Source organism: Limosilactobacillus caecicola, assembly GCF_943192935.1.
GTDB classification, from domain to species: Bacteria; Bacillota; Bacilli; order Lactobacillales; family Lactobacillaceae; genus Limosilactobacillus; species Limosilactobacillus caecicola.
Map to the genome: position 1 here is coordinate 1 of NZ_CALPCI010000007.1, position 54,759 is coordinate 54,759.

The following is a 54,759-nucleotide window of genomic DNA, read 5'->3' on the forward strand; positions in this document are numbered from 1 at the left end:
GTAGCGAAGTCTGGTTAAACGCGACGGTCTGTAAAACCGTTCCTTCGGGTTCGGCGGTTCGAATCCACCCTCCTCCACTTTTATAGGGATATAGTTAAACGGTATAACTACGGTCTCCAAAACCGTCGTTGTGGGTTCGATTCCTACTATCCCTGCTAAACTGAATATTTTGGCGGTATTGGTGAAGCTTGGTTAACACATCGGTTTGTGGGTCCGACACGCGTGGGTTCGAATCCCACATACCGCCCTTCTGGTTAGACGGTGCCCAGTCGCAGCGTCTAATTGTTTGAATCAAATTCAAACACTATTTGGTGGTATAGCCAAGTGGTAAGGCAGAGGTCTGCAAAACCTTTATCATCGGTTCAAATCCGATTACCACCTTTTAGTTAAGATTTATGCCTCTGTGGCGGAATTGGCAGACGCGCTGGACTCAAAATCCAGTTCCCGTTGAGGGAGTGTGGGTTCGACCCCCACCGGAGGCATTTTAGGAAAACACTTATTCTTAACTATGACTCTCCTATCCTTGTGATAGGGGAGTTTTTGTTATAATTAACTGAAACTTATTGCGAGCTCGAACAGATTTCGGGTCTAAAAAGGGAGTACCTGCCGATGGTACTCCCTTTATTGAAGATAGTTTAATTAAAATCATATAGGCGGTTTGACATTTTGTCGGAACGACCAACAATGCCGTGACCATCACGAACCGTAATTGTTAGTCCTTGATTAGCTTCATCGGCAGTGATTTTCTTTTGTTCCAATAAGACCTGGTTGGCACAATTTTCAGCGGAGTTTAAAGTATCGCGCTTGGCATTGTCTTGCAGGTCGTCGAAATTGTTATTAACATTGATGGTTAACTTTTTTCCACCGGTATATTTGATGCTAGTAACGTAAGTTGCCCATTGGTAAGCAAGGTTAGCAGTACCATTGGTTGTCTTTTGACGGTTTTTATCGATTTTACCCGCAGCCCAGTTTTGACAATCAGTTAAGCTCTTGCTGATTTTTTTATTAATGGTGGAGTTGGAAACTGCTGCGTGGACCACCAGCGGGGCTGGTGAATAAGTGCTAATCGCCGTTCCGCCACCAACTAATCCCAAGAGGGCAACAACGGCAAATTTTTGGATTTTCATATTCAAAACTCCTCTATATAATGTCATTACTCTACATATTATACGCTTATTAGGACCTCTTGTTGAGAAGAAAATGGGTGGCAAATATTCAACTTAAATGCATATATACTATTATTCACCGAATATATCCCTAATTTACGAATTTTTTTACATTTAGGGTTGCATCATGTGCATAATTCATGTATTATACTGGTTGTATTCAAATGATATGCAATTATTATTCATGTGATTTAATGACGGGAGGATCAATTATGAAGTTTAAATTAGGAAAAAAGCTTCTCGCTGTCGGGGCGGTTGCTCTGATGGTAGCGGGCGGCTTAGCAGGATGCGGCACGAAGCAAAACACCGCCTACAATAAGATTAAGAGCAGTAAGACTTTAACGCTGGGGACCTCAGCAGACTTTGCACCATTTGAATTTCCAATCGTTAAAAATGGTAAAAAGACTTACAACGGTTTTGATATCATGGTTGCTAATCAAATTGCTAAGGACATGGGTGTGAAGCTCAAGGTTCAAAACATGCAGTTCTCATCTTTAATTGGTGAATTGCAAAATAACAAGGTCCAAATGGTCATGGCTGGGATGACGGCCACCAAGCAACGGCGGAAGGCGGTCGACTTTTCCAAGCCTTACTACACCGAATCTGAATCTTTGTTAGTTAAGAAGAGTGATGCTAATAAGTACACGACCAAGGCTAGCACGAAGGGTGCATCCTTTGGTGCTCAACAAGGGTCGATTCAAGAAAATGTTGCTAAACAGCAAACTAAGGCGAACATTGTTACAGAAGGATTAGTCACTAGTTTAACGACCGAATTAAAAGGTGGTAAGTTAAACGGGGTTGTTCTGGCCACCAAGGTCGCTGAAGAATACGTTAAGAAGTACCCGAACGAATACGCAATTGCTTCATTGAAGTTGCCTGTTCCAAAGTCTGAACGGGAAATTTGTATCGCACTGCCAAAGAACGAACCAAAGTTGAAGAAGAAGGTTAACCAAGAAATTACCAAGCTGCAAAAGAACGGTCAATTGGATAAAATGTTCCAAAAGGCTCAACAATTGCAAGAACAAACAAGCAACTAATTGCAACTAAAAAGAGAGTAAAGGGTGATGTAATAATGATGGAATTTGATTTTCTCGGTAAGTATTGGCCAATGTTCCTCCAGGGGTCGGAACTGACGTTAGTGATTTCGATTATCGGGGTCATCATTGGCTTCTTAATTGGGCTGTTATTGGTCCTCATGCGGATGTCAAAATTAAAGGTCCTCAACTGGATTGCAACGATCTACGTTTCGATTGTGCGGGGAACCCCGTCCATGATCCAAGTTTTGCTGGTTTACTACATTTTGTCTAAGACGCTCCCCATTCCAGATGTGCAAGTGTTAGGATCTGGGCTTGACCGGATCATTCCTGGGGCATTGGCACTAGGATTAAACTCCGGGGCGTACACTTCTGAAATTTTCCGGTCCGGGATTATTTCCATCCCTGCCGGACAGACGGAAGCCGGATTGTCCTTGGGGATGAGTCGTCGGGACACCTTATTTGAAATTGTGCTTCCCCAAGCGTTACGGAACACCTTACCTGCAATGGGGAACGAATTCATTACTTTAATTAAGGAATCATCAGTCTTGTTCTATATTGGGGTTCAAGAAGTGACTGCCGAAGCCCTTGGGGTTGGTGGAACACTTTACAACTTCATTCCACCGCTGATTGTGGCCGCAGTCATCTACTTCGTGATCACGCAAGCATTGGCCTTGTTGCTCAATTGGTTAGAAAAGCGGATGAGCAAAAAATACGTTGTCAGCAACTAACTAGGGACATCATCCTTTATCAAAAAGCGCGCTATCGTAATGGTAACGCGCTTTTAGCTTATTTAATGATATTTTTAATATGACAAAACGATCATATATAATCAAGTTTTTGAAAATCATTTTAAATATATCGAACGATTAACAAATTACTACGTTGAGTTGTTTTTCGGTGACCTTATGAATTCCTTGAACGGGTTTGAATGGTGTCGAGGCGGGGAACCAAAAAGTGATAGCACGTGATTATGGAAGCTTTTTATTTGTTTGATTGGTTCATTTCACTGATTTCACCCCTACATATTGTGGTAAGAATGTCAATCATTTCTAGATATTGTGTTAAAACTTTTTTCCACTATGATAGAAAGTGTTAACAAAAAGGGGACTGAATCATGAAAATTGAAACTACAACCAACGAACAACTAACTAAATTACAAGATCTCGAAGTCGTGAAGCGGGGTGGAACGGTAACCCCGTTTTATTCGTACAAGCTTGACCTGATTATGAAGAACCTGCATGCCGATTGGGCAACGCAAGCACAGGTCTATACTCAGTTGGTCAACCTTTTCAAAGACAAAAAACGGGTGACAACCATTGAAATTGCTCAAGCGGTGGTTGATGGCTTCCGGGCTGCTGGCCATAATGAATTTGCGATGGCCTTCATTAATTACCGGAAACAAGACGACAAAGCGTTTGCTGAAGCAACAAACCCCATGCACAAACTCAACCAATTGGCTGACCGTAACTCGCGGGTGGTACACGAAAATGCGAATAAGGACTCTAAGGTATTTAATACCCAACGGGATTTAGAAGCCGGCATGGTCAGCCGGGCGCTCGGCCTCCGCATGCTGCCGCAAATCGTTGCGAAAGCCCATTTACGTGGGGACATTCACTGGCATGATTTAGATTACTCACCAGTGACTCCCGAAACTAACTGTTGTTTGATTGATTTTGACGAAATGTTCAAGAATGGTTTTAAGATCGGGAATGCGTGGGTTTCTTCGCCCCGGTCAATTCAAACTGCCACGGCGCAAATGTCCCAAATCATTGCTAACGTGGCTTCCTTGCAATATGGTGGTTGTTCTGCCAACCGGATTGACCAATTACTGGAACCATACGCCAAGATTAATTACGAAAAGCACCTGAAGGATGCCGAAGAATGGGTTGCCGAAGGCCAACGGGAAGCTTACGCCAAAACGAAGACCAAGAAGGACATTTATGATGCAATGCAGGCGCTCGAATACGAAATCAACACCTTGTATTCATCTCAAGGGCAAACCCCATTTACCACCATTAATTTTGGGTTAGGGACTTCTTGGATCGCCCGTGAAATTCAAAAGGCCATTTTACAAATTCGGATTAAGGGGCTCGGTAAAGAACACCGGACGGCCATTTTTCCAAAGTTAATCTTTACTTTGAAACGCGGGTTGAATTTAAACCCTGGTGATCCAAACTATGATATTAAGCAATTGGCGCTTGAATGTTCGACCAAGCGGATGTACCCAGACTTATTGATGTACGACAAGATCAAGGAAATTACCGGATCGTTTAAGACCCCAATGGGTTGTCGTTCTTTCTTACAAGGCTGGAAGGATCCTGAAACTGGTAAAGAAGTCAATTCAGGGCGGATGAACCTGGGTGTCGTGACCGTTAACTTGCCACGAATTGCTCTAGAAGCACATGGTAATAAGCAACTCTTCTGGCAAATCTTCAAGGAAAAGATGAATATCTGCAAGATTGCCTTAGATTACCGGATCCAACGAACCAAGCAAGCTAAACCGGAAAATGCTCCTCTCCTGTACATGTACGGGGCATTTGGTAAGCGGCTCAAGAAAGACGATAGTGTTGACGAAGTCTTTAAGAATAGCCGGGCGACCGTTTCCCTGGGCTACATTGGCTTATACGAAGTCTGCACCACTTTCTATGGACCAAAGTGGGAACACAACCATGAGGCGCATGATTTTGCTGTTTCCATCGTTAAGGAAATGCATGACCTCTGTGCGAAGTGGGAAGCCAAAGAGGGCTACCACTTTAGCCTGTACTCGACGCCAGCTGAATCGTTGACCGATACCTTCTGCCAAGATGACCTCAAGAAGTTTGGCCGGGTTGAAGATGTGACCGACAAGGAATACTACACGAACAGTTTCCATTACGATGTGCGGAAGCACCCGACCCCATTTGAAAAGCTCGAATTTGAAGAGGACTTCCCATATTACGCAGCGGGTGGCTTTATCCACTACTGTGAATATCCAAACCTGCGACAAAACCCCAAGGCATTGGAAGCGGTCTGGGATTGGGCCTATGACCATGTTGGTTACCTCGGAACCAACACCTCGATTGACCAATGCTTTAAGTGTGGCTTTAAGGGTGAATTTGAAGCGACGGCCCGCGGCTTTAAGTGCCCACAATGTGGTAACCATGATCCCGCAACCTGTGATGTGGTTAAGCGGACCTGTGGTTACCTCGGTAACCCGCAACAACGGCCAATGGTTCACGGTCGGCATGAAGAAATTATTCACCGGGTTAAGCACATGAATCCGGGAATGATCAAGTCAGCTGCTGAATTTGAAACCCAACGGCAGATGGATACCAAAGAACACCGTGCTAATATTAACGGTAAGCAAATCTAAGGGGGAATTGAGTGATGGGTGAACGACACCAACACCGGATGCCCAAAAATCCTAAACCAAAGGAATGGTTGGCGGCCGACCATTCACTGCAGTATGTTGCCGATTACAAGCCCTTCAATTTTGTTGATGGGGAAGGGGTCCGCTGTAGTATTTACGTGAGTGGCTGCTTGTTCAATTGTCCGGGCTGTTATAACAAGGCTGCGCAAAACTTCCACTATGGCCAACCGTATACCCAGGAACTCGAAGACCAAATCATGGAAGACTTAGGCCACGATTACGTTCAGGGACTGACCCTGTTAGGTGGGGAACCGTTTTTGAATACGCAAGTCTGTTTAAAATTAATTAAACGATTGCGGAAGGAATATGGTCATACCAAAGACATTTGGTCCTGGTCGGGTTATACTTGGGAGGAACTCCAAAAAGAATCCTATGATAAGCTCGAAATGTTGCGCAACATCGATATTTTGGTCGATGGGCGGTTCCTCGAAGATAAAAAAGATCTCACTTTGCAATTCCGGGGAAGCTCTAACCAGCGGATTATTGATGTGCCCAAATCATTAGCAGCCAACAAGGTGATTATTTGGGATAAATTAGTCCATTAATTAAGGGTGAAAAAGAATGACATTAGTTGTGAAAAATTTGCATGCCATCGTTAAAGAGACTGGCGAAGAAATCCTCAAGGGTGTCGATTTAACGGTACCCACTGGCGAAGTCCATGCCATTATGGGTCCCAATGGGAACGGTAAATCGACCTTGGTGTCGACGATCATGGGCTACCCGGCCTATGAAGTTACTAGCGGGAGTGTGACCTTTGATGGTGAAGACGTTCTTAATAAATCAGTAACTGACCGGGCGAAAATGGGTCTGTTTCTTGGCATGCAATATCCTGCAGAAATTCCCGGGGTCAAGAATGTGGACTTCATTCGCCAAGCCATGAATGCCACGCAACCGGATGACCAACCGGTACCAGTGATGCAATTTTTACAAGAATTAGACGCGGCCAAAGAACTCCTTCAAATGCCAGATGACATTACTGACCGGTACCTGAACGTCGGCTTTTCTGGTGGTGAAAAGAAACGGAACGAAGTCCTTCAAATGATGATGTTGAAGCCTAAGTTGGCGATCCTGGACGAAATCGATTCCGGCCTGGACATCGATGCCCTGCGAATTGTGGCTAACGGGATTAATCACATGCGGACACCCCAATTCAGTGCTTTGCTGATTACTCACTATGAACGGTTACTGGAATATGTCAAACCAGACCGGGTTCACGTTATGGTTGACGGCCGCGTAGTGCAAAGTGGTGGTCCAGAATTAGCGGATGAACTTGAAAAGGGTGGTTATGCGAAGTTTGAACAGTTACGGAAAGATGGCGTCCACGAATGAATCAAAAATTACTCGAATTAGTTCAAACTGCTAGCCAGGGACAACCAGCCTGGCTACAAAAGAAACGTCAGTTAGCCGCAATGATGTTGGGCGACTTACCAACGGACCAGTGGCAAACCCCACTACTGAATGCTTGGCAAGCGACCCCAACTTTGACGGTGGAGAATGAGCAGGCCAACGGCCAGTCGCAAGACTATGTTGAATTGCCCATTTTTGTTGCTGCCGAGCAATATCCAGAATTATTACAAGAAAACTTGATGGAAAAGGCGATTGATTGGCAGGCCAGCCAAATCAATGCCCTCCATCTGGCCTTTTTAAATGGCGGGCGGTTCATTTATGTTCCGGATAATACTGAGCTCTCCACGCCAATTGAATTACAGTATTCCGCGACCGGGTGCAATTATCATAATTTAGTGATCGTCGGTGCTAATTCCAAGGTTACGATTGTGGAACACGTGACGGCGCAAAGTAACCAACCGAGTTTTCTAGGGACGGAATTGTTGCTGGGAGATACTGCGCAAGTCAATTATTATCAGACTAATTCCTTTACGGCGAACCAGAACTGGCAGGCCGTGCGGTCCTATCAGGCGGGAGACAGCCAATTAAATATTTATGCGGTCCTGTTTGACCGCCACAACTTGTTTGCTGATTTTCATACTAACTTGGACGGGGACGGGAGTACGGCCGACTTTAAGATGGTTGGCATTGCCACCCATGACCAATTGCAGGAAATTAATACCCGGATTGATAATCACGGTCTGCACACGAATGGTGAAATTTTGCAAAATGGGGTCGTTAAGGACCAGGCGATCCTTAATTTCCACGCGGTTGGCAAGATTTACAAGGGCTCCCACCAGTCCGTTTCTAACCAGGAAAGCCGCTTGTTGACTCTGACGCCAGCTAGTCATGGTGAAGCGGACCCGGTCCTTTTGATTGAGGACAACGATGTGAACGCTGGTCACGCGGCTAGCATTGGCCAGGTTAATCCTGATCAGCTCTACTATTTACAGTCCCGGGGGCTGACTTTGATGGAAGCAGAGATTCTCTTGACGAAGGGCTTCTTGCTGCCAGTCATCGAAAAGTTTCCTGATCAAACATTACGCCAGCAAACGATTGATGAACTGTTGAAACGATTGGGGGTTCAGTAATGAGTCAAGAAGAAGATAAGCGAGCGATTCAAAAATTTTCTCAGGAACACTATGAATATGGCTTTCATGATGATATCCAACCGATCTTTTCCACTGGCGTTGGTTTAACGGAGGAGACTGTGCGGGAAATTTCCCGGCGCAAAAATGAACCTGAGTGGATGCTTAAGATTCGGCTTGATGCTTACCATCAATATCGCAAGATGAAATTGCCGGATTTTGGCCCAGATTTAACCAAATTAGACCTGGACCAGTTACGATACTTTCAGCGACCAACGGACCACGTTGCCCGTTCCTGGTCTGATGTACCAGAAGAGATGAAGACCACTTTTGAAAAGATGGGGGTGCCCAAGGCGGAACGACAGTATCTGGCTGGAGCAACTGCCCAGTACGAATCAGAAGTGGTGTATGCAAACTTAAAGCGGGACTTGGCTAGTCACGGAATTATCTTTATGGATACCGATACCGCGGTGCAAAAGTACCCCGAAATCGTCAAAAAGTATTTTGCGACCCTCGTGCACCCCAATGATAATATTTTTGCGGCATTAAACACTGCCGTGTGGTCCGGTGGTACCTTTATTTACGTGCCAAAGGGGGTTCATGCAGACGAACCCTTGCAAAGTTTTTTCCGGATTAACGCCGAAAACACGGGGCAATTTGAACGAACCCTGATCGTGGTCGACGAAGACGCTAGCGTCAACTATGTTGAAGGCTGTACCGCGCCAGTCTATTCCGAGGATAGTCTGCATGCGGCAGTCGTAGAAGTCTTTGTCAAACCGCGGGGCTTTTGTCGTTACACGACCATTCAGAACTGGTCACCAAATGTTTACTCGTTGGAAACGAAGCGGGCAGTAGCGGATGAGAATGCTGTGATGGAATGGGTGGACGGCAACCTGGGCTCAAAAGTCACGATGAAGTACCCGAGTGTTTACCTACGTGGTCGGGGAGCTAAGGGCACCATGTTGTCGATTGCCTTTGCCAATGGTAAGGTGGTCGATCAAGACACGGGTGCACGAATGATCCACCAAGCTCCAGATACCAGTTCGACAATTATTTCTAAATCATTGTGTCGGGCTGGGGGAGTCTGTGATTACCGTGGGGAAGTCAAAATGGATGAGAATGCCCACGGGTCCAGTTCCCATGTCGAATGCGATACGATCATCATGGATGACGATTCCTCTAGTGACACCATTCCACTTAATAAGGTCGCCATTGGTGACGTGGCAATGGAGCATGAAGCAAAGGTGTCGAAAGTATCTGAAGAAGAACTCTACTATTTAATGAGTCGGGGACTCACCGAAGAAGAGGCTACGAAAATGATCGTCATGGGCTTCATCGAGCCGTTTACGAAACAACTGCCCATGGAATATGCGGTTGAATTGAATCGGCTAATTGACTTTCAAATGGAAGGCTCAGTTGGCTAAAATAGAAAAATCAAAAAAATAACGCCCGGTCTCATATGAGATTCGGGCGTTTTCCGAACAATAAATGTTTTACATCAATTTCAGTTCGTGCTAAACTCTCTTTTAGATTGATTAAGGGAGAAAGATAGTATGGATGAACATGTAGAACGTAGTTTAGTAATCGGTCCTGATGACCACATTCCGACTGGTGAAGCCACCTTATTAGGTTTGCAACACGTGTTGGCGATGGATGTCTACGTCCCGCCAATTGTGTTAGCCGGTCTGTTGTCAATGGGGGCCGCTGATACGTCAGGATTACTCCAATCGACCTTTTTGGCTGCTGGAGTCGGCACCATTTTACAAACGGCGGTCTTTATGCGCATGCCAATGTCACAGGGACCATCGTTTGTTCCGTTAACCGCAGCGGCCGGCATTGTCCTGGCTTCTGGCGGCCTCAAGGGTGGGGGAATGGCCACCCTGATTGGCTCAATGGTCGTTGGCGCCATCATTTTGGTCCTCTTAGGGATGAGCGGCGTTTTCCAGAAGATCATTAACCGCTTAGTCCCAGCCGTGGTCGGTGGGACCATCATTACCTGTGTGGGATTGTCGCTGATTCCAAGTGCCCTCAATAGCGACATCTTTGAAGCAAGCGGCAACATCTACCAAAATATTGAACTGGCCAGCGTTACCGCGTTGATCATGCTCGTCTGTGTTGGGATCAGCATTCGGTTCCCCCGCGTGCAAAAGATTTTCCGCACTGGTTCGATTGTGATTGCCTTACTGTGTGGGGCACTCATGAGTGCTTCAATGGGACGCTTTGACTGGAAGACGGTGGCAGATGCACCATGGTTTAGCCTTCCACAACGGACAATTTTCCACTGGGGGATTAATTTCAACCTCACTTCGATTTTAACTTTCGTGATTTTATACGCGATTATCACGACAGAAACAACCGGGACCTGGTTTGCGATGGGGGCGGTGACCAACCACAAGATCACTAACCAGCAATGGAACCGGGGAATCATTGGTGAAGGATTAAGTTGTCTATTTGCCGGCCTGTGTGGGACCACTCCCGTGACTGGATACTCCACAAACGCCGGGGTGGTCTCAATTACTGGGGTCGCTTCGAAGCGTGTCTTTATCGCGGCTGGTGGCTGGTTTGTAGTGCTGGGCTTTTTCTCCAAACTGTCCGCCTTTATTACCGCAATTCCTGAACCGGTGATTGGTGGAGTTTTCGCACTCATTACCGTCACGATCATGTTGAACGGGCTGAACGTCATTCGGGGCATCAAGACTTCGGATGCGGACCTGTACATTATTGGCTTACCAATCATTTTGACTCTGGCGATCATTCTGTTACCAACCCATCTTACGAATCATGCACCACAGATGGTGCAATACCTGCTGGGCTCCCCAATTGCCGTGGCGGCCTTAGCAGCCATCATTTTGAATCTCTTGATGCCACGTCACCAATAGGAAGGGAGCGTTACAGAAGTCGTTTACGACTTCGTATTAACGCCCCCGCAAGCAACAATAGGGCTCCAGCATTCGGTTTTACCGGATGTTGGAGCCCATTGTTGTACTGCGCTGTTCGTGCTACAGCTATCTTTCAGGGGTTATGTCACAACCTCTTTTGTTATCCAAGCCATTACATTATTACAGGCATGTTAATAAAACGGCAAATATGGCCTTTTTTTGGGAAAACCAGGAATAAAAACGGAAAAAATTCAGTTTTTTTCTTGAATTTATTACAAACTGGACAGTTCTAACATTGAAAAAAGTGGTATAGCAAGAAAAATTGATTTATTGCGGGTTACGCTCGTTTTTAGACTAATGATGAGGGGTGAATCAGGGGGAATATTACAAAAGATTACAAAAAAGTGGATTTTTGATAATTGCTGGTAATTGCACCGTAACTACGTCCTTGTATTATATAAACCGTTGATAAGTTATTGATTTGTAACTACAGATTTTATAAAGAAAAGGATGTTTTAATTTATATGAAGTTCAATAAGAAAGCTATCAAAGTTGCTACTGCTATTACCGGTGCTGTTGCATTAGGTACTGTTGCGACTGCTACTACTGCCAATGCTGATTCAGTTTACACTGTTCAATCAGGCGACACGCTTTCTGGCATTTCCTACAAGTTAGGACACGACTTAACTTTTGTGGATACGTTAGCAAGCAACAATAACATCGCCAACAAGAACTTGATCTACGTTGGTCAAAAGCTCTTAATCAAGGATGACGGTGAAGTGACGACTGCTACTGCACAACAAGCAGCAACTTTACCATCAGCAAACACTACTACTCAATCAACTACTAATACGCAAAGCGACAATACGCAAAGCAACACCGCTAGCCAAAGCGCCAACACGCAAAGTGCTAACACTACTGCTTCAACGACTACTAGTTCTTCAAGCTACACTTCCAGTGTTTCTGGTAGTGAAGCTGCGGCTAAGGCCTGGATCGCCGCTCGCGAATCTGGTGGTAGCTACACTGCAACCAACGGTCAATACATTGGTAAGTACCAATTGTCCGCTTCTTACTTAAACGGTGACTACTCTGCCGAAAACCAAGAACGGGTTGCTGACCAATACGTTGCTAGCCGTTACGGTTCCTGGACTGCTGCTCAAGCATTCTGGCAATCACACGGTTGGTACTAAAATCAAATTAAAATCAGTGATGGTCGGGATGGTTCCCGACCATTTTTTTAGCATACATATGATAATTATTTCATATGTGTCCCAAATGGTTAACAAATATTGAATAATTTGGTGCTGGATAAACGTTGATACATCAGGGTTGGTCAACGATAGTCAAAATAATTAGCACTCGACATGTTTAAGTGCTAAATAACTGTTGTATTTCCTGCCAACTTGATTAAGATAGTAAGCGTAAAGAGATTAAAGATAAAAACTAAAAAAGAGAAAGGAAGCTTTATTATGGCTAATGATTTACAACGTCGGGATGGCTTGTTTGACAACTTGATGAACATGCGGAACTTCTTCGATGACGGGTTCTTTGCACCAAGCACCGCTAACTATATGAAGAGTGATGTTACAGAAAGCCATGATGGCTACCAAGTCAAGATTGATATGCCAGGTTTTGACAAGAAAGATATTCACGTTAACTACGCTGATGGCATTTTAACCGTTAGCGGCCACCGTGATACCTTTGATGACCACACTGACAATAATGGCAACATCATTCAGAGCGAACGGCGGTATGGTCAAATGAGTCGTTCCTACAGATTACCAGATGTTGACCTCGATAAGGTCAGTGCAAAGTACAATGACGGTGTGTTGGCCCTTGATTTGCCAAAGTTGACCGTTGATAACCAAAATGGTACGCATATTGACATTGAATAATCTGACGGCACACAAAAGCGCGACTGGGAAAATCCAGCCGCGCTTTTGTTATTTACCAGGATGTTCAGCGATTCCATCAGGGAAATCTTTATCGATCTCTTTTAAAACTGGCAATAAGATATTGATATATTCGCGATAGGCATCCACCGGGCTGTTAAAATCCCGCTTGCCTAGCAGGGCGATTGCAATATCGTGGGCTCGTTGTTCATTACTAATCATACTATTCTGCTCCTTTGTTGTTATTCAGGCCGAGTTTATACTGGCAGTCTGGACAAATTCCGTGTACTTCAACGTCGCTCCGGGTCACTAAATAACCAGTGCTTCTACGGGTGACATCCGCTAATTCCTTGGAGATCGCTGAGAACTCCGGGGTGTTAACATCAGTAATCTTACCACAGTTATCACAGACGACATGATAGTGAGGGTGACCAAAGTAGTCATAGTGTGTGGAACCGTCACCATTTTTCAGCTCGATCACTAAATTATAGTCGACCAGCAGTTTGACCGTGTTATAAACGGTGGCCATACTGATACCCGCGTCGTGTTTTCGTAAATCCGCGAGAATCATTTCGACGGTCGGGTGGGTATGGTGAGTGATTAAGTAGTTTAGAATTATTTTGCGTTGCGGAGTTAACCGCACATGGTTATCCTTGAGCCGCTTTAGAGCATGCTGTAACTCTGTGTCTGCCATTGATCTCACTCCATTCCCTCAAAATTACTTACCCATAGTATACCATTTACAAAGGCAATCGAAACACCTATAATACAAATAGTTTTTAATAATCATTCTAAACAGGGAGAGAGTAGAATGCAAACAAGTATTGATCAAAATGGCCGGTCATATCGCCGGTTTTGGTTTATTTTTACCTTATTGCTAGGGACTTTTACAATGTCGATTAGTCAGTCATCCTTGTCCACTGCGTACCCAACCTTAATGCATGACTTTGGTATTTCAGCGGATACGGTTCAATGGTTAACCACTGGCTTTATGCTGGTGATGTGTGTCAGCATGCCAATTAGTCCGTGGATGTTGAATAACTTGAGCTTTCGGCAGATGTTTATGGGCGCCCTGGCGCTTTTTGATATTGGTTCCTTAATGATTGTCTTTACGCCAGCCAGCTGGGGAAGCAAGGGCTTTTGGTTTATGATGGTCGGCCGGGCGTTGGAAGCCTTCGCAGTTGGTGTTTTGTTTCCATCATATCAAACGGTCCTGCTAGAAATTACGCCGAAGGATGAACGGGGGACCACGATGGGCATTGCTGGTTTAGTGATGGGATCCGCATTAGCCTGTGGACCAATCATTTCTGGAATTGTGCTCAAGTTCTTTGACTGGAAGAGTTTGTTCATTCTTTTTATGATTATTATCACGGTAGTCTTTATCATGGCCTGGAGTGGCTTGATCCGAAGCGTCATGGAACACCATGAGTCGTCCCTGGATTGGTTGTCGGTGGCCCTGTCAATCGGTTTAATCGGATTATTGTATGTCGTCAACCAAATCAGTAAAAGTCACACCAACTGGACACTAAATTGGTTGATCCTGGCGATTAGCTTAATTGCGGTAATTCTCTTTTGCATCCGGCAATTGAAACTTTCCACACCACTGTTGGAATTGCGGGTGTTAAAGACCTTTAACTATGATTTAGCAATTTTGCTGACGGGAATTTCATACGTTGCGTTGATTGTGGTCACAATTATTTTCCCACTGTATTATCAAGGAGTGTTGCGGGTTAGTCCATTTGTTTCCGGAATGTCCCTGGTGCCTGGGGCAGTCTTTTTAAGCGTCCTCAACCCGTTTACGGGTAAACTGGCTGATATGATCGGTTTTAAGCCAACTATGATTATTGGGATGTTAATGATTGTCGCCGGTTGGTTTTTGACTTTGGCAATGGCGGATGTCAAAAGCCTGATTGGGATGATCCTCTGTGCAATGGTAATCGAAGGTGGCAATGCCTTTGTGATGATGCCGGCGGTAACTTTGGGGGCAAACTCATTGCCAAACGAGCTGGTTTCGCATGGAACGGCAGTGATTACCACAATTCGCCAAATCCTCGGGTCGACCGGGGTTGCGGTGGCCACGATGGTTTTGACCACGGCAACTGCCCACCGGGTAGCTCAGGGGATTCGTTATGAGACTGCCGCCATTCACGGTTACCACATGGTGTTCATCATGATGATTGGAATTGAAGTGGTTGGCTTGTTATTGGCATTAATCCTGCGGGATACGAAATCAAAAGTGCAATAATCACTGTTTGCCGTCTTTTAATAGTGAGAGTACTAAATAAGGACGTGATGATATGACAAAGCAATATCCTGATTGGGCAACGACACCGTTGATGCAGGAGTATTACGATCAAAAGTGGGGATTTCCGGTTCATGACGAACGGGAACTCTTCAAGATGTTGACGCTAGAAACCTTTCAAGCTGGGCTAAGTTGGGCAACAATTTGGCAGCGGCAAGCAGCCTTTGAGGCGGCCTTTGCTAATTTTAACGTGGCCACGATCGCCCGCTTTGATGAAACCAAGGTGGCAGAACTTATGGCTAATCCTGACATTATCCGTAACCGCCGCAAAATTGAGGCGACAATTAATAATGCCCGAGTGTTACTAAGCTACCATCGGGTGGGAAAGACCCTCGACCATTTTCTGTGGTCGTTTGTGAATGGGCAGCCCATTGAGATGAATGCCGGTCACGATACTGTCTTGCCAGCATCAACACCATTATCGACAGAAATTTCCCGTCAGCTAAAGCGGGCGGGCTTTAAGTTTGTTGGACCGACGACCGTGTTTTCTTTGCTGTGTGCAGTTGGCATTGTTAATGGTCGTTTATCTTAGAGCAGTTGATCAAAAAAGGGTTCCTGGTTTTCCAGGAACCCTTTCATATTATGACCAATAAATCAACACGATGACCACCATTTGGGTTAAGCAATAAAGAATCAGTGATTGGTGGGCCTTCGCCTGGGCGATCATGACGAACCAGCTGGCGACGGTCACGATCAAGGCTAAGTAAATGCTAGTATGAAGGGGACGACTCAATGTAAAGACCAGCAAAATAATCGCAAAGATCGTCACCTTGAGCTTGTATTGGCGACCATTCTTGATGAAGAACGGGGCAAGGTAGAACCACGTACTAGCCATCATTGGCAGTAAGAAGATGATGATTTCCCAGGAAATAAAGTGCAGGCTGACGTAGGCGCAACCGACCGACACTGTCGACATCAATAAACCTCCAAAGGTCACGAGGCCAAATGTATTTTGAAAATCCATGGAAGGCATTTGGATGATGAATAAGAACAAGGGGAGCAGTAAGAGGAGTGCTAATAACAAGGGGGTGGTACTAAAGCCAATGACTGCGAAAAGTGCACTGGCAATTAAGGGAATCACCGACAATGTCGACCCAAACTGGTGGTAAATTAACATTGGGACGACGAGGCCAATGCAAGCCTCGTATAAGAACAGCATTCCCATGTTGGCTGTAAAATGGGAGCCCTGAACCCCAATCGTGTACGCAAACGGCGCGTAGGACCATGCAATGAGTAAAATAAACGTTGTTGGCAACAGGTCTTTCCAGTTCATTTCCATAAATTGCCGTTTAATTAAGTCTCCCATGTCTATCAATGCCCTTCTAAAAAATAATTACATTCGTATAGTATACCAGAGTTTTGGACTTTTGATTGAATGCATGGGTGAAAATATGCTAAGATGGTTTTCGTTATGAAGCAAATTCCCGATGGGAGGGGACGATCGTCCTCGCTGCCTTGTAACCGAAAAGACACTTTTAGTTTTAATGATGGGGGAATTATTACAATGGGAGAACGCCATTTATTTACTTCTGAATCCGTTTCAGAAGGACATCCAGATAAGATCGCTGATCAAATCAGTGATGCGATCTTAGACGCAATGCTTGAACAAGATCCAGACGCCAGAGTGGCGGTCGAAACATCAGTAACGACCGGCTTGGTGTTGGTCTTTGGTGAAGTTTCCACTTCGGCCTACGTGAACATCCAAAAGGTCGTTCGGAACACAATTAAGGAAATTGGTTATACTGATGGTCAATATGGTTTTGATGCCGATAACTGTGCGGTGATCACGGCGATTGATGAACAATCACCGGATATTGCCCTCGGTGTTGATGATTCACTTGAAACCCGTAAAGGGGACGGTGATCCACTGGACAAGATCGGGGCTGGTGACCAAGGTTTGATGTTTGGTTACGCCACTGACGAAACTCCAGAATATATGCCATTAACTTTGATGTTAAGTCACAAGTTGATGCAACGGATTGCCAAGCTTCGTAAAGAAGGCACCATTAAATACTTACGTCCAGACGCCAAGGCCGAAGTTACGGTTGAATATGATGACAACGACCAACCACTGCGGGTCGACACTGTGGTATTAAGTACCCAACATGATTCAGATGTAACCCTGGACCAAATTCGTCAAGACGTAAAGGAACAAGTAATTAAGGCGGTAATTCCAGCTGATTTACTTGATGACGATACGAAGTACTTTATTAACCCAACCGGCCGGTTTGTGATCGGTGGCCCACAAGGGGATGCTGGTTTAACCGGGCGGAAGATTATTGTTGATACTTATGGTGGGGCGGCTCACCACGGTGGTGGGGCCTTCTCTGGTAAGGATGCCACCAAGGTTGACCGTTCTGCTTCCTACGCAGCTCGTTACATTGCTAAGAACTTAGTTGCGGCTGGCTATGCCAAGAAGGCAGAAATCCAGGTTGCCTATGCAATCGGGGTTGCCAAGCCGGTTTCAATTTCCATTGATACATTTGGTACGGGAACTAAGTCCGAAGAAGAATTAATCGCGGCTGTTCGGCAAGTCTTTGATCTCCGTCCTGCTGGAATCATTGAAATGCTTGATCTGAAGCGGCCAATTTACAAGCAAACTGCTGCTTATGGTCACTTTGGTCGGACCGACGTTGACCTGCCATGGGAAAAGTTAGACAAGGTTGATCAATTAAAGCAAATTTTAGGCTAAAAACAAAGGGGCTGAGAAAAAACTCAGCCCCTTTTATTATTATTTGAATTTGCTAAATAGTAATTGATAGCCACTGACGACCATGGTGCCAAGACACCAACCGGCTAAGACGTCGCTTGGGTAGTGGGCGCCAACGTAGACTCGCGAAAAGCCAATTGCTAATGCTAAAACGACCATGAAAATGGTGACTAGCCATTTCGTCCACTGGTGTTTAGCGACGCGCCAGGTCAGTAAGATTAAGCTCCCTAACACCAAGACGGCAGCGCTAGAGTGACCGCTTGGAAAACTGTAACTACTATAGTGCATCAAAATATTGGTTGACGGTCGTGGTCGTTTGATGAGCAATTTAATTCCCCGGTTTAGCAACACCCCGGTCGCAATGGTTAAAGCAACCTGGAGGGTAAAGTGGCGGTTCGCCATGATCCAACTGAGAATGATGGTGATGATTACCCAAATAATGGTTTCATTAGGGTTAAAGAGTTGGGTAAAATTAATGAAAAAGGTGTTCCAAACGGGTGTCCGGTGGCTATTGACCACTACCCGGATTGCGTCATCTAGCGGTTGGATCAATTGAAGATTGATCAACATGATGGCAAATAAAATCAAAAAGATTAAGAGACTGCCGGCAAACAGCCACTGGTTTGTTTTCTTCATTGCGGTAATGCTCCTTGCTTTTGTTGACAATCAATATTCTATCAAACAATTTCTGACAATGCTTGCCAAATGACATTAATTTTGCTACTATCTATATCAATATCTAATTGCAATAGGAATAGTAGGTAAGTGACATCTTCAGAGACCGCATGGTGCTGCGAATGCGGGATGGCTGCTTAGTGAACTGGCCTAATGAATGTTCAATGCTGAAGAATAGTAGGCAGCGACGTTTTCCGCGTTAAGGAAGTAGAGAGCTACATTATGTAGAAGATACGGGTGGTACCGCGGAAGAGTTCGTCCTGTAGATGCTTGAGGGTGTCTACAGGTTTTTTTGTGGTTAGAAAACTGGAAATTTTAAAGGAGCGATAGTTCATGGGATACGATCATTCCGCCATTGAAAAGAAATGGCAACGTTACTGGAAGCAACACAAGACGTTTAAGTCAACGCTAGACAAAAACAAGAAGAAATACTACGCCCTAGATATGTTCCCGTACCCATCTGGCCAAGGACTGCACGTTGGTCACCCAGAAGGGTATACGGCAACTGATGTGATGGCCCGGATGAAGCGGATGCAAGGTTTTAACGTCTTACACCCAATGGGTTTCGACGCTTTTGGACTGCCAGCGGAACAATACGCCTTGAAGACTGGCCATAATCCGAAGAACTTTACGAACCAAAATATTGACCACTTCCGTGACCAAATTCAATCCCTTGGTTTTTCATATGACTGGGATCGGGAAGTCAATACGACTGATCCAAAGTATTACAAGTGGACGCAATGGATTTTTGAGCAACTCTATAAGAAGGGCCTGGCCTACGAAGACGAAATCATGGTGAACTGGGCGCCAGACTTCATGGGTGGAACCGTCGTTGCCAACGAAGAAGTTGAGGACGGTAAAACCAAGCGAGGTGGTTATCCGGTCTACCGGAAGCCGATGAAGCAATGGGTTTTGAAAATCACTGCTTATGCGGACCGGTTGATTGATGATCTGGACCTGGTTGACTGGCCGGAAAGCGTTAAGGAAATGCAACGGAACTGGATTGGGCGCTCTGAAGGGGCGGCGGTCTTCTTTAACGTGGCTGATCATGATGATAAGCAAATCGAAGTTTTCACGACGCGTTGTGACACCCTCTTTGGGGCTTCATATGTGGTGTTGGCCCCTGAACATGAGCTAGTGGATCAAATTACCACTCCTGAACAACAAGCAGCGGTCAAGGAATACCAAGAAGAGGCTTCTCGGCGGTCTGATCTGGAACGGACGGACCTGAATAAGGATAAGACTGGGGTCTTCACCGGTGCTTACGCGATTAACCCAGTGAATGGCGAGAAACTACCAATTTGGATCTCTGATTATGTTCTGGCTTCATATGGGACCGGTGCCGTGATGGCCGTTCCTGCCCATGATGACCGTGACTATGCCTTTGCTAAAAAGTTTGATTTATCAATCAAACCGGTCATCGAAGGCGGCGATATTGATGAAGCTGCCTACACTGGTGATGGCAAACACATCAATTCTGACTTCTTGAATGGTCTGAACATCGCCGATGCTAAGCAAAAGATGGTGGACTGGTTAACTGAACACCATGCAGGTAACAAGAAGGTTAACTACAAGCTGCGGGACTGGATCTTCAGTCGGCAACGTTACTGGGGTGAACCAATTCCAGTTATCCACTGGGATGATGGAACGACCTCACTAGTTCCAGAAGATGAATTACCACTGGAATTGCCGGATACGGATAATATCGAACCGTCCGGGACCGGTGAGTCACCATTAGCGAAGATTGAAGACTGGGTCAACGTGTACGACGAAAATGGTCGGCACGGGTTGCGGGAAACCAACACAATGCCACAATGGGCCGGTTCTTCATGGTACTGGTTGCGTTACACCGATCCGGACAACGATGAGGCATTAGCATCTAAGGAAGCTCTTGACTATTGGTCACCAGTTGACCTTTACGTTGGTGGGGCCGAACACGCCGTGCTGCACTTGTTGTATGCCCGGTTCTGGCACAAGTTCCTCTACGACTTGGGTGTTGTACCAACTCCAGAACCATTCATGAAGTTGGTTAACCAAGGGATGATTCTTGGAAACAACCACGAAAAGATGTCGAAGTCGAAGGGCAACGTGGTTAACCCCGATGACATCGTGGATCAATACGGGGCTGATACCCTCCGGCTCTACGAAATGTTCATGGGTCCACTGACTGAATCCGTGCCGTGGGACGAAAAGGGCCTCCATGGGGCTAACAAGTGGGTTCACCGGGTTTGGCGTTTAATCATGGATGATAATAACCACCTTCGTGACCGGATTTCGACCATTAATGATGGCAAACTGGATAAGGTTTACAACCAAACAGTGAAAAAGGTTACCGAAGACTATGAACGGATGCACTTTAACACTGCTATTTCGCAACTGATGGTCTTCGTTAACGAAGCTTACAAGGTGGATGACTTACCAGTTGAATACATCGAAGGCTTTATCAAGATGATCTCGCCGATCATGCCACACATGGCCGAAGAATTATGGAGCCAATTCCACGAAAGTGACACGATTGCCTATCAACCATGGCCAACCTATGATCCAGCTAAGATTGTTGAAGACGAAGTCGAAATGATTGTGCAAGTCAACGGTAAAGTACGGGCCAAGATCAAGATGGCCAAGGACACTGCAAAGGATGAAGCCGAAAAGGCCGCCTTGGCGGATGACAATGTCAAGAAGTTTACTGAAGGCAAGGACATTAAGAAGGTCATTGTCGTGCCAAACAAGATTGTCAACGTGGTTGTGAAGTAAGCCATTAAACAAAAAGCACGTCACTTGCGGTGAAGCTGCAAAGGACGGGCTTTTTTGGTGGTGAATAAATTAAAATTGTGGAGGTTATGATGGATTATCATATTGTTTCTTATCCGGCGGTGATTAGTGAAGAAGCAGGGCAAACAAAGGTCCACTTCCCGGATTTACCGGCTGCCGATGTCTTAGATGACAACAAGTGGAATGCGTTAATGCGGGCGGAAATTGGTTTAGCATTGACCGTGATTGATTTAGAGAGTCATCACGAAGAAGTACCCCAGCCGACCCCCTTGGAAACCGTGATTGAACAGTTTCAGGGTGACGGGGTCAACGTCCAGGCCATCACCACGGATTTAGATGAATATTAAGAATTTGAAATTTGATTGCTTAACCTTTGAATTAAGGATAAAATAAAACGGATTGTTTAAAATTCTAAAATGAAAAAGGTGAAAATATGAGCTCAGGAGAGAGTGTAACTGATCGCCAAGAGCTTCCACAAAAGGATGCTAAAGCGAAAATGGTGACGGGTTCTGCCTGGATGACGGCCGGTAGTGTGACTTCACGGCTGATCGGGGCCCTGTACGTCATTCCGTGGGTCACCTGGTTAGGGACTTACAGTACCCAAGCGAATGCCTTGTTCGCCAAAGGGTACAATATCTACGGATTCTTCCTCCAAATTGCGACGGCCGGGATTCCGTCCGCCATTTCGAAAATGGTGGCGCACTATAATGGCCTGGATGAATACAGTGTTAGTCGCCGGCTTTACCATTCCGGAATGTACGTTTCCGTGGCAATGGGGATTATTTGCTCGATTGTCATGTTTGCGGCGGTTGGGATTCTCGCTGCGGGGGATCCGAATGTGATTCCGGTAATTCGTTCACTGGCATGGGCGGTGTTGGTCATCCCACCAATGAGTATCACGCGGGGGTTCCTGCAAGGATACAATTGGATGGCGCCATCGGCCATGTCCCAATTTGTGGAACAAATCTTTCGAGTTATTTACATGTTGGCAGCGACCTTTTTGGTGATGAAAATCCAAAAGGGCAGTTGGGTTGTGGCGGTTACCCAATCAACCTTCGCCGCCTTTATCGGGGCCATCGGCGCAATCATTGTATTAGCCTGGGCGTACCTTAGCCACCAACGGGAAATGAACCGGTTAGTGAAAAGTGGGAAAACGAATCGCGAGGTTTCAACCTTGAGCCTGATTTTCAAGATTATCTACCAAGCGATTCCATTTATCGTGATTGAATCGGGAATTATCATTTTCCAATTAATTGATCAGTATACCTTCCCACCAATCATGCATTTGTTGGGCCACTATTCAAATTATCAAATCAATGCGATTTATGCATTATTTTCCTTCAATGCGAACAAGTTATACATGATTATCATTTCGTTTGCGACCGGGATGGCGGCCACTGCCATTCCACTCCTGTCTGAGGCCCGGGCCAAAAATGATACCGAAGGAATTCGGAAGCAAATTGAAAACGCGTTGACCCTGTTCTACTTCGTCATGGTGCCGTCTTCGATGGGCTTGGCAGCCGTTGCTCAGCAAATGTATACCGTCTTCTACCGGTATGACGCTGCAGGGGTCACCGTGTTGGAATTTGCGGCCTTTATGGCAATTCCGCTCGGAATGTACTCCGTAGCTGCGGCGATGATGCAAGGGATCTCAGAAAATAAGCGGATGATGTCTTACCTTGGTATTGGGGTGATCGCTAAATTTGCCTTTCAAATTCCATGTATGATGATTAGCCGGGGATTAGGGCCGTTGCTTTCGACCGGGTTGGCCATGATGGTCATCAATTATTTGATCTTGCATTCCTTTAATATGGAATTTGGCCTGCACTTTAATGACTTGGCCAAACCAACGAACCAAATTTTAGGTTTCTCGTTAATCATGTTTGTGGCGGTCAAATTAGTGATGTGGTTAATCGGCCTAGTCGTGAGCCCATATGGCCGTTACACTGCCTTCTTCTCCTTAATTCCGGGAGTATTAGTGGGTGTCGTTGCCTTTGGCTATCTGGCGCTCCGGTACCGGTTGGCTGATAATTTGCTTGGTCCGCGGATGGATGCTTTACGGACGAAATTACACATTAGCTAAATTGAGCAAAGTTTGCTATAATATTTTTCGTAGATTTTGCGTATAACAGAAATAGAACCAGCAAATCGATTTTTTCGGTTTGCTGGTTCTTTTTGTTTGCTTTAAAGAAAGGATGTTTTAATTTAATGAAGTTTTACCAAAATTTTCCGCGAGATATGAAGGAAACCGTCCTGTACATGGTGATTGTGTCCCTGATTTCTGTGAACACGATTGCCCCTGCGATTACCTTTTGTGAAACGGGGCCGAGTTGGCAGGTCTATTGGGGTGTCTTACATGTTTTGCCATTTATGTGGTTGGTCGTCCTGGCCTGTTTGGTGGTGACCCGTTACCCAGCAATTCACCTGAAAAAGTTTTTAACGAGTGACCAGGACAGTTATAATGCTCAATTAGCCCTGGATATCATGAGTAACGTCTTTTTCATGTCCATGCTGATGACAGTTTTAGGGTCGTGGCTTGGTCAAGGACACTTGACGACCACCATTTTTACCCGGTACTTTATGAATTGGCCCCGGAATTTTGGCATTGCGTTTGCAATTGAAGGCTTGGTTGCGCAACCAATTGGCCGGTGGATCATGCGGTTAATTCACCGGGGCCAGGATGCCAAACGGGCAGCGGTGGAAAATAAACTATAGGCGTTGCTCCCACATTGGATAGGAACGGCAATCGATTTGGAGATCATACGTTTTTTTGCCGAGCTCTTCACCATCGATCTGCCCGTACTGGGCAGGACGCACTTGATAGTGCAGGTGAGTTGCCCGAAAGACGTGAGCAAACCGTGAACTGGTGACGTAACCGAGGGCAAACATGATAATGCTTCCCAAGAGGGTGAGGGGATCATGCTTTTCCAAGACCACGAGTTCAACCTCTTCTTTAGTGACCTCTTGATCGGGGGCAATTTTGATCCCGCCACCGATAAAGGGGTGGTTGCTGGTGACGACCAAAAAGGCGTGGGTAAATTTATGCTGCTGATCGTCGGTAATGGTGACCTCAAACGGGCGCTGATGGATCAAGACGCTCAAGGTGTTGGCAACATACGACAGTGTGCCCAGGTGAAGGTGGTTTAATAGTCGCTTGATTCGCGAAGTATTGGTACGGTGAACAATTGCGGCATCAAAGCCAGTGCCAAAGTTATTCAGGAAAATCCCCTCCTGCTGACCATCGTGAAAGTGGCCAACGTTAATGAAGGTCGGATGGTCGTTATTTAAAATTTGTTGAAGGGCAGCAAGTGGCTGATTAGCAATCCCGTAACCCCGGGCAAAGTCATTACCAGTGCCTGCTGGAATGTAAGCAACCGGCAGAGGTTGTTCTTGCGAAGTGAGTAGCAGCCCGGTGATGACCTCATGCAGGGTGCCATCACCGCCAACGACGATCACGCAAGTAGTTGCTGGATGATTTTGCGCGAGCCGGTGGGCTAATTCACGGGGCTGGCCGGCCGCCTGGCTTGCCTGAGCATTGAAAGAAATGTGATGTTCGGTAAGGTAATTGGTAATAATATTACCAATTTGTTTTCCGGTGCCACTACCGGCCGCGGGATTAATAATCAGTTCGTAGTGCATATCGTTCCTTCTTCAAGCGTCTTATAAGTGCTGACCGGGACCCGGATGTTGATTGATCAACACTCCTGGGTCCCGGTTTTTAGTTTAATTAAAATAGTCCTTCAATGGTTTTTAAAACGCCATCGTGATTGTTATCAGCTACCGCGTCTGCAGTGGCGACCTGGTGGACTTCCAGACCGCCGTTGGGCATGGCATAACTTTGCCCCGCTAACTGCAGCATGGAAACATCATTGCCACCATCACCAAACGCGACTAAGTCGGCTGGTTGTAGATGCCATTTGCTAAGTAACTGGCGCAGGGCCTGGCCCTTATTCACCCCTGGGTTTGTCAGGTCCATCGAACCGTTACCACTGGGTGTCACCACCAAACGGTCGGCAAACTGAGCGGTAAGTTCTTGAACCGCTGGTTGGATTTTATCGTCGGCGACCAAGAATGAAATTTGGAAAAATTCGTCATCAGGTAATCGGTCAAAATTGTCGACGAGTTCATACGTTGGATAGTAAAAAGCCAGGTGATCAATCGTTGACTTAGCGGCATCCTTGGGGAAATATCCCTGACGATGTCCAGAAATTACCGGTTCAATCTGCATTTGATGGACTAAGTAGTTGATTACCTGGTGAGCCAGTTGATGATCAAGGGTTTTGACGAAAATCTCCCGGTTGGCATCCAGAATTTGGGCGCCATTTTCGGCCACAATGGTGAGGTCTTGTCGTTCTGTCGGAAAATAACGTAGGAGACATTCTAAGGGATCTCCCGAGGCCACGACCAGATGACCGCCATTTTGACGGAAGGTGGTCAATAATTGTTGAAAGCGAGGGCGGTTAAAGGACTTATCATCCCGCAGGAAGGTCCCATCCATATCAAAGGCAGCCACTTTATAAGGTAAGGTTTGCATAACATTCACCTTCAAATTAATGAAAACCAATCGTGTGGGTTTGCTGAGCGCTAGCTACCTTTTTCATAAAGGCGGGGAGGGCTTGGCTTATTTGGTGGGGTAAGACGATATATTGCTGGTTGGCAATTTCATCGGCGATGGCACTGTGGGCATAGGCTGCTGCTAAAGCAGCCTGATCAATATCATCGCGGAATTGGGCGGTAAAACCACCGACCATCCCAGCCAGGGTGTCGCCCATTCCACCAACGGCCTGGGCAGCAGAACCAATGGGAAGCTGGTAGACTTCATCATTAGTGTAAATTTCGGTATGGTGTTTCTTTAGAATCACGGTACCACCCAATTTGGCTTGGGCCGCGCGGTTGACGTCCTCGGCATCATCCGCGATTTTGATTCCGGAGAGGCGTTGCCATTCCATTTGGTGCGGGGTGAAAATGATGTGACCATGCGGCGTCGCTAGTTTTTCCTGGGCCATCAGGGTAATGGCAGACCCATCGATTACCACAGTTTGGTGATCGGCAGTGTGGGCAAAGACGTTGTGTAACACGTCACTACTCTCCTGTGTGTCGCCTAAACCGGGGCCAACGACCACGGTGTTAACCTGCGCAACCATTTTAGCAACGGCCGTGTGGTCCTTAAAGTCGATGACCATGGCTTCAGGTAATTGTGAGTGGAGTGCCGTCCGGTTGACTAAATCGGTGGCGACCGTGACTAAGCCGGCCCCACTATAAACACTTGCGGCGGTGGCCATCATAATTGCACCACCAAATTGATGGTTACCACCGACGAGCAGCACTTTGCCAAAGGTGCCCTTAAAACTTTCTTGTGGACGGGGCTTAATCACTTCATTTAAGATCGTACTATTCAATTTTTTCATTGGAATTGACACTCCTTCGGTTTAATGAACGGAAAAAATTTAATCAGTTACAATCCTATGGTATCATAATTGGTGTAGAAAATAATAGGAGGCAATGTCATGACAGATTGGATAGCAAAAGCAAATGAACAAAAGGATGACTACCTAAAAGATTTGACGACTTTAGTGAAGATTCCTAGTGTTCGTGACGATTCCAAGGCGACTGCGGATGCTCCATTAGGCCCTGGTCCAGCTGAAGCGCTCAAGGCCTTTTTGGCAATGGCTGAAAAGGATGGTTTTCGGACCAAGAATATCGACAATGTCGTTGGGTATGCTGAATGGGGTGAAGGTGACGAGACAATCGCGATTTTGGCCCACTTGGACGTAATGCCCGCTGGCAATGGTTGGGATAGTGACCCCTTTGACCCCATTATTAAAGATGGTAATTTCATTGGTCGGGGTGCCTCAGATGACAAGGGTCCCGGTTTAGCTGCATACTATGCCCTCAAGACATTGAAGGACTTGGGAGTCAAGTTCAATAAGAAGGTTCGCTTCGTTGCCGGTACCGACGAAGAAAATGACTGGACTGGGATGACCAAATACTTTGAAACCGAACCAATGCCGGACTTGGGCTTCTCACCAGATGCCGAATTCCCGGTTTACAACGGTGAAAAAGGGATGGTTTCCATCAAGTTAGACATTGCCGGTGGTAACGAAGGCGATGACGTCTTGAAGTCATTTAAGTCTGGTTTACGGTTTAACATGGTTCCACGGGAAGCTGTCGTGGTGGTTGAAGTTGAAGACAACCAAGCGGCCATGGATGCTTACACTGATTTTCTGGATAACAACCCAGTGACTGGTGAAGCCTACGAAGATCAAGACGGACTGCATTTACAAATGATTGGCAAAGCAGCCCACGGGATGGAGCCAGAAAAGGGGATTAACGCCGGTACTTATATGGCGAAGTTCTTGCAAGGCCTGAAGTTGGGTGGCAATGCCAAAAACTTTGTTGATTACGTTGCCAATTACCTCCACTTAGATGACCGGATGGACGGCTTTGACTGCGCATTTAATGATCCCGTCATGGGTGATTTGACGATGAATGCCGGAATTTTGAACTTCGATGGTCAAAAGGGTGGCCATTTGGATATGAACTTCCGGTTCCCAAAGGGCATTACTCCAGATGAAATTTTGGCAAAGGTTAAGGCCGTCGCTGCCGACTTTGATATTGACGCGCATTATGATACTTACCATGCCCCACACTTTGTTGAGCCAGACGACCCAATGGTGCAAACGTTGATGAAATCATACATCGACGTTACTGGTGATAAGGATGCTAAACCTGAATGTATTGGTGGCCGGACCTATGGGCAATTGATTGACAATGGAGTGGCATTTGGGGCATTAATGCCAGATACGCCTAATACCATGCACCAGGCCAACGAATATCAACCGGTTGACGACTTAATTAAGTCGATGGCCATTTACATGCAAGCAATTCATGACTTAGTAGCTGACAGGGATTAAAAATTAAGGAGCGATAATTATGGCTGATTACCAAAACGTTTTAGTAGGGATTGACGGTTCCAAGCAATCAATGATGGCCTTTCACAAGGCAATTGACCTCGCCAAAAAGAACCATGCTAAATTACAATTGTTGAGTGTTGTAAATGGTGAACACTACCCAACTGCTGCCGGTTATGGCATTATTGACCGTGATATGTACGATGCCGCTGTGGCACGGATGAAGAAGACATTGGGTGAATTAGCAGAAGAGGCTAAGAAGGCTGACTTAGCTGACGTTGAAACAACCGTCATGGTCGGGAATGCCAAGATTGCCATCACGGACCAATATCCAAAGAAGCATGACGTTGATTTAATCGTCGTTGGGGCTACTGGTTTAAATGTCATTGGTCGAATCATTGTTGGTTCAACTGCTGCTTATGTTATTCGGCATGCGCCATGCGATGTCATGGTTGTCAAGACCGATGAAAACAACGAAAAAGTGAAGGTTGAAGACGTTTCGTATCCAGAAATTTAATGGAGTTCTTATGGGGGTAAGAGGCTGAGGAAAAACTCAGCCTCTTTGCTATTTCTAAGCTATTAATGTTACAGCGCAGTAGTTGGCTGGCAGCTGAAGCGCTGATAGCTCAGCGCTTCACCCACCTAGCCACTCTCTTGTATCAAAAAAATTTTACGATTGACAAATTAATCTCCTCACTAAAAGTAAAGAGTGGTATGATAATGACTGTCGATTGTTACATGGTTGTAATAATTAATATTTAAACTGGGAGTTCGTCAAATGAATAAAACAGGGAAAATTGTATCCGGAATTATCGCTGCGGTAGTGATAATTGTGGGTGGGTCTTATTGGTATCAAAGTACCCACTTTAATAAAAATACAAAAGTTAATGGAGTCGCTGTCGGTGGGATGACAGCTAAGGCCGCTTATCAAAAAGTGTCACAGCAGAAGCTGACCCATCGGGTTTACCTTAATGGTAAATTAATTTACAGTGGTCGCTCGAGCAAGGCTGGTTATACTCAGAGTGACGAAAGTAAGTTTAAGTCGGCCATTAAGCGTCAACGAACTTTGTTCCCAAGTAGCAAGCAGCGGAATTTAAAGATCACCCCTAGCAACAAGGATGGCCAACAAGTTGCCGCAATTAAGTCAGCTGTCCAACAAAAGATTAAAGCGTTGAACACTAGTCGGACGGCACCGGTAAACGCCAAAGTGGTTTGGCAAAACGGCAAGGTCACGACCACTAAGCCGAAAAAGGGTAATCAGTATGATGTCAAGCGCTTGATGAAGCAATATGATCAAAACGCTTATGCGCCAACCATCCGCTTGTCAAAGCTGTACACGCAACCGTTAGGGGCAAGTAGTTCAGCGATTCAAAAGCAAAAGGCCAAGATGAGTAAGCTGAATAAGCGCTCGGTCACTTATGTGGTTGAAAATTCTAAGTACAAGCTGAAGAGTAAGGACGTTTTGACCAAGGTTACTTGGGAAGATGGTCACTATACCTTTGATACTTCGGCCCTGAAGAGCAAGATTAATAGTATCAACAAGGCCAAAGCTACTCTCGGTAAGTCCTTTAAGTTTAAGACCCATTCTGGCAAGGTCATCCAGACTGCTAAGGGTGGTAGTTATGGTTGGAAACTTAGTGAAACCAAGGCTGGCAAGACGCTGGGAAATGCTTTGCTGAATGGTAAGTCAACCGTAAGTGCCAAGAATGACATCTACGGAACGGGTTACTACACTGGTGGTTTAGGTTATGGGGTCACCAAGAACTACGGACTGGGTGATACTTATGCCGAAGTTTCCATTGCTGACCAACACGCTTGGTTCTACAAGAACGGTAAACTGGTCTACAGTGCCGATGTTGTTACTGGGAAGCAAAGTAGCGGTGACGCAACGCCAAAGGGGGTTTGGTACATCATGTACCAACAAAGTCCATCCGTTCTGCGGGGAACCGGTGATAGCGGTAAGGCCTACACCCAACCAGTTTCTTACTGGTCAGCCTTTACGAACAGTGGGGTTGGGTTCCACGATGCTAGCTGGCGGACTAATTGGTCCAAGACCGCGTACATCAGTGATGGCTCCAATGGTTGTGTCAACATGCACCCGAGTGATGCCGGAGCCGCTTATAAGGCAATTGTGGTTCACGAACCTGTCATTGTTTACTAAATTATTAAAGAAAAAGATCGGAATTTTTCCGATCTTTTTTGTGTTTTTACCGTCTTTAAAAGTAGGAGGTAAAAACATGAAGTATCAAATTTTTCGAATTATTCTAACCGTGGGCTGGGCCCTGAGTCTGATCACTCCCGCCGTCGCGAGTGTGCAATATTCACCCGCACAATGTGACCAAATTGCCAGAGCGATTGTCAGGGGCCAACGTCCACCACTGACCAACCAAGAGCTAACCAATTTGGACGCCCCAACGGTCGACCAATTAACGAGGAGTCTTGCGAAGGCTTATGCTGAACTACCAGGTGTTCAACCAGAACCGCAGCAAAATCCCGCCCAAGTACCAGCTACGGACCAACAACCGACGAATCCTAATTCACAACCTGATCAGCAAGTAACAACTGATGATCAATCCGGAGCTCCTCAAGCCGACGACTCCGCACTTGCTGCCCGGGTTCCCCTTAGTAAAAACCAACAAGAATTTATCAACTTAATTAGTGCTGACGCCCAACAAATCGCTCAAGATCATGACCTGTATGCTTCAGTCTTGATTGCCCAAGCAGTTTTGGAAAGCGACTGGGGACGCAGTGATCTTGCCCAACAGCATTACAACCTGTTTGGAATCAAAGGCAGCTATCAAGGGATGAGTGCAGAAATGCCGACAACCGAGCATATCGGAGGTCAGGATGTCCAGGTGCAGGCTGCCTTTCGGAAGTACCCTTCTTTGAAAACAAGTTTGCAGGATTATGCGAAGGTGCTGGGCCAATCGATGTATGCTGGGGTCCATAAACGCACCGCGGCTAATTATCGGGAGGCAACCCGCAACTTAAACCAAGTTTATGCGACGGATCCCCATTATCATCAGAAGTTAAACCGGGTGATTGAAATGTATGATTTAACCAAATATGATGGGACTACGACGGCCAAGCCGTTGGGCAAGTCCTTTGATCGGTCGGCGCCAATCGCCAACCAGTCGATCCCGCAAACGAAATCAGTTCATGACCCGAAAAAGAAAAAGAGTAATATCGTGATTCCTTTGGTTGGTGGCATTAGCTCCATGAGTATTGTTGAAGTCATGAAGCGACTGCTGAAAAAATAGTGTAATCAAAAAAATTCCGGAGTAGTTGATGATTCAACACTCTGGAATTTTTTGAATAACTTAACGTAACGAAGCTAACTTGTCATCAATCATGCCTAAGACGGTATCGACATTTTTGGGATCTTCCAAATTGTACTTCTCCAAGTCAATCTTCATCTTCGGACTAGCGTCATAGTCCTTATACCATTGTTTGTAGGCGGTCCACATCTTGTAATAGTAATCCTTCAGTTCTGGTTTATTATCAATCTGTTCGTAGTCCCGGCCACGTTTTTTAATCCGGTACAGAATGGTTTCAAAGTCGGTTTCAGAGTAAACCATCAGGTCTGGGGCCCGTTTTGGGAGCTGGTCTAAATCGGCCATCATATTGTCGAGTAATTTCAGGTACACTTCTAATTCAGTGTCCGAAATGTTACCTTCGGCGTTGTTTTCACGAGTGAAGAGGGCATCTTCATAGATTGACCGGTCTAAGACGTTGTTGTCGTCAGCCAAGGCCTGCTTGATCATCGAAAACCGCTTGTTCAAGAAGTAAATTTGCAACAAAAAACCGTACTGTTTTGGGTTCTTGTAGTATAGTGGTAATACTGGATTTTCACCGACTGGTTCAAAAAATGCTTTGGTATGTAGGTGGTTGGCAATCTTGCCAGTAAGGGTGGTTTTACCGACCCCGATCATTCCTGCTGTAATAATCACCATAATGGCTCCTCTTTTAAATATTTTTGCAATGAAACTATCTTACTACAAAATTCACTACTTGCCTATTAGGAATGTGATATTATCATGTGTTAAAAAGGTTGGACAAAAGCCAAATTAATGTTAATAAAACAAGTATTGTAATACAAATAAAATAATCTTAACTTTTATGGAGGGATGACGATGGCACCAGAAGAGATTAAGGAACAGTTTGCCTTGGCGGAGCAACAGGGCAACCTGGTGGAGGTTTATAACTTTGACGATGACGACACGTTTAACGTGGGTTTTGTGATTGCAATGGACGCACTTTTTGTCTTGTTACTGGGCATTGATTGGGATGGCAAGATTAATGGCCTGACAGCAATCCGGATTTCAAGTATTCGCAAAGTTCAGACATACACGGACTATTTAACGACGGTTTCCTTAAAGTGCAAAGTGGCTGAGGATCACCATTACTTTGATGTTTGGGGCCTTCAAGAATTTTTACGGCACCATGACTACCGAAACGTTAATATTTTGCGGACGTTATTGAACGATTCTTACCAACATCGGTTACCGGTGGTAATCGGGACGGATAAGTATAAGGCCCAGGATGACTTTGAAGGGCTCATCACTGACCTTTCCGAAATCAAGTTAAATTTACACTACATTAACGAGCATGATTTATCGTCGATGTGGGAGTATGAAATCTTGCTCGTTAAAATTGATTATTTACGGGTGCGGGGGACACAAATGGCTCAAACACGGGAAATTATGCAAAATGTGTTTGGCGTGAAATTTCCAAAAAATTGAAATCCCTTTCAAAAAGGAGTAAAATTGTTTAGTAAATCGTTTTAACTAAGAACAATGAGGAATGATTATGAAACATAAAGTCACCATCAAAGACGTTGCGGAAGAGGCCGGTGTGTCCGTCACGACCGTCTCGCAGATCCTAAATGGCAAGGGCGCACGGTTTAGTAAAAAAACTCAAGAACGGGTCTTAAAATTAAAGGAGCAGTTACACTATGTTCCTGATTTCAACGCCCGGAATCTCATTTTGCGTTCATCAAAAACCATTGGTGTACTGGTCCCCAATATTGGGAACCCCTTTTTTAGCACGTTCTTTCGGGGGATTCAGACGGTTTGTCGGAATGCTCACTATTTACCATTAGTCCTCAGTGCAAGTAACGATGAAGAGACTGAGGAATATTACTTGAGTACGCTGGTGGAGCGGTCAGTCGATGGATTAATCATTGCGAGTTCCAGCGTTACGAATGATACGATTGATAATCTTCTAAAACCCAACCGGATTCCTTACCTGTTGTTTGACCAGAACCAGACTCATGATGATGGCGACCGGGTTCAAGTCGATGACTATCAAGGGGGCTACATTGCCGCGACACATTTGACCCAGCTTGGTCACCGACGGATTGTGGTGATGTTGCCAAAGCAGCCGACGGAGAACTTACAAAAACGGCTTCGCGGGTTCATTGATGGCTTACTGGCCGATGGTGTTTACTTTAGTGAAGGGCGAGATCTGGTGTACGCTCCACTGACTAAACTCGGGGGCTATGAGCATACTGACGAAGTGTTAGCCAAATCACCGACGGCCGTTTTCTGTGCAAACGATGAACTGGCAATTGGCCTGTACCGCGGCTTACATGAGCGCGGTCTCCGCATTCCTGATGATATTTCAGTCATGGGTTACGATAACATTGACCTTGATGAATACGTGACTCCCCGGTTAACGACGATCCAGCAACCGATTATGGAACTGGGTGAGGCGAGTGCCCGCTTGATTTTGAACCGGATTAATGATTTAGAGATGGAACGGCAATTAGTGGAAGTGCCGGTCAAGTTAATCGAACGTTCCAGCACGGGAAAAGCAAAATAATCCAATGATCCCCCTTATCGTTTCACCAATGGTAAGGGGATTGTGTTATGATAATAAAAATTCTTTGCAGAAAGTAGGTGGATCGTGATGGCCACACGGCAACGACCAATCTGGATCGTACGCGTCCTCATTACAGCCTTACTGGCATTCCTGATTCAAGTGCCGCCAGTAATTTTATTATTTGTTAGAAAGTTTGCCGACGTTCCTGGACCATTAGCGATTTGTTTAATTCTCTATGCAGTGGTTTTTGGGGGAATTATTTGGTGGGCGTGGCGCTTATTTAGAAAATACCGTCGCTGGGAACCCCGCCAGCAAAATCTTTGGCAGCACTTGGTTTGGATTGTCGGTGGTTGGTTCGCCGTCATCTTTGGTGAACAAATCCTGAACATGCTAAATTACTTGCTCTATCATCAAACTGAAACGGCGAATAACCAAATGCTTGGCCGCTTATTGAGTAGCAACCACCTCGTTTTGATCATCATGTCCTTTGCCGCCGTGGTTTTGAACCCCATTGCTGAGGAACTGATCTTTCGCGGGGTGTTGATGAACTTCTTCTTTAAAAACGAATCCTTCTGGCTCCCAATTATTTTATCTGGTTTATTATTTACGTTGGAGCACTCCAGTACGACACTAATTAGCTACCTGATTTATTTTTATCTCGGGGCGGTGTTTGCCTTTATATACCGGAAAACGGGTAACATCTCAAATACAATTATTCTCCATGCCTTTAACAATTTAGTTGCCTTGGCAGCCTTGCTGCAAGTAATTCACTAAAGTTTGAATCAATAGTTGAAACCGCTTACAAATTATGATATATTATAGACGTGGAAGGAAATCAGTAGATGCGACAAGAAATCTACACCGTTCTAGCGGCTGAAGCATTAGTAGGTCAGAAGCAGCGTAAGAGTGACCTGTAATATTATGAGGTTTGCGGTCACCGGTGTGCACTAGAAATAAATAGTAGCTTTGCGGAAGATGAATTAAAGATGATGAGTTAAGTTTGGATAATAGCTTTCTCGCAAAGTGCTAGTAGTTCCTTCCTAAAAGCAAAACCGTCCCAATGATGGGGCGGTTTTTTCGTGATATAATGTGTTGCTGAGGCTTTTTGTTGTATAATAAAAGCCAATCCCTAGTTGGCCCGCTTGCTGGCACTAAGAATTGGCTGATATAATTACTTGACGAGGAAGTAGATTAATACCGCAAGTACTAATAGCCCCCACCAAGTAAAGCGAATCTTGATGTGCATAGGATTTCCAGTCCTTATCGTTGATGTACATTTTGGTTAGTCACGCCAAATCAACGACAAGTATTATTTTACAGTTTGTACAAATCGTTGACAATAACTATTAAGATCATTTATCATGTAGTTGAGTCTTGATGTGTAAAAGCAGAACTTAGTCACTTCTGTAATTCATGTCTCATAGTAAACACTCCCGTTTATCGTTGCTGATAAGCGGGTTTTGTTTTGTGATATACTAATGAAGCGCTGACCTTTTAATTTTTTGTCACGAATGTATTAGACGTTAGCGCAGTTTATCTCAGATGTCCTTTATCCTTACACCCTGTCTAATGGCAGGGCTTTTTCTTTGTCTACAGCGATGAAGAGAGCATTACCAGCAACCCATTAGAGTTGGCGAAGATTGCTGTTAAGCTAGATAAAAATTAATTAAAGGGCTCCGTACTTTTTGTGTGCGAAATGTGTGCCAACCGCCAAGTTTTAGTGGATTTTGCAGATTACTAAACCCCCATAAATGCTGGCTTAACAACATTTATGGGGGTTCGAAAATTCTATAAAACTTATTCAAAAATGCGCTCCCAGGGACATTAACGGGTTGATATACTAACGTTTAGAAGCGTTTTGTGTGCCGAATGTGTGCCAACTATAAATTGCTTAGTGCTTTGACAATTTGGTCGTCGGTCTTATCTTTGTATTCATCAATTAGATAAGCATAGATATTTGAGGTTACCGAAACATCACCATGACCCAACCGTTTTGAGATAGCGTAAATATCAATACCGTTAGCAAGCAATAAAGCTACGTGTGAGTGCCTTAAACTGTGGAAGTGGAAATTCCTACGTTTAATAGTTAAATTAGCTAAAAGACCCCTTAATTTGCGATTGAGAGCAGTACTGGTTGGAAGAGTGCCAAACTCATTCATAAACACCATATTACTATGAGCATGATCCCGGAGAATCTTTAAACAATCTAGCAGCTCTGTATTTACTTTGATTTTACGAGTTGAGTTCTTAGCTTTAGCTGGCTTAAACCGATGATTCTGAAAATGTTTTTCGCTTTCATCGCTACGTTTAATTTCGCGCCACGCTTTGTTGATGCTGATGGTGTGGTTAACAAAATCAATATCTGACCAAGTAAGCGCCTGTAGTTCTTCTTTGCGCATGCCAGTATAGATGGCAGCAATAATCATAAATCGTGAAGTGTAACGCCAATCAAGATTAAGCTGACACTCGTGGAGTAAGGCTTTAATTTCTTTAAGATTTAAATATTCAACTTTTAGTGATTTGCTATCATTGCCGTTAGCTACTACACCTTGTGTAAAGTCCTTGATTAAATAATCATCCAGGATCGCAGACTGAACACAAGATCGAATACATGAGTTGAGTTTTCGCACGGTATCAGGAGCGTGTGTTTTTCCATAATCATTTAAAAATTTTTGATAGGTGGATCGCGTGATGTCTTTGATATTGGTATCGCCAAAATACTGTTGAATAACTTTTTGGTTAATGTGATAGCGATTTAAAGTATACTGAGCTACCTTTGGTTCCTTGTAAGTTTCTACCCAGCGAGCAAAGTAATCATACAGTGAGATTTCCTTATCGACGGCTACGCCTTTGTTAAGCTTGTCTTCGTTGTCAACAGCCCAGATCTGAGCCAACTTTTTAGTTTTGAACCCAGCTTTTGATTTAGTGTGCCGTTTTCCAAAACTGTCATACCAAGATATCCGAGCTTGCCAGCCTTTACCGCGTTTCAAATATTGCGCCATAAGATTACCTCCAATCTGTTATAATTGAAGAGTTGAGTGGTTTAGAATTCAACTCTTAGTCCGTTCTCTGTTGCCGCAGGGGACGGATTTTTCGTACATACGTTCTAATATGCCTGTTTTTAAACCGCCCCGAAATGAGGCGGTTGTTTTGTTATTTTTTAATTAATTGAATACCTTCTAAGTCTGAATTTAGGACTTCCCCACGATGGAGAGTTTGCGTAGTTTTTGTAACTTGACCTAAATCACTATCTGCATCAGTACCCAAAATTTCGTTAATTCCTTTGTCACTTGAGAGGTTGCCTGAACCGGCAGTAGCTTTAATGGTATAGCGACCTGGCTTAATGTCCTTCCCAACAACCCATTGACCAGCTTTTAAATTTTTCTGATATGATCGTTTGGTTACCGGTGTGAAATCAGTAGCTTCAATTCCGTCAATCTTAACTTTAGCGCCTTTTTTTAGATCCATTGTGTAAGAATCAATTTGACCTAAATCGTCATCGGTGGAATCTCCTAGGATAATATTTAAGTCATTGCTCCCAGTAACATTGCCGGAACCACTTTGCGCAGTAATAGTATAGCGACCAGGCTTAATGTCTTTTCCAACCTTGAATTCTCCAGACCCTAGTGTTGTTTGGGTGGCTTTTGCGAAGGCTATTTGACTATTTGAATTGATGGCTACAGTGTCTAGCGTAGTAATTCCAGTTAAGAATGTAATTCCACAAATTGCTAGAAATTTTGCTGATTTTTTCATTGTATACTCCCCCCATAATTAACTATTTAGTTTTTGCAGGATGTTGAAGCATAGTAAATACAGTCGCGATGATAAGTACAACTAAGGCAGGAAATGCCATTGCCGCAGTCAAACCGAATAAAGCACTACCAATAATTCCTAAAATAGGCCCTACTAAGGAAATTCCCACTTTCTTTGACTTTATTAATGCAATGATATTCAATACAACACCAATCCATGCCATAACATAGAAGAATGTTGCGGTACCACCAGTTGCATTTGTACCACTAAATGCATCTGAGAATGCTGTACCAAAAATAACGAACCAAGAAACACAGAACAAGACACAATTGATGATGTCAAAAATGCCTGTCCACATATTAATCTTTAACTTCATAAAGATTAAACCTCCTAAATATTATTCAGCTTTTAATGACTTCAGTATTTGGTCATAAAAAATCAACAATTAACGTAGTATTCTTTGACTTGTTCTCTGACGACGTTATCCAGGTATCCCGGAATCATATACCGCTGTTCGAGATTGGTTACATTAACCACGTCTTGATCAACCTCAGCACAGTAGGAAGGGACTAGTAGTTTAACTGCTCCGACATTAGCTTTGTATTCAACCGAAGCTTTGCCTGTAAAAGAAGCGGTGTAGAAGCACAAGTCTTCCGGCTCGCCATTAATGATATGGGATAATTCGTGAGCTAATTGAAACGCGATCTCTTGCGGACGATGCCATCGGTTATTCATACAGACAATCCGAGTGTCAACACGGCAAGCGGGAGGTGTATAAGGGCTTAGCACACCGGCCCACTGTACATCTATATGATTATCCATTGCCACATGTAGTAACTGCCAAATCATATCTTCATTCGACATTTTTATCACCTACGCTTTACCACCACGAAGAATTCGTTTCATGTATTCGAGGTCTTCTGGTGGTATTTGTTTTCCTTCATAAGTAAAGATGACATCATCATCAGCGAGGTCAGCGGTTTTAGATTCGTTTTGTTCCTTGTTACTGCCATTGAGTAGGTAGTCAGTCGTAACGTTGAATAAGTTAGCTAACTTGGATAGTGTTTCCAGGTCCGGTTCTCTACGTCCATACTCATAATTAGCGTATGTGGGCATACTATTTAGGCCAATAGCCTTTGCTACGTACGTTTTACTCCAGCCTTTATTTTCTCGAAGATTTGTTAATCTTTCGCTTAATGCTGACATTTTGTCCAACTCCTTTTCCTTTATAATACAACAGTTAAACAAAAAGGCAGTTAATTTAGACAAAAAGTTTAGAAAAAGCATTGACTTAGCCAATATGACCATGTATTATAATATACGTAAGTTAAACATAACGGCTAACAGAGAGGAGGGGTAACGTGACAACCGTTTTAAAAAATGATGCTTACATTCTTCTTAAACATGAGATTGATAGTCGGGGGATCAAGCGCAAGTTCATTGCTAACAAGATCGGTATTTCCCCAAACTATCTTGGTCAAGTATTGAACGGGTCCCGTACACTATCAACGGACGTGGCGATCAAGGCGAGCCAAGTTTTGGATCTACCAGTGGATATTTTTTTAAACAAAAGCTAGCCGTTTAGGCTAACTAGAAGAGGAGTGCGACATGAAGGCTATTAAATTGCAAATAAAAAAGCGAATAACCAAGCATCAAGAGCATGGTTATTCGTATGAATGCGATGCCCTAATTAATGGGCACAAATTAGGACATGGAGTAACCGATATTAAATTGGATATGAGAGCAGGCAATAAACCCAAAATACTCATCGAATGTATCCCTGACGAAATTGACTTAGATATGCCTATTGAAGATGTCGTTATTCGACATGTGGATTCCAAGAAGAAATATCGTAGGTAATATCTGCTAGACCGTCATAACTTATCTCAGATTCAACAAAGATTTTTGGATACTTAGCATGTAGGAAATTAACAGTATCCATGACATCTTGCTGATTGCATGCCGGTAGGTAAAAGGTCCCACGAACATCTTTGACATCATGAAGCTTAGCGATGATTAATTTGTTGATTGTAATATCGTAACTCATTTGTTTCACCTCCTTTCATTAGGAGATGGCTAAATTATAGCAAACAGCGTTGAAAGGAGCTGATACCCATGAGTGCACTGTTGGAGTTAATCAGAGAAGCGCCACCAGAGGATCGAGAAGCAGCGGCGAAGTTGCTTCGACCGTATCTGGTGTTCGAAAAGAAAAAACAGCAACCGGAAAGGTTGCTGTCAGTAAAAGAGTTCCAATCGAGAATGCCGGTTAAAAAACGGACGGATTGGATCAGGAACGACATGTTTATCCAAAACCCAGAACTCAAACAGTTCGCGTTCGGCTTGAACGCTGGAAAGGGACACCCGTTAAAGATTAGTCCACGAGCGTTAACTTGGATTGCTAAGCATCAAGACGACATTGATTGGAGGGGATGACATGGAATTTGTCTATTGTATTGGAACACTAAGCTTGATCGCAATTGCGGTCATCATCTGGAATTATTAAGGAGGTGATCACAATGAAGCAGTTAACACTAAGGCTCCCCGATGACCTGTATAAGGAAGTCAAGCGGGAAGCCGATGAACTGGGTATAACAATGAAAGATTTAATTCTGCTAATTCTTAATTCTTATTGTCTTTCTCAAGGTGTTCTTGGACTGCCACAAGTATCTCTTTCGACAGTGGCCTAAAGTTCTTTTCTGCTAGTTCCTTAATATCTTTGTACATCTCAACAGGCATTCTCATGGTAAAGTTTTTGGTTTCTGCCATTTTAATTCACCCCTTTTTGAATATCATATACCAAAAAGATACCAAAATGGGTATTGATACCTGAGAGGTATCATTATATAATAAGTGCATAAGGTATCAATAAGGTATCAAAATAGGAGGGGAGATCAATATGACAAACTTCACTTTAAGATTGCCCGATAACCTAGCCAAAGGGATTCAGCAATTATCGGATAGAGATGAGATTACAAAAACCCAAGTTATCAGAGATGCAATCAAGGAACACTTAAAAGGGAGCAAGAACTAATGGCAATGACAGAAGAACGAGTAAGAGAAATTTTCCGCGAAGAATATGAGAAGCAGTTTGGGCCAAAGACTAGTCCTGAATGGACTAAGCTTCGTAAAGAAATTATTGATTACTGCAAACAAGAAAGACCGGAATCAACTAAGTGGTACAACTTGCAACAGCAAATTTATACGGTAATTAGAGCAACGCTTGGTATTCACCGGATCGACAAGATGACTGATGAAGAAGTACCGCAAGCTCGTAAAGCATTTGAATTTATTAAGCGACAACGAGAGGAGGTGAATAATGATGAAATTTCTTAAAGCTGGATTCTATACAACATGCGGCTGCCTAATGGTGCTATTTCACCGTGAAGGCCATGAAGTCCTAATGAGTTGGACTTTTATTGTTTGGCTATTTCCTTTCGCTTGGGATATTGCCATGACGATGACGCCATTTAAGCACACAAAAAAAGGCGCTAGTCGCTGGCACGACTAACGCCAAATTAAACAGTAAAAGAAAACATTTTACGAGGTAATCATATCATGAAATATCTAACTTGCACAAGTTGTGGTTGCACAATTGGCATTGATCAAGATAGCAAAGATGACCGCTATTGGTATGCCAAAAGGGAACCAAGCGAAATTTTCTGTAGTAAAGAGGAAGCGGCTTATTGGTATGGGTTTAAAGATGTCGATCAAGCCGTAAAGCTTTTAAATCTTCAATGCGGCTATGCTAGTGAGGTTTATCAAGACCAGCAAGATGAAGAAGAATATGAGCGATTGCGGATCATGCGAAACCGCGATGGCTATGTTGATAGTCACTACTTAGACGCAAGGGGTGTATATGTTGGCTATTAAGATTACATGTGCTGTCTGTAAGCGTGAAAAGCTGGTAAATACTTGGCGAGATTATTATCAGTTTGACGGTCAGCAATTCTGCTCAAAACAATGCGCTGACAAGTACCAACGGGAACGGACCAAACGCGATATTAGCTACTATGAAGGCAGTATGGACCAAGCAGGCAAGTATAATTATGAAGTTTCTAAACAACGCTATGCGGTTAATGATTTGCCACTCTAGGAGGGTTAACGATGACTGAAGAAGCTACACAAGAAGCAAAACAACGCTGGACAATTGAAAATGACGATGCCTTGAAGTGGACGTTGGATAAAATTCGTTCCTTACAGCTTTATCAAGCAGCTAATACTAAACATGCCGAAGAAGTTCAAAAACGAACTGATAAAGCAAACGAAACATTGCAAAAGGATATTGATAATCTTACACAACTTGTTAATGAATACACGCAACCGAAGTTTGATGCTGACCCTGAATACAGATTTGAATCGACGTCTGGAAACATCACTTTTGACAAGCAACGTGATAAGTGGAATTACAACACGGCGATGTTATTAAAGCAGCTAGAAGGTACCAAATGGATCAAAACTAAAGAAACCCGTTCCGTTGATAAGACGGGAATTAAGAAGAACTTCAAAGTGCAAGACGGCAAAGTATTCAATCCCGAAACGGGCGAAGTGCTCAAAGGAATTAATGTCGTTCAAGGAACTAAACAAATGAAAATCAAATTTTAGGAGGTGGCAGCATGACTGAAACCAAAGACGTGTTTAAGACACTATCTAACGTTGACGTGTCTAATCACATTGACGTAATCAAAATGAAGAAAAGTCCGGCTTTAAAATATGTTTCGTGGTCTTGGGCTTGGAGCATGGTTAAAAGCCGATATCCAGATACACCAACACCAAAATTTACGAATTATCCTGAAATGATCATGGTCACTAAGCAGGAAGCCTATAAGAAATCATATGGCGACAAAGAATATACCCGTTATCGAACTGTTGTGGTGAAACATGAATTAACGGGGCGTGAAGTTCCGTACTTGAATACACCAACCGGGACAATGGTGGAATGCACAATCACGATTGCTGATCATGATTACACCGAGTCTCTGTATGTTATGGATAACGCCAATAACGCCGTAATCAATCCAACTATGCAACAGATCAACAAGACGCAAAAACGTTGCATGGTGAAATGCTTAGCAATGGCCGGACTGGGGCTTAACTTGTACGCTGGTGAAGACTTACCAATGGGCGATATTAATTCCAATGATCAGCAACAAGCAGCGAAAAAGGCGGCTAACAATCAGCAACAAGCCGAGTTTAATAAATTAAAGCAGCAATACGCTGATTTGATTAAAGAATTAGTTGCCACAACCAAACGGAACGCTAATGTGATCGAAGATCAAGCTAAGAAACGTTTAACCGCTGCTGATCCTAACTGGGCGAAGAATAATGCAATGGCTCAAACGGCAGTTATGAACGCTATGTTAGAGAAGATGCTTAGTGAAGCCAAGGGCGGTACTGATCAACAACAAGATATGTTTGCGGAGAATGATTAGTGTTTGGATTTATTCGTAAAATTGTCGGGCGCTTTATGATTATCTGCCTTAATGATGATCCAGACTTGACTAAGTTACTGAAATACAAACGCAAGGGCAAACATATCAGAGTAAAAGTGGAAGCGATTGACGATCGACAAATAAGTGATGATCAGCGTAAAAAGATTTTTGCCCTGATTAATGATTTCTGCAACTATACCGGAGATGCGCAACATGACGCTGAGGAATATTTTAAATTTCGTACTCAAATGAGTTTCGGGATTGAATATTTCCACTTGTCCGATTGTTCAATGACGACGGCTAATCAAATGATCTTAACCATTCTAGATTTCCTATTTGAGGAAAATATTCCATTCAAGCTCAAAACATGGGAATCCATTCCGGATGAGTTCCCAAAGCAAGTTCTAGCGATGAAAACACGCTCGTGTGTTCTGGACGGCAAACCGAATGCCGACTTGGCTCATTACCGAGTTGTCGGCATGGGACGCAATCGGCACGAGATTGATGAACGCAAAATGTACTTCATGAGTTTGTGTCGGGAGCACCATACCGAGCAACACAAAATCGGGATTAATTCATTCGTCAAAAAGTACCACATTAAGCCCGTTAAATTATCAGATGAAGACCTAGTAAGATTTCACATCTTAACCAAGAAACGATTAAAGGAGTTACAAGCAAATGATTAATCGAGTGGTATTAACTGGACGTTTAACCAATGATCCAGAGCTAAAGTATACAAATCAAGGCACCGCCGTTGTTGCCTTTCGCTTAGCTGTAAATCGTCAGTTTCGTAACCAAGACGGCAGTCGTGACGCTGATTTTATTAACTGCGTTGTTTGGCGTAAGTCAGCGGAAAACTTTGCTAATTTCACACATAAAGGCTCACTAGTTGGGATTGATGGGCGGCTATCAACGCGTAACTACGAAAATAAGCAAGGGCAGAAAGTCTATGTAACTGAAGTTACTGTTGAGAATTTCGCTTTGCTGGAACCGAAGAACAGTAATCAGCAAAACAACTACAACAATAATTTCAATACTAATCAAACAACGTTCAATCAGCAGGGCGAAAATGTCGATCTAAGCGCGTTACCGTTCAATAACGATGAAACTAACGGAAGTGCAGCAGATATTGATGACGTGCCATTTTAGGAGGCTAAATCATGAATCCAACTATCAATAAGTTTCTACTAGATGATACGCCAATTGTCGTACAACCAAAACTTGCGGAATTGTTTAAGTCGTTAGATGAAGCGGCCGTTTTACAGCAAATCCATTACTGGGTTTCACGTTCAGATAAGGTTCATGATGACCTGAAGTGGACTTATAACACGATGGAAGACTGGTTAAAACAATTTCCATGGATTAAAAGCACTCGCACTTTGAAGCGTTATTTTGATGATTTAGTTGATAAGGGAATTCTTAAAGTCGGCAATTTTAACAAAGTTAAGTTTGACCGAACGAAGTGGTACACAATTGATTATGACGCATTTTACGATTTCGTCAATCGAGGTGGACAAAATGTCCAAATGGAAGTGGACAACTCTACCGGATCCAATCAGACAAAGTTGCCGGATCCAAGTGGACAGAATGACTCGACCTATACCTTAGATTACCCTGATACTAACACTGATATTAACCCTGAGGAGCAGGAGCCGGCATCGAAAACCGATAACCCATTCCGACTAGCCCAAGAATTAAACATCAACGTCAACGGTGGTACGCATTCGCAAATCTTTATTGACTACGTTAACCGACTAGGAGCCGGTTTGGTTTGCTATGCCCTATACCAGACTGATAAAGCTGATCGTCCTGGCTGGAATTATCTGCTCTCTATCTTGAACCGACTAGAACATGAAAAAATTAAGACAGTTCAGCAAGCCGAAGAACAAGACCAGCAACGGCGCCAACAGAATAGGCGTCGGTCATATGGCCGACAGCCAAGAGTGGAAACATTACCCGAATGGGCTAAGCCTGGGTATAAGCCACCAAAACCATTAAAAAGCAAGCCAGCCTTGTATTCTGATGGTTCCAAGATGCCGGAAATGCCGAAATACTAAGGGGGTGCCATCATGTTTGATTTCACACCACGTGACAAAGTGACAAAAGAGCAATTGCAGGACAGCAGCCAAGAACAATTGGAATTGCTGGTTGAATCACGGGTTAACTTCATGGATATGCGCCGTCATACCTTAATGGCAAAACAGGGATATTATCGGCTGCAGGAAGTTAAACCGCCACTGAACGAAAAGCAACGGGCCTGGTTTAAAGAAAAGCCGATTACAATTCAAAAAGCGGTCTGGGCTTGTAAGGTCTGTGCTGAGTATCTTGAATATTGCGATGGGCTCAAGAAAGAGAAAGAAACGGCATGAAATATAAATATTTTAAATACAAGGTTGAAGCGATGGGGTTTGTAGTGAACTTTAAGCCATTCGGTGCTACCGAAGTTCGTAACAAGCAAGGCCAATGGTTGGCTAGTGTGTGGGGGCAAGTTCCATACAACTTCATGATCAACCAAGACTATTGGGATATGAAGTTGTGGGGAAGTGAGGAAAAGCGGCGTCTTCTATGTCCGTTAGTAATGCAGCTTGCTTCAACAGAGATTAACAATCGGGGAAGGTTTCCTGTAAGCGAGGTAGCGTCATGACGTACACGAACCGAAAGGTCAAGATGGATGGTTACAGGCTGGATTCCAAGAAAGAAGCTAGGTTTTACCAAAGCTTTATCAAACCAAGCGGCCAACGCTTTGAAGTCCACCAGCCGTTTAAGCTTGTCGAGAAGTTCCCGTTAGGTGGCTATAACCAGAGCGGGGTAACGTATACTCCTGATTTCGTCACGATAGATGATGACGGGAACATCACCCACGTTTATGACGTCAAGACTTCACTTAGTCCGCTGGGGATTGATAACGGTGCTAAGGTTCGTTTTAAATGGTTTCAAGCCCATTACCGCTTACCGATAGAGATTGTGGTACCACGAACCAACGATTTCAAAATGACACTGTACGGTTTCACAGTGAAGACAATGCTGGACCGTCACGTTAAGCATAAACGAGATGGTTCAATTAAAGTCAACAAAAAGGGAAACCCAATGTATGACTACTACAACGTCTACAAGAACATTAACTATGACATTCGAGAGATTGTGGGGTGGTAGAGATGACGATTGAAGAAGCACAAAAGTTGATGGACGAAGATAAGCCCGTAAGCTATCAAGGTAACCAGTATCTGATTGTGGGGGTTAACCAACTCAACGATACGGTGACCTTAAAGGCCGGGCGAATCGGCAAAGATGTGAAAGTGAGTGAGTTAGAAAATGGGTAGTCTTAGTCAAGTCAAAATTGAATACGATATTGGTTAACTATTTTCACTTATGATCCTCGTAGATATTGGTATCAAGTGGAAGAGATGTCAGATCGAGCAATTCCGTTTTTAATCTTTAATATGGCTATTAGGGGGATGAATGGCGTAGTTACTCAATGTGATTCGCTAGAACGAAAAGCTAAAGAAGTTTATTTTATCCGGAATGATAGTGATAATTTTCTAGGCTTTAGTGAGGTAATTAAAATGCCACATACTGAAGATGTGGAGAAAGAATTGAATATTCATGAATGGGTTACGAGCTTTTAATAAAAAATCAGTGCAAAATCTGCTGAAATTGCACTGAAAAAGAAAAAGCCACCACGATGGGTGACTCTCGCGAAGATTTAACATGTCTATTATATCACTATTAACTATACGATACGGGGGTTAAATTGTGGAGGGCTTACAACTTACTATTTTCGATAAATATGTAGACAAGAAGGCGACTCAGGAGAACGTCAAGCATTTCTTGCAAGATGAATACCCTCGTATGCAGCGCATGGCTGGACGGGATAACACGGGAATTAGCTCGCCAAGCATGGACGGTATGCCAAAAGGAAGTAATTACGGTAATTCGGTGGAGCGGCGTTTAGTGCAAAGCATTTACGCTAAGCAAGTGGTCAGAGAGGTTCGAAGCGCCATTAATGATTGTGACGCATTCAGTAGTAAGGTATTGACTATGTTATATTTAGAAGGTCGATCTGACACGCAAACTTATTTGGAGATTGGGTATCAAGAACGAAACTATTACAAGCGGATTAAACCTAGGGCGTTACTTGAATTTGCAGAAGCTTACATGTTAGACGATTTAAAAATTTACAAAGTGCAGTGAGAGTGCAGTGCATGTGCAGTAAAAGTACGAAAAACGGGGTTATGATATTAACATCGGAATAGTAAGTAACCGATGAAACCCTTGACCTGAACATGTCGTTAAAAGGTTCAAGACCAGTAACTACGTGTGGGATGAAGTCGTAACAAGTATTACCTCCTTAAAGGAATAATAAAAAATTAAAACTGGTGTTTCTGCTGGTCTAGCACCGCCTGAACCAAAAAGCCCGTTGCTTAGCTTTCACAGGTTTAGAAGCAACAAACGTTAGCAGTCGTGGAACACTGCTAATTATACTTGGTAAAAGGGACAACTCTTTTGCTAAGTTTGTACACATAGCTCAGTTGGTAGAGCACCTGACTGTTAATCAGGATGTCGCAGGATCGAAGCCTGCTGTGTACGTTGCCTATGCCAATCGTAGGCAAGTGCCGGGTTCCTCTGGCGAGGACATGGTTGCGCCGAAATGAATGAACCATCAATGATTTTTAAAGTGGATCGTTTTGGTCGACTATTTTAGGCGATCAACTTGGACCACTGAAACAGTTGACCAACTCGGTCCTGATATAACTGTGAAGAGTAGATATATAGTAGGAGGCTCCCGATGGACGTCAGAAACAGATTGCTCGCCCTCTGGTGGGCTGATTATATCTACAGAAAGATTAACAACGAAGAAGCTCGTGATCACGACTGGTGGTTACTGGCTTTTTTGTTTGGGGGGGAATAAATGATTATAAAGCGTAAATTGGCTGACGGGCGTGTTATTACTTATCAGGGCAGGCGCGGTGAATTAATGAGGCGTGACGGTTGGCATGATGAAAATGTCAATAATATCACGTATGGAGAACGATGTATGCCTTTTGAAGATGGGGCATGGGTACATGCCTATAATGATGATGGTAAACGAGTTTGTTGGTAATTGCTAATGCGAAGCACGAAACAGTACGGTTTAGTTAATAGCTGGCAAGAACACCAAGCGTTGGTTAAGGCGGAACACACTTATGAAAAACTACATAAACAGAGTAGGCCGTCATATTCCAAGAATGTGGCGGCTTTTAGTTTAGCTGATAATAAACGGAGGTGTGGTGAGATGACATGAGATTAACTGCAAAGCAGCGCTTATTTGCCGATGAATATATTAAGAGTGGAAATGCTACGCAAGCTGCTATTAAGGCTGGGTATTCAAAAAGAACTGCAAAACAAATAGCTACCGAAAACCTATCAAAACCTTACCTAAAATCATATATTGATAAAAAAATAGCTGAGATTGAATCACATAAGATTGCAGACGCTAAAGAGGTACTTCAATTTTATACTCGAGTGTTACGTGAGGAAGAAACAGAAGAAGTTGCCTTACCAGCGGGTGATGACGTAGTTACGATAGAAAAGAAGCCGAGCTTTAAAGACAGGCTGACTGCCGCCAAAGAACTCATGAAGCGATACCCGCTCAGTGATCCACTAGTTAAAGCACAACTCAAAAAGCTGCAGGCAGAAGCCGATACGGCTGAATGGAAACGGAACGAACTCACTGGTGAGAACGCCAACCACGAAAACACGATGTTGGTTGATGATATTGGAGGAATGAGTGATGGAGACAATTAAGCTAAGTCGAATGATTAATCCTCATTTTTATCCACTATGGAAGACTGACAAACCCTACATTATTGCTAAGGGTGGCCGTGGCAGCTTCAAGTCTTCGGTGATTAGCATGAAACTGGTAACGATGATGAAACATTGGACTCAGCTTAATAAGCGGGTTAATGCGATTGCGGTTCGCGAAAACGCCAGTTACTTGCATGATTCTGTTTACAATCAGATTATGTGGGCGTTGACGATGCTTAATCTAAACGATGAGTACAACTACTACAAATCGCCGTTACGCATTGTTCATAAGCGGACAGGGTCAACTTTCTACTTCTATGGTGGGGACGATCCTATGAAGTTAAAGTCGAATATCGTCGATAATGTAATCGCGGTTTGGTACGAGGAAGCAGCCAACTTCAAAAGCCAAGACATATTCGACCAAGCTAATCCAACGTTCATTCGGCAGAAGCCAGCATTTATCAACCACGTGACTGTGTTTTACAGCTACAACCCGCCAAAGAATCCGTATGACTGGATTAATGAGTGGATTGAGCAACAGGAACATGATCCTGATTACTTTGTTGATACCTCAACCTACCTTGATGATAAGTGGGGGTTTACCACTGATCAGCAGTTGGCTTTGATTGAACGCTACAAGAAGAACGATCCTGATTATTATCGTTGGCTCTATCTGGGCGAAGTCGTTGGACTGGGAACTAACATCTATAACATGGATACTTTTAATTCGTTGGATGAACTGCCGAATGATGACACGATTACTAATGTCTTTTACTCAGTCGATACTGGTCATGAGGTGTCTGCCACAACGTGTGGTGCTTATGGTGTAACCAAGAAGGGAAATGCTATTTTGCTGGATACTTATTATTACAGTCCGCAAGGTAAAGCCCACAAGAAGCCTCCTAGTGAGTTGTCTAAGGATTTAAAGCACTTTGTCGATAAAGTATCCGATTGGATTGGCAAACAGCCTACCAACATGACTATCGACTCTGCTGAAGGGGCGTTAGACAACCAGTTCTACAATGACTTTGGGATTCACTGGCATAAGGTAAATAAGCTGAAAAAGGTAGACATGATCGACCGTGTGCAGGACTTGCTAGCGCAGGGTCGTTTTTATTACCTGAAACGTCCAGAGAACGAAATCTTCATTGCTGAACATCGTAAATATCAATGGGACGAGAATACGTTGCAGAGTGATGATCCAAAGGTAATTAAAGAGGACGATCACACTTGTGATATGTTTCAGTATTTTGTCCGTGATAATGAACGGTTCCTAGGTTTGAAGTGGTAGGAGGTGAAGACATGAGTTTTTTCTCAACACTACGTAATATTTTTCGGAAAGGAGGTGCCAAGCTCGGGATGGTAAAAAGTCTGAACAAAATTACGGATGATGACCGTGTGGCAATTGATTCGGATGAATATGACCGGATTCAAATGGCTAAGTCTTACTACCGTGATGATCTACCTAATATCTGGTTTCGTAACAGTTATGGTGAACGCCGCCAACGGGCTATGAATACACTGAATGTTACTAAATTAGCATCGAAGCGGCTGGCCTCAATTATCTTTAATGAACAATGTGAAGTGTCGCTAGATGATAATGACCTAGACAAGTTCATGAAGCAGGTTATTGATTATAACCACTTTAATCTACAGTTTGAACAACATTTAGAAACAGCGGTGGCGCTTGGCGGTCTAGCTGCACGTCCATATGTTGATGATCAAAACAATATTCGGATTGCGTGGGCTAATGCTGACCAGTTTTACCCATTACATACGAACACTGACAACATTAGTGAGTGTGTGTTTGCGTCACGATCGACACGTATTGAGAATAAGCAAACCGCCTACTATACATTGCTAGAATTCCATCAATGGAATGGACCAGATAGGTACATTATTACGAATGAATTGTACCGTTCAACTGAACGCAATGTGGTTGGCGAACAAGTGCCATTAGAAACGTTGTATCCAAATTTGCAAGAACAAGTTGAGTTCAACGGCATTATCAAGAAACCATTGTTTGCGTACTTCAAAACACCAGGAGCTAACAATCAAGATTTAGATAGTCCGTTAGGAATGGGGATTGCTGATAACTCAAAGAATATCATTGATGCCATTAACCATACCCATGACGCTTTTGTTCATGAAATTCGGATGGGCAAACGGCGCATTGCAGTGCCTGCCGAAATGCTACGTCCAGGTACTTCGTTTGGTAATAATGAAACCACTGAAACGCACCCGCGTATGTTTGATCCTGATATGGATGTCTACGAGCAATTCTACGGCTCCGAAGATATGAAAATCACTGATTTAACTAGTGACATTCGTGCTGATCAATATAAGGCATCCATTGACTACTTTTTGCGTGAGTTTGAAGAGCAAACTGGATTTAGCGCTGGCACCTTCTCTTTTGATGGGCAGGGTGTGAAGACGGCAACCGAAGTGGTTAGTGAGAATTCAACGACTTATCAAACCCGTTCAAGTTATTTAACACAGGTTGAATTGTTCTTAAACCAATTAGTGACTGCTATTCTGGAGGTCGCTAATACACCTGAATTCTTTACTGATCACCAAGCACGGTGCTCATTCAATGCTGATGACGATTTGAAGTTGTCCGTCCACTTTGATGACGGTGTGTTTATTGATAAGGACAAACAACGGAGTGATGAATTAGCCTTGGTATCTGCTGGTGTAATGCCGAAAAAGGAATACTTGATTCGCAACTTCGGTCTAAGTGAACAGGAGGCCAACCAATGGCTTAACGAAGTTCAAGATGAGCAGCCGCAGTTTGCTGGCAACAGCTTTGAAGATTCTAGTGGCCCCGATGGTGATGATGACGTAGGAGCTGATTAATCATGGGAGCACGGGAACGCTTTGAACAACATGGACAGCAAATTCTTGATGCTTATTCTGCCCTGCAAGACCGTATCTTTGAAGTGATTATTAATACTCTTAAAGAGGGCGATTATCGGCATGTCGACAAGGGGGATGTTGTCCTATGGCAGGCTGAACAATTGCAACGACTGGGAAAGCTTAATCAGGAAACGATGCAGTTAATGGCTTCTGCTGATGGCTTATCAAAAGAGGCGATTGTGGACCTAGTTAAATTTAACGGTCTGCAAGTTCAAGATGAAGTTGATAACGAAATCCAGGAATTGACTAGTCAGCCTGCTCCTGTTAGCGATGGTGTTCAACTATTGCTTAATGGGATAGTTAGTCAAACCTGGGGCGACTTGCAAAACAACATTAACGAGTCACTGGTAACGCGTAATTATGGTGCCTCAGCAGTTTCCCATGTGTATCGGCAGATCTTGACAGAGTCTACTGCTGCTACCGTGTCCGGGCTGCTAACACATCAAGACGCAGTTGAAGCAGCTGTTTACCGGGCTGTTGAACGTGGATTGCCTACTAAGCTCGTTGATAAGTCCGGCCGTAATTGGAGCCTTGAAGGGTATGCACGGGCGGTTGTTAATACGACCGTTAATCATACCTACAATGCGGTCCGCCTACAACGAATGAAAGACTTTGGAATGCACTTAGCATTGATGAGTAGCCACCCTAATAGTCGGCCTGCCTGTGCCTGGATTCAAGGGCACGTGGTTAATCTGGTACCGCCAGAAAGCCCAGACTATGATGATAAGTACGATAGCATTTTTAATCATGGCTATGGAACGCCAGCGGGTACTCAGGGGGTTAATTGTCGCCATCGGCTGTTTCCGTTTGTTCCTGGGGTGAGCGTTAACCATCAGCCTCATTACAATCCGAAGGAAGCCATCAAAAATGGCAAGCTGGTTCAGCAACAGCGAGCACGGGAACGGGCGATTAGGAACGCGAAGCATCGTTTGAGGGCCGCAAAAGAACTTGGTGATGTCCAGATGGTTAATCGGACTAAAACGCTCCTGCGGGCTCGGCAGGCTAATTTACGGGAATTCATCAAAGACACTAACGCCGGACATAAGGTACCGATACTGACCCGGGATTATTCACGGGAAAGAATTGTTAAAACAAGTATGAGTGCTGAGAAAAAGGATCTTATTAAGCAACGCTTACGTCAGCGCCCAGGTAAACAACGTCAGCATATTTATGGTACAAAGGAGTATAATGAACGTGTAAGCAAAGGTGGCCCACAGCCTAGTTACTTTACCATTTCGGCAGATGAAATTGATTCTATTGTAAAAACTAGAGTTAATTTCAATAAGTTAGGGGACCGTTATCAATTCGTTGATGCGGGGGAACCAATTGGTCACTATATTACTAACAAGGGGAATATTGACGTTCTAACTACCCGAATGAAAGTTCATCAATCTAAGAAAGGCTACCATGCTGTGCCAACTATGCCGCAGGAGATGAGAAACCATGAAAATTACACCAAAAACTAACCTATGGGATGTAGAAAGTAAATTTGTGTTTTCGTGGGTAGTCGTTCATATGAAGGACGGCCGCGCTCTACACCTATATATCGTTGATGTTGATGATGAGTTCCAACGCCATGATGAAGAGGGAGAGCCTGAGTTAAACGCTATTGTCTATAACACAACTGGTAGCAATTCTTATGGTAATGGGATTGCTTTTGATGATATTGATAGTATTGAATTAGATCATAAGCACTAGTCATCAGCTGGTGCTTTTTTAGTACAATGATTTCGACCCGGACACGTCGTAAAACTGTCTTTTTATTATGCAATCAACTCTCGCAGTTCGTAACTGCGTCAACAACTAACGTAAAGGAGCGAGTGCAATGAAACGTGAAGATTTAAAGGAAATGGGCTTAAACGATGACCAGATTGCTTCTGTAATGACCGCTTATGGTAAAGAAGTTAATCCGCTGAAAGAACAGGTGGATAGCTTAACCAGTGAACGTGACAGCCTGAAACAACAGGTTACTGACCGTGATGGGCAGCTTGATGATCTGCGTAAGAGTGCAGGCAAGAACGAAGAGCTGGAATCCAAGATCAAGCAGTTACAAGATGACAACAGAGCTGCTGCCATAAAGTACCAAAATGACCTTGCAGCTAAGGAAAAGAGCTTCAAGATTGAAGGTGCTTTGCGGGACGCTAAGGCGAAGAACGTTAAAGCTGTCATTTCCTTAATTGACACTGATAAGGTAAGCGTGAAGAAAGATGGGACGCTCGATGGTTTATCCGATCAGCTCGACGCTGTTAAGAAGTCTGATGGCTACCTGTTTGATACCAATGAGTCTCAGAACCGCATTAATATTGGTGGTCAGTTCAGTAATGATGACAACACTGAGACTGGTAAGGACGACGTTGCTTCCCATATTGCCGCACGTTTTGCAAAGTCGAGAGAATAAAAGAAAGAAGGAATAACAAATGACAATTGCTTTAGATCAAAAGGACTTGAATACGATTGACGAAGAATTCGCCGCTGATTCTAAGATTTGGCAACCATTAACTGGTGGTGCTAAGTCAATTACGGCTGCGGATTTTACGGGGGTTCACACTGTCCGGGTCAACAAGATGTCCGGCTTCGTGGAAGCTGAAACTTACCACCGAAATGGTGATAATACCCGGCACAACGTTAACGTAGAAAAGGAATCGTTTGAACTTCAACAGGAAGACTGGATTGGGTACGACCTTGACCAGCTGGACATGGATGAGAACGGTGCTTACCAGGTCGCAAACGTGGTTCGTGAACACCAACGGTTGATTACCGTTCCACATCGTGACAAGTTTGCCGCCCAAAAGCTGTATGACACAGCCAAGAATGGTGGGAAGTTAGT

65 protein-coding genes, 5 tRNA genes, 1 pseudogene, 1 riboswitch and 1 other annotated feature (1 of these 73 only partly in view) are annotated in these 54,759 nt (G+C 44.1%); of the genes and pseudogenes, 55 read left to right on the top strand and 16 right to left on the bottom strand.

The window, feature by feature from the left end; translation table 11 throughout:
• Positions 1–84 precede the first annotated feature (84 nt).
• The 4 genes from NFR43_RS08045 (at position 85) to NFR43_RS08060 (ending at position 482) form a co-directional block, all read left to right on the top strand.
• A tRNA-Trp gene (locus NFR43_RS08045) sits at positions 85–155 on the top strand.
• Positions 156–172: 17 nt separating this feature from the next.
• Positions 173–247, top strand: a tRNA-His gene (locus tag NFR43_RS08050).
• A gap of 63 nt (positions 248–310) precedes the next feature.
• A tRNA-Cys gene (locus NFR43_RS08055) sits at positions 311–381 on the top strand.
• 16 nt (positions 382–397) lie between these two features.
• Positions 398–482 (top strand) — tRNA-Leu (locus NFR43_RS08060).
• Between the two features lie 153 nt (positions 483–635).
• On the opposite strand, the gene NFR43_RS08065 is transcribed toward NFR43_RS08060, so the two are convergent.
• Complete coding sequence (locus NFR43_RS08065; RefSeq protein ID WP_251548202.1) at positions 636–1,127, bottom strand: hypothetical protein; 492 nt, start codon at positions 1,125–1,127, stop codon at positions 636–638.
• A 251-nt stretch (positions 1,128–1,378) separates the two neighbouring features.
• On the opposite strand from NFR43_RS08065, the gene NFR43_RS08070 reads away from it, so the two are divergent.
• From NFR43_RS08070 to NFR43_RS08115, 10 genes are all read left to right on the top strand, one after another.
• On the top strand, positions 1,379–2,203 hold the full coding sequence (locus tag NFR43_RS08070; protein ID WP_251548204.1) for a transporter substrate-binding domain-containing protein: 825 nt from the start codon (positions 1,379–1,381) through the stop codon (positions 2,201–2,203).
• Positions 2,204–2,238: 35 nt separating this feature from the next.
• Positions 2,239–2,931, top strand: coding sequence for an amino acid ABC transporter permease (locus tag NFR43_RS08075; RefSeq protein WP_251548206.1), 693 nt, complete (start codon positions 2,239–2,241; stop codon positions 2,929–2,931).
• Positions 2,932–3,317: 386 nt separating this feature from the next.
• Positions 3,318–5,555, top strand: a complete 2,238-nt coding sequence (nrdD, locus tag NFR43_RS08080; RefSeq protein WP_251548208.1) for an anaerobic ribonucleoside-triphosphate reductase — start codon at positions 3,318–3,320, stop codon at positions 5,553–5,555.
• A 14-nt stretch (positions 5,556–5,569) separates the two neighbouring features.
• Positions 5,570–6,157, top strand: coding sequence for an anaerobic ribonucleoside-triphosphate reductase activating protein (gene nrdG, locus NFR43_RS08085; protein ID WP_251548210.1), 588 nt, complete (start codon positions 5,570–5,572; stop codon positions 6,155–6,157).
• Positions 6,158–6,173: 16 nt separating this feature from the next.
• Positions 6,174–6,941 carry a Fe-S cluster assembly ATPase SufC gene (gene sufC, locus NFR43_RS08090; RefSeq protein ID WP_251548212.1) on the top strand — a complete coding sequence of 256 codons (768 nt, stop codon included), beginning with the start codon at positions 6,174–6,176 and terminating at the stop codon, positions 6,939–6,941.
• Entirely contained in the window at positions 6,938–8,089 is a 1,152-nt protein-coding gene (locus tag NFR43_RS08095) for a SufB/SufD family protein (RefSeq protein ID WP_251548214.1), read from the top strand. Before sufC ends, NFR43_RS08095 begins: the two co-directional genes overlap by 4 nt.
• Positions 8,089–9,510, top strand: coding sequence for a Fe-S cluster assembly protein SufB (gene sufB, locus NFR43_RS08100; RefSeq protein WP_251548216.1), 1,422 nt, complete (start codon positions 8,089–8,091; stop codon positions 9,508–9,510). The genes NFR43_RS08095 and sufB overlap by 1 nt, the downstream gene beginning before the upstream one ends.
• 129 nt (positions 9,511–9,639) lie before the next feature.
• A complete protein-coding gene (locus NFR43_RS08105; RefSeq protein WP_251548218.1) occupies positions 9,640–10,965 on the top strand; it encodes a uracil-xanthine permease family protein in 1,326 nt (441 codons plus the stop codon).
• Between the two features lie 524 nt (positions 10,966–11,489).
• On the top strand, positions 11,490–12,155 hold the full coding sequence (gene apf, locus NFR43_RS08110) for an aggregation-promoting factor (RefSeq protein ID WP_251548220.1): 666 nt from the start codon (positions 11,490–11,492) through the stop codon (positions 12,153–12,155).
• Positions 12,156–12,434: 279 nt separating this feature from the next.
• Positions 12,435–12,860, top strand: a complete 426-nt coding sequence (locus NFR43_RS08115) for an Hsp20/alpha crystallin family protein (RefSeq protein ID WP_251548222.1) — start codon at positions 12,435–12,437, stop codon at positions 12,858–12,860.
• A gap of 48 nt (positions 12,861–12,908) precedes the next feature.
• Here NFR43_RS08115 and NFR43_RS08120 read toward each other — a convergent pair whose 3' ends face one another.
• A complete protein-coding gene (locus NFR43_RS08120) occupies positions 12,909–13,079 on the bottom strand; it encodes a hypothetical protein (RefSeq protein WP_251548224.1) in 171 nt (56 codons plus the stop codon).
• 1 nt (position 13,080) lies between these two features.
• The gene (locus NFR43_RS08125) at positions 13,081–13,551 is read right to left on the bottom strand and encodes a Fur family transcriptional regulator (RefSeq protein ID WP_251548226.1); all 471 of its coding nucleotides are present in this window, start codon (positions 13,549–13,551) and stop codon (positions 13,081–13,083) included.
• Between the two features lie 117 nt (positions 13,552–13,668).
• Here NFR43_RS08125 and NFR43_RS08130 point away from each other — a divergent pair, with 117 nt between their 5' ends.
• Positions 13,669–15,102: an MFS transporter gene (locus tag NFR43_RS08130; RefSeq protein ID WP_251548228.1), complete on the top strand. Its 1,434-nt coding sequence runs from the start codon at positions 13,669–13,671 to the stop codon at positions 15,100–15,102.
• 52 nt (positions 15,103–15,154) lie between these two features.
• A complete protein-coding gene (locus NFR43_RS08135) occupies positions 15,155–15,691 on the top strand; it encodes a DNA-3-methyladenine glycosylase I (RefSeq protein ID WP_251548230.1) in 537 nt (178 codons plus the stop codon).
• Positions 15,692–15,739: 48 nt separating this feature from the next.
• On the opposite strand, the gene NFR43_RS08140 is transcribed toward NFR43_RS08135, so the two are convergent.
• Positions 15,740–16,465, bottom strand: a complete 726-nt coding sequence (locus NFR43_RS08140; RefSeq protein WP_251548232.1) for a hypothetical protein — start codon at positions 16,463–16,465, stop codon at positions 15,740–15,742.
• A gap of 98 nt (positions 16,466–16,563) precedes the next feature.
• Positions 16,564–16,666: riboswitch (SMK box riboswitch) on the top strand.
• On the opposite strand from NFR43_RS08140, the gene metK reads away from it, so the two are divergent.
• Positions 16,664–17,851, top strand: coding sequence for a methionine adenosyltransferase (gene metK, locus NFR43_RS08145; protein WP_251548234.1), 1,188 nt, complete (start codon positions 16,664–16,666; stop codon positions 17,849–17,851). Its footprint overlaps the riboswitch before it by 3 nt.
• 39 nt (positions 17,852–17,890) lie before the next feature.
• Here the strand turns inward: metK and NFR43_RS08150 are convergent, their stop codons facing one another.
• Entirely contained in the window at positions 17,891–18,505 is a 615-nt protein-coding gene (locus tag NFR43_RS08150; protein ID WP_251548236.1) for a phosphatase PAP2 family protein, read from the bottom strand.
• A gap of 99 nt (positions 18,506–18,604) precedes the next feature.
• Positions 18,605–18,810 (top strand) — a binding site (T-box leader).
• A 67-nt stretch (positions 18,811–18,877) separates the two neighbouring features.
• Here NFR43_RS08150 and leuS point away from each other — a divergent pair.
• The 4 genes from leuS to NFR43_RS08170 all read left to right on the top strand — a co-directional run bounded on the left by leuS (position 18,878) and on the right by NFR43_RS08170 (position 24,031).
• Positions 18,878–21,298 carry a leucine--tRNA ligase gene (gene leuS / locus NFR43_RS08155; protein WP_251548238.1) on the top strand — a complete coding sequence of 807 codons (2,421 nt, stop codon included), beginning with the start codon at positions 18,878–18,880 and terminating at the stop codon, positions 21,296–21,298.
• A gap of 89 nt (positions 21,299–21,387) precedes the next feature.
• Positions 21,388–21,663, top strand: coding sequence for a type II toxin-antitoxin system HicB family antitoxin (locus NFR43_RS08160; protein ID WP_251548240.1), 276 nt, complete (start codon positions 21,388–21,390; stop codon positions 21,661–21,663).
• 86 nt (positions 21,664–21,749) lie between these two features.
• Complete coding sequence (locus NFR43_RS08165) at positions 21,750–23,399, top strand: putative polysaccharide biosynthesis protein (RefSeq protein ID WP_251548242.1); 1,650 nt, start codon at positions 21,750–21,752, stop codon at positions 23,397–23,399.
• 125 nt (positions 23,400–23,524) lie between these two features.
• Entirely contained in the window at positions 23,525–24,031 is a 507-nt protein-coding gene (locus NFR43_RS08170) for a hypothetical protein (protein ID WP_251548244.1), read from the top strand.
• Here the strand turns inward: NFR43_RS08170 and NFR43_RS08175 are convergent.
• From NFR43_RS08175 to NFR43_RS08185, 3 genes are all read right to left on the bottom strand, one after another.
• Positions 24,026–24,955 (bottom strand): diacylglycerol/lipid kinase family protein, encoded by a 930-nt coding sequence (locus NFR43_RS08175; RefSeq protein ID WP_251548246.1) that lies wholly within the window; start codon positions 24,953–24,955, stop codon positions 24,026–24,028. The two genes, NFR43_RS08170 and NFR43_RS08175, sit on opposite strands and share 6 nt — an antisense overlap.
• Positions 24,956–25,043: 88 nt before the next feature.
• Entirely contained in the window at positions 25,044–25,850 is an 807-nt protein-coding gene (locus tag NFR43_RS08180) for an HAD family hydrolase (RefSeq protein WP_251548247.1), read from the bottom strand.
• A 16-nt stretch (positions 25,851–25,866) separates the two neighbouring features.
• Entirely contained in the window at positions 25,867–26,724 is an 858-nt protein-coding gene (locus NFR43_RS08185) for an NAD(P)H-hydrate dehydratase (RefSeq protein ID WP_251548249.1), read from the bottom strand.
• Between the two features lie 99 nt (positions 26,725–26,823).
• Between NFR43_RS08185 and pepV the strand changes: the two genes are divergently transcribed.
• The 4 genes from pepV (at position 26,824) to NFR43_RS08205 (ending at position 31,487) form a co-directional block, all read left to right on the top strand.
• Positions 26,824–28,230 (top strand): dipeptidase PepV, encoded by a 1,407-nt coding sequence (gene pepV / locus NFR43_RS08190; RefSeq protein ID WP_251548251.1) that lies wholly within the window; start codon positions 26,824–26,826, stop codon positions 28,228–28,230.
• A gap of 19 nt (positions 28,231–28,249) precedes the next feature.
• Positions 28,250–28,744, top strand: coding sequence for a universal stress protein (locus tag NFR43_RS08195; RefSeq protein ID WP_251548253.1), 495 nt, complete (start codon positions 28,250–28,252; stop codon positions 28,742–28,744).
• Positions 28,745–29,005: 261 nt separating this feature from the next.
• Positions 29,006–30,388 (top strand): L,D-transpeptidase family protein, encoded by a 1,383-nt coding sequence (locus NFR43_RS08200; RefSeq protein ID WP_251548255.1) that lies wholly within the window; start codon positions 29,006–29,008, stop codon positions 30,386–30,388.
• A gap of 76 nt (positions 30,389–30,464) precedes the next feature.
• On the top strand, positions 30,465–31,487 hold the full coding sequence (locus NFR43_RS08205; RefSeq protein ID WP_251548257.1) for a glycoside hydrolase family 73 protein: 1,023 nt from the start codon (positions 30,465–30,467) through the stop codon (positions 31,485–31,487).
• 60 nt (positions 31,488–31,547) lie between these two features.
• Here NFR43_RS08205 and NFR43_RS08210 read toward each other — a convergent pair whose 3' ends face one another.
• Positions 31,548–32,180 carry a deoxynucleoside kinase gene (locus tag NFR43_RS08210; RefSeq protein ID WP_251548259.1) on the bottom strand — a complete coding sequence of 211 codons (633 nt, stop codon included), beginning with the start codon at positions 32,178–32,180 and terminating at the stop codon, positions 31,548–31,550.
• Positions 32,181–32,360: 180 nt separating this feature from the next.
• Between NFR43_RS08210 and NFR43_RS08215 the strand changes: the two genes are divergently transcribed.
• The 3 genes from NFR43_RS08215 (at position 32,361) to NFR43_RS08225 (ending at position 34,824) form a co-directional block, all read left to right on the top strand.
• The gene (locus tag NFR43_RS08215; RefSeq protein WP_251548261.1) at positions 32,361–32,969 is read left to right on the top strand and encodes a hypothetical protein; all 609 of its coding nucleotides are present in this window, start codon (positions 32,361–32,363) and stop codon (positions 32,967–32,969) included.
• Between the two features lie 67 nt (positions 32,970–33,036).
• Positions 33,037–34,050, top strand: a complete 1,014-nt coding sequence (gene rbsR / locus NFR43_RS08220; protein ID WP_251548263.1) for a ribose utilization transcriptional repressor RbsR — start codon at positions 33,037–33,039, stop codon at positions 34,048–34,050.
• Between the two features lie 87 nt (positions 34,051–34,137).
• Positions 34,138–34,824, top strand: a complete 687-nt coding sequence (locus tag NFR43_RS08225; protein WP_251548265.1) for a CPBP family intramembrane glutamic endopeptidase — start codon at positions 34,138–34,140, stop codon at positions 34,822–34,824.
• A gap of 1,106 nt (positions 34,825–35,930) precedes the next feature.
• Here NFR43_RS08225 and NFR43_RS08230 read toward each other — a convergent pair.
• The 5 genes from NFR43_RS08230 to NFR43_RS08250 all read right to left on the bottom strand — a co-directional run bounded on the left by NFR43_RS08230 (position 35,931) and on the right by NFR43_RS08250 (position 39,009).
• The gene (locus NFR43_RS08230; protein WP_251548267.1) at positions 35,931–37,052 is read right to left on the bottom strand and encodes a site-specific integrase; all 1,122 of its coding nucleotides are present in this window, start codon (positions 37,050–37,052) and stop codon (positions 35,931–35,933) included.
• 151 nt (positions 37,053–37,203) lie between these two features.
• Positions 37,204–37,803: a hypothetical protein gene (locus tag NFR43_RS08235; RefSeq protein WP_251548269.1), complete on the bottom strand. Its 600-nt coding sequence runs from the start codon at positions 37,801–37,803 to the stop codon at positions 37,204–37,206.
• Between the two features lie 22 nt (positions 37,804–37,825).
• The gene (locus NFR43_RS08240) at positions 37,826–38,179 is read right to left on the bottom strand and encodes a transporter (RefSeq protein WP_251548271.1); all 354 of its coding nucleotides are present in this window, start codon (positions 38,177–38,179) and stop codon (positions 37,826–37,828) included.
• 62 nt (positions 38,180–38,241) lie between these two features.
• Positions 38,242–38,667 (bottom strand): ImmA/IrrE family metallo-endopeptidase, encoded by a 426-nt coding sequence (locus tag NFR43_RS08245; RefSeq protein ID WP_309295938.1) that lies wholly within the window; start codon positions 38,665–38,667, stop codon positions 38,242–38,244.
• A 9-nt stretch (positions 38,668–38,676) separates the two neighbouring features.
• Complete coding sequence (locus tag NFR43_RS08250) at positions 38,677–39,009, bottom strand: helix-turn-helix domain-containing protein (RefSeq protein WP_251548275.1); 333 nt, start codon at positions 39,007–39,009, stop codon at positions 38,677–38,679.
• 155 nt (positions 39,010–39,164) lie between these two features.
• Between NFR43_RS08250 and NFR43_RS08255 the strand changes: the two genes are divergently transcribed.
• Entirely contained in the window at positions 39,165–39,380 is a 216-nt protein-coding gene (locus NFR43_RS08255; protein ID WP_251548277.1) for a helix-turn-helix transcriptional regulator, read from the top strand.
• A 242-nt stretch (positions 39,381–39,622) separates the two neighbouring features.
• Here the strand turns inward: NFR43_RS08255 and NFR43_RS08260 are convergent, their stop codons facing one another.
• Entirely contained in the window at positions 39,623–39,850 is a 228-nt protein-coding gene (locus NFR43_RS08260) for a hypothetical protein (RefSeq protein ID WP_251548279.1), read from the bottom strand.
• Between the two features lie 68 nt (positions 39,851–39,918).
• On the opposite strand from NFR43_RS08260, the gene NFR43_RS08265 reads away from it, so the two are divergent.
• Positions 39,919–40,236 (top strand): hypothetical protein, encoded by a 318-nt coding sequence (locus NFR43_RS08265; protein WP_251548281.1) that lies wholly within the window; start codon positions 39,919–39,921, stop codon positions 40,234–40,236.
• A gap of 83 nt (positions 40,237–40,319) precedes the next feature.
• Positions 40,320–40,490: a hypothetical protein gene (locus NFR43_RS08270; RefSeq protein WP_251548283.1), complete on the top strand. Its 171-nt coding sequence runs from the start codon at positions 40,320–40,322 to the stop codon at positions 40,488–40,490.
• Here NFR43_RS08270 and NFR43_RS08535 read toward each other — a convergent pair.
• On the bottom strand, positions 40,423–40,569 hold the full coding sequence (locus NFR43_RS08535) for an Arc family DNA-binding protein (RefSeq protein WP_309295939.1): 147 nt from the start codon (positions 40,567–40,569) through the stop codon (positions 40,423–40,425). The two genes, NFR43_RS08270 and NFR43_RS08535, sit on opposite strands and share 68 nt — an antisense overlap.
• A 130-nt stretch (positions 40,570–40,699) precedes the next feature.
• Between NFR43_RS08535 and NFR43_RS08275 the strand changes: the two genes are divergently transcribed.
• The 24 genes and pseudogenes from NFR43_RS08275 to NFR43_RS08390 form a co-directional block, all read left to right on the top strand.
• A complete protein-coding gene (locus tag NFR43_RS08275) occupies positions 40,700–40,834 on the top strand; it encodes a ribbon-helix-helix protein, CopG family (RefSeq protein WP_251548285.1) in 135 nt (44 codons plus the stop codon).
• A complete protein-coding gene (locus tag NFR43_RS08280) occupies positions 40,834–41,136 on the top strand; it encodes a hypothetical protein (protein ID WP_251548287.1) in 303 nt (100 codons plus the stop codon). Before NFR43_RS08275 ends, NFR43_RS08280 begins: the two co-directional genes overlap by 1 nt.
• Positions 41,137–41,358: 222 nt before the next feature.
• On the top strand, positions 41,359–41,673 hold the full coding sequence (locus tag NFR43_RS08285; RefSeq protein ID WP_251548289.1) for a hypothetical protein: 315 nt from the start codon (positions 41,359–41,361) through the stop codon (positions 41,671–41,673).
• Positions 41,663–41,896 (top strand): eL24 family ribosomal protein, encoded by a 234-nt coding sequence (locus tag NFR43_RS08290; RefSeq protein WP_251548291.1) that lies wholly within the window; start codon positions 41,663–41,665, stop codon positions 41,894–41,896. The genes NFR43_RS08285 and NFR43_RS08290 overlap by 11 nt, the downstream gene beginning before the upstream one ends.
• Before the next feature lie 11 nt (positions 41,897–41,907).
• The gene (locus tag NFR43_RS08295; RefSeq protein ID WP_251548293.1) at positions 41,908–42,405 is read left to right on the top strand and encodes a host-nuclease inhibitor Gam family protein; all 498 of its coding nucleotides are present in this window, start codon (positions 41,908–41,910) and stop codon (positions 42,403–42,405) included.
• Positions 42,406–42,416: 11 nt separating this feature from the next.
• On the top strand, positions 42,417–43,232 hold the full coding sequence (locus tag NFR43_RS08300) for a Sak single strand annealing protein (RefSeq protein WP_251548295.1): 816 nt from the start codon (positions 42,417–42,419) through the stop codon (positions 43,230–43,232).
• Positions 43,232–43,918, top strand: a complete 687-nt coding sequence (locus NFR43_RS08305; RefSeq protein WP_251548297.1) for a putative HNHc nuclease — start codon at positions 43,232–43,234, stop codon at positions 43,916–43,918. Before NFR43_RS08300 ends, NFR43_RS08305 begins: the two co-directional genes overlap by 1 nt.
• Positions 43,911–44,381: a single-stranded DNA-binding protein gene (gene ssb, locus NFR43_RS08310; protein ID WP_251548298.1), complete on the top strand. Its 471-nt coding sequence runs from the start codon at positions 43,911–43,913 to the stop codon at positions 44,379–44,381. The genes NFR43_RS08305 and ssb overlap by 8 nt, the downstream gene beginning before the upstream one ends.
• An 11-nt stretch (positions 44,382–44,392) precedes the next feature.
• On the top strand, positions 44,393–45,289 hold the full coding sequence (locus NFR43_RS08315) for a DnaD domain-containing protein (RefSeq protein WP_251548300.1): 897 nt from the start codon (positions 44,393–44,395) through the stop codon (positions 45,287–45,289).
• A gap of 12 nt (positions 45,290–45,301) precedes the next feature.
• On the top strand, positions 45,302–45,601 hold the full coding sequence (locus NFR43_RS08320; protein WP_251548302.1) for a hypothetical protein: 300 nt from the start codon (positions 45,302–45,304) through the stop codon (positions 45,599–45,601).
• Positions 45,598–45,876: a hypothetical protein gene (locus NFR43_RS08325; RefSeq protein WP_251548304.1), complete on the top strand. Its 279-nt coding sequence runs from the start codon at positions 45,598–45,600 to the stop codon at positions 45,874–45,876. Before NFR43_RS08320 ends, NFR43_RS08325 begins: the two co-directional genes overlap by 4 nt.
• Positions 45,873–46,385: a DUF1064 domain-containing protein gene (locus NFR43_RS08330; RefSeq protein ID WP_251548306.1), complete on the top strand. Its 513-nt coding sequence runs from the start codon at positions 45,873–45,875 to the stop codon at positions 46,383–46,385. The genes NFR43_RS08325 and NFR43_RS08330 overlap by 4 nt, the downstream gene beginning before the upstream one ends.
• Before the next feature lie 2 nt (positions 46,386–46,387).
• Positions 46,388–46,552 carry a hypothetical protein gene (locus NFR43_RS08335; RefSeq protein ID WP_251548308.1) on the top strand — a complete coding sequence of 55 codons (165 nt, stop codon included), beginning with the start codon at positions 46,388–46,390 and terminating at the stop codon, positions 46,550–46,552.
• A 33-nt stretch (positions 46,553–46,585) separates the two neighbouring features.
• Positions 46,586–46,858 (top strand): annotated as a pseudogene (locus tag NFR43_RS08340) (SAM-dependent DNA methyltransferase); the annotation flags it as partial.
• A gap of 127 nt (positions 46,859–46,985) precedes the next feature.
• Positions 46,986–47,423 carry an ArpU family phage packaging/lysis transcriptional regulator gene (locus NFR43_RS08345; protein WP_251548310.1) on the top strand — a complete coding sequence of 146 codons (438 nt, stop codon included), beginning with the start codon at positions 46,986–46,988 and terminating at the stop codon, positions 47,421–47,423.
• Between the two features lie 323 nt (positions 47,424–47,746).
• Positions 47,747–47,819, top strand: a tRNA-Asn gene (locus NFR43_RS08350).
• A 322-nt stretch (positions 47,820–48,141) separates the two neighbouring features.
• Complete coding sequence (locus NFR43_RS08355; protein WP_251548312.1) at positions 48,142–48,333, top strand: hypothetical protein; 192 nt, start codon at positions 48,142–48,144, stop codon at positions 48,331–48,333.
• A gap of 176 nt (positions 48,334–48,509) precedes the next feature.
• Positions 48,510–49,016, top strand: a complete 507-nt coding sequence (locus NFR43_RS08360; RefSeq protein ID WP_251548314.1) for a terminase small subunit — start codon at positions 48,510–48,512, stop codon at positions 49,014–49,016.
• A complete protein-coding gene (locus NFR43_RS08365; protein ID WP_251548316.1) occupies positions 49,003–50,307 on the top strand; it encodes a PBSX family phage terminase large subunit in 1,305 nt (434 codons plus the stop codon). Before NFR43_RS08360 ends, NFR43_RS08365 begins: the two co-directional genes overlap by 14 nt.
• Positions 50,308–50,318: 11 nt before the next feature.
• Positions 50,319–51,872: a phage portal protein gene (locus NFR43_RS08370; RefSeq protein WP_251548318.1), complete on the top strand. Its 1,554-nt coding sequence runs from the start codon at positions 50,319–50,321 to the stop codon at positions 51,870–51,872.
• A 2-nt stretch (positions 51,873–51,874) separates the two neighbouring features.
• The gene (locus NFR43_RS08375) at positions 51,875–53,398 is read left to right on the top strand and encodes a phage minor capsid protein (protein ID WP_251548320.1); all 1,524 of its coding nucleotides are present in this window, start codon (positions 51,875–51,877) and stop codon (positions 53,396–53,398) included.
• Positions 53,376–53,630, top strand: coding sequence for a hypothetical protein (locus NFR43_RS08380; RefSeq protein WP_251548321.1), 255 nt, complete (start codon positions 53,376–53,378; stop codon positions 53,628–53,630). Before NFR43_RS08375 ends, NFR43_RS08380 begins: the two co-directional genes overlap by 23 nt.
• A 127-nt stretch (positions 53,631–53,757) precedes the next feature.
• Positions 53,758–54,330, top strand: coding sequence for a phage scaffolding protein (locus NFR43_RS08385; protein WP_251548323.1), 573 nt, complete (start codon positions 53,758–53,760; stop codon positions 54,328–54,330).
• A gap of 19 nt (positions 54,331–54,349) precedes the next feature.
• Positions 54,350–54,759: the beginning of a capsid protein gene (locus NFR43_RS08390; RefSeq protein WP_251548325.1), read on the top strand. 460 nt of this gene lie beyond the right edge of the window; the window shows 410 of its 870 coding nt (coding positions 1–410); the start codon lies at positions 54,350–54,352; its stop codon lies beyond the right edge, outside the window.

Excerpts from the sequence above, each read along its gene's own strand:
- NFR43_RS08180 (WP_251548247.1), bottom strand. The coding sequence starts at position 25,850 with ATGCAAACCTTACCTTATAAAGTGGCTGCCTTTGATATGGATGGGACC.
- NFR43_RS08295 (WP_251548293.1), top strand. The coding sequence starts at position 41,908 with ATGACTGAAGAAGCTACACAAGAAGCAAAACAACGCTGGACAATTGAA.
- NFR43_RS08260 (WP_251548279.1), bottom strand. The coding sequence starts at position 39,850 with ATGAGTTACGATATTACAATCAACAAATTAATCATCGCTAAGCTTCAT.
- NFR43_RS08335 (WP_251548308.1), top strand. The coding sequence starts at position 46,388 with ATGACGATTGAAGAAGCACAAAAGTTGATGGACGAAGATAAGCCCGTA.
- NFR43_RS08140 (WP_251548232.1), bottom strand. The coding sequence starts at position 16,465 with ATGGGAGACTTAATTAAACGGCAATTTATGGAAATGAACTGGAAAGAC.
- sufC (WP_251548212.1), top strand. The coding sequence starts at position 6,174 with ATGACATTAGTTGTGAAAAATTTGCATGCCATCGTTAAAGAGACTGGC.
- NFR43_RS08170 (WP_251548244.1), top strand. The coding sequence starts at position 23,525 with ATGAAGTTTTACCAAAATTTTCCGCGAGATATGAAGGAAACCGTCCTG.
- NFR43_RS08245 (WP_309295938.1), bottom strand. The coding sequence starts at position 38,667 with ATGTCGAATGAAGATATGATTTGGCAGTTACTACATGTGGCAATGGAT.
- nrdG (WP_251548210.1), top strand. The coding sequence starts at position 5,570 with ATGGGTGAACGACACCAACACCGGATGCCCAAAAATCCTAAACCAAAG.
- NFR43_RS08265 (WP_251548281.1), top strand. The coding sequence starts at position 39,919 with ATGAGTGCACTGTTGGAGTTAATCAGAGAAGCGCCACCAGAGGATCGA.
- rbsR (WP_251548263.1), top strand. The coding sequence starts at position 33,037 with ATGAAACATAAAGTCACCATCAAAGACGTTGCGGAAGAGGCCGGTGTG.
- NFR43_RS08205 (WP_251548257.1), top strand. The coding sequence starts at position 30,465 with ATGAAGTATCAAATTTTTCGAATTATTCTAACCGTGGGCTGGGCCCTG.
- NFR43_RS08130 (WP_251548228.1), top strand. The coding sequence starts at position 13,669 with ATGCAAACAAGTATTGATCAAAATGGCCGGTCATATCGCCGGTTTTGG.
- NFR43_RS08330 (WP_251548306.1), top strand. The coding sequence starts at position 45,873 with ATGACGTACACGAACCGAAAGGTCAAGATGGATGGTTACAGGCTGGAT.
- NFR43_RS08320 (WP_251548302.1), top strand. The coding sequence starts at position 45,302 with ATGTTTGATTTCACACCACGTGACAAAGTGACAAAAGAGCAATTGCAG.
- NFR43_RS08075 (WP_251548206.1), top strand. The coding sequence starts at position 2,239 with ATGATGGAATTTGATTTTCTCGGTAAGTATTGGCCAATGTTCCTCCAG.
- NFR43_RS08165 (WP_251548242.1), top strand. The coding sequence starts at position 21,750 with ATGAGCTCAGGAGAGAGTGTAACTGATCGCCAAGAGCTTCCACAAAAG.
- NFR43_RS08065 (WP_251548202.1), bottom strand. The coding sequence starts at position 1,127 with ATGAAAATCCAAAAATTTGCCGTTGTTGCCCTCTTGGGATTAGTTGGT.
- NFR43_RS08285 (WP_251548289.1), top strand. The coding sequence starts at position 41,359 with ATGAAATATCTAACTTGCACAAGTTGTGGTTGCACAATTGGCATTGAT.
- NFR43_RS08325 (WP_251548304.1), top strand. The coding sequence starts at position 45,598 with ATGAAATATAAATATTTTAAATACAAGGTTGAAGCGATGGGGTTTGTA.
- NFR43_RS08370 (WP_251548318.1), top strand. The coding sequence starts at position 50,319 with ATGAGTTTTTTCTCAACACTACGTAATATTTTTCGGAAAGGAGGTGCC.
- NFR43_RS08210 (WP_251548259.1), bottom strand. The coding sequence starts at position 32,180 with ATGGTGATTATTACAGCAGGAATGATCGGGGTCGGTAAAACCACCCTT.
- NFR43_RS08535 (WP_309295939.1), bottom strand. The coding sequence starts at position 40,569 with ATGGCAGAAACCAAAAACTTTACCATGAGAATGCCTGTTGAGATGTAC.
- NFR43_RS08105 (WP_251548218.1), top strand. The coding sequence starts at position 9,640 with ATGGATGAACATGTAGAACGTAGTTTAGTAATCGGTCCTGATGACCAC.
- NFR43_RS08230 (WP_251548267.1), bottom strand. The coding sequence starts at position 37,052 with ATGGCGCAATATTTGAAACGCGGTAAAGGCTGGCAAGCTCGGATATCT.
- NFR43_RS08160 (WP_251548240.1), top strand. The coding sequence starts at position 21,388 with ATGGATTATCATATTGTTTCTTATCCGGCGGTGATTAGTGAAGAAGCA.
- nrdD (WP_251548208.1), top strand. The coding sequence starts at position 3,318 with ATGAAAATTGAAACTACAACCAACGAACAACTAACTAAATTACAAGAT.
- NFR43_RS08360 (WP_251548314.1), top strand. The coding sequence starts at position 48,510 with ATGAGATTAACTGCAAAGCAGCGCTTATTTGCCGATGAATATATTAAG.
- NFR43_RS08250 (WP_251548275.1), bottom strand. The coding sequence starts at position 39,009 with ATGTCAGCATTAAGCGAAAGATTAACAAATCTTCGAGAAAATAAAGGC.
- NFR43_RS08195 (WP_251548253.1), top strand. The coding sequence starts at position 28,250 with ATGGCTGATTACCAAAACGTTTTAGTAGGGATTGACGGTTCCAAGCAA.
- NFR43_RS08200 (WP_251548255.1), top strand. The coding sequence starts at position 29,006 with ATGAATAAAACAGGGAAAATTGTATCCGGAATTATCGCTGCGGTAGTG.
- NFR43_RS08300 (WP_251548295.1), top strand. The coding sequence starts at position 42,417 with ATGACTGAAACCAAAGACGTGTTTAAGACACTATCTAACGTTGACGTG.
- leuS (WP_251548238.1), top strand. The coding sequence starts at position 18,878 with ATGGGATACGATCATTCCGCCATTGAAAAGAAATGGCAACGTTACTGG.
- NFR43_RS08225 (WP_251548265.1), top strand. The coding sequence starts at position 34,138 with ATGGCCACACGGCAACGACCAATCTGGATCGTACGCGTCCTCATTACA.
- NFR43_RS08125 (WP_251548226.1), bottom strand. The coding sequence starts at position 13,551 with ATGGCAGACACAGAGTTACAGCATGCTCTAAAGCGGCTCAAGGATAAC.
- NFR43_RS08215 (WP_251548261.1), top strand. The coding sequence starts at position 32,361 with ATGGCACCAGAAGAGATTAAGGAACAGTTTGCCTTGGCGGAGCAACAG.
- NFR43_RS08275 (WP_251548285.1), top strand. The coding sequence starts at position 40,700 with ATGACAAACTTCACTTTAAGATTGCCCGATAACCTAGCCAAAGGGATT.
- NFR43_RS08270 (WP_251548283.1), top strand. The coding sequence starts at position 40,320 with ATGAAGCAGTTAACACTAAGGCTCCCCGATGACCTGTATAAGGAAGTC.
- NFR43_RS08070 (WP_251548204.1), top strand. The coding sequence starts at position 1,379 with ATGAAGTTTAAATTAGGAAAAAAGCTTCTCGCTGTCGGGGCGGTTGCT.
- NFR43_RS08365 (WP_251548316.1), top strand. The coding sequence starts at position 49,003 with ATGGAGACAATTAAGCTAAGTCGAATGATTAATCCTCATTTTTATCCA.
- metK (WP_251548234.1), top strand. The coding sequence starts at position 16,664 with ATGGGAGAACGCCATTTATTTACTTCTGAATCCGTTTCAGAAGGACAT.
- sufB (WP_251548216.1), top strand. The coding sequence starts at position 8,089 with ATGAGTCAAGAAGAAGATAAGCGAGCGATTCAAAAATTTTCTCAGGAA.
- NFR43_RS08385 (WP_251548323.1), top strand. The coding sequence starts at position 53,758 with ATGAAACGTGAAGATTTAAAGGAAATGGGCTTAAACGATGACCAGATT.
- ssb (WP_251548298.1), top strand. The coding sequence starts at position 43,911 with ATGATTAATCGAGTGGTATTAACTGGACGTTTAACCAATGATCCAGAG.
- apf (WP_251548220.1), top strand. The coding sequence starts at position 11,490 with ATGAAGTTCAATAAGAAAGCTATCAAAGTTGCTACTGCTATTACCGGT.
- pepV (WP_251548251.1), top strand. The coding sequence starts at position 26,824 with ATGACAGATTGGATAGCAAAAGCAAATGAACAAAAGGATGACTACCTA.
- NFR43_RS08375 (WP_251548320.1), top strand. The coding sequence starts at position 51,875 with ATGGGAGCACGGGAACGCTTTGAACAACATGGACAGCAAATTCTTGAT.
- NFR43_RS08175 (WP_251548246.1), bottom strand. The coding sequence starts at position 24,955 with ATGCACTACGAACTGATTATTAATCCCGCGGCCGGTAGTGGCACCGGA.
- NFR43_RS08115 (WP_251548222.1), top strand. The coding sequence starts at position 12,435 with ATGGCTAATGATTTACAACGTCGGGATGGCTTGTTTGACAACTTGATG.
- NFR43_RS08235 (WP_251548269.1), bottom strand. The coding sequence starts at position 37,803 with ATGAAAAAATCAGCAAAATTTCTAGCAATTTGTGGAATTACATTCTTA.
- NFR43_RS08280 (WP_251548287.1), top strand. The coding sequence starts at position 40,834 with ATGGCAATGACAGAAGAACGAGTAAGAGAAATTTTCCGCGAAGAATAT.
- NFR43_RS08095 (WP_251548214.1), top strand. The coding sequence starts at position 6,938 with ATGAATCAAAAATTACTCGAATTAGTTCAAACTGCTAGCCAGGGACAA.
- NFR43_RS08315 (WP_251548300.1), top strand. The coding sequence starts at position 44,393 with ATGAATCCAACTATCAATAAGTTTCTACTAGATGATACGCCAATTGTC.
- NFR43_RS08355 (WP_251548312.1), top strand. The coding sequence starts at position 48,142 with ATGATTATAAAGCGTAAATTGGCTGACGGGCGTGTTATTACTTATCAG.
- NFR43_RS08185 (WP_251548249.1), bottom strand. The coding sequence starts at position 26,724 with ATGAAAAAATTGAATAGTACGATCTTAAATGAAGTGATTAAGCCCCGT.
- NFR43_RS08120 (WP_251548224.1), bottom strand. The coding sequence starts at position 13,079 with ATGATTAGTAATGAACAACGAGCCCACGATATTGCAATCGCCCTGCTA.
- NFR43_RS08150 (WP_251548236.1), bottom strand. The coding sequence starts at position 18,505 with ATGAAGAAAACAAACCAGTGGCTGTTTGCCGGCAGTCTCTTAATCTTT.
- NFR43_RS08380 (WP_251548321.1), top strand. The coding sequence starts at position 53,376 with ATGAAAATTACACCAAAAACTAACCTATGGGATGTAGAAAGTAAATTT.
- NFR43_RS08135 (WP_251548230.1), top strand. The coding sequence starts at position 15,155 with ATGACAAAGCAATATCCTGATTGGGCAACGACACCGTTGATGCAGGAG.
- NFR43_RS08240 (WP_251548271.1), bottom strand. The coding sequence starts at position 38,179 with ATGAAGTTAAAGATTAATATGTGGACAGGCATTTTTGACATCATCAAT.